Here is a 55,941-nt window from a genome sequence, read left to right as displayed (position 1 = left end):
AGGCAACTGCCTGGGTGGCATCGTGGGCATGGTCCTTGCCATACCGCTTACGGCAGCCATTCGCGGGGTGTTTGTCTACTATTTCGAGACTCGTACCAAGCGCCAGCTGGTCTCCGAGGATGGAGCGCTCTTCCAGAGCACGCCGCATCACGACAGCGCAGGCAACGTCGAGGCCGTCTACGATGCACTGGATGACGAGAAGTTCTTCGAGAGCACGCGGCTTGTGACCTCTTCTGCGTGGTCCAAGGCACGAGAAGCTGCAAATGGCGCAAGCAGTGACCATGAAAACGCTGTGTATACGGCTGATATGAGTAAAAATAGGAACGTTGCAACCAACAGACAGGACGATGGCGCTGGCCCTGCGGCCGAGTCTCCGGCGTCGTCCGCAGACGAGGAGAGACATGAGCGCGTCTGATTACAAGACTATGACCACGGCTGAGATTCGCGAGGACTTCCTCGGCTTCTTTGAGGGCAAGGGCTGCAAGCTCTACCCGTCCTCCTCCCTCGTGCCGGATGACCCGTCGCTGCTTCTTGCCAACGCCGGCATGAACCAGTTCAAGGAGTACTACCAGGGCACCAAGACCATGAAGGAGATCGGTGCCTGCTCCTGCCAGAAGTGCCTGCGCACTAACGACATCGACAACATTGGTGACGCGCGTCACCTCTCGTTCTTCGAGATGCTGGGCAACTTCTCGTTTGGCGGCTACACCAAGGCCGATGCCATCGAGTGGGCCTATGAGTTCATCACATCGCCCGAGCACCTTGGCCTTCCCAAAGACCGCCTCTACATGACCGTCTTCAAGGACGACGAGGAGGCCGTCGAACTCTGGCACAAGCAGGGCGTTCCCTACGACCACATCTCCCGCCTGGGCGAGGAGGACAACTTTTGGGCCGCTGGCCCCACCGGTCCCTGTGGCCCCTGCTCCGAGATCTACTTTGACCAGGGCCCCGAGTTCGAAGGCGCGAGGCCCGGTGACGACGGTGACCGTTACCTCGAGTTCTGGAACCTGGTCTTCACGCAGTATGACCGCCAGGAGGACGGTTCCATGCCGGAGCTGCCGCACCGCAACATCGATACGGGCATGGGCCTCGAGCGCATTGCCGCAATCATGCAGCATGAGGGCTCCAACTACGAGGGTGACATCCTCCGCACCCTCATCGGCGTGGGCGAGGGCCTTGCGGACGTGCGCTACCATGACTCCGCCACCACCGATAGGAGCCTGCGCATCGTGGCCGACCACTCCCGCGCCATCACGTTCATGATCGGCGACGGTATCCTGCCCTCCAACGAGGGCCGCGGCTATGTGCTGCGCCGCCTGCTCCGTCGCGCCGTCTACCACGGTCGTCTCATGGGCATCAGGAGCCAGTTCCTCACCACCTACGCCCACGAGGTCACACGTCTTCTCGGCGGCACCTACCCCGAGCTCGTTGGGCAGCAGGCTCTGATCGACGCCATCATCAATGCCGAGGAGGAGCGCTTTGGCGCTACCCTCGACAACGGCGAGGAGCAGCTCAAGGGCGAGCTTGCGCGCCTCGGCGAGGGCGAGTCCCTCTCGGGTGACGTTGCCTTCACCCTGCATGACACCTATGGCTTTCCCATCGACCTCACCCGCGAGATTGCAGGTGCGGCGGGCCACTCCGTTGACATGGACGCCTTCGATGCCGCCATGGAGGCCCAGCGCGAGCGCGCCCGCGCCACGGCAAACCGCGACGCCTGGGGCAAGGCCAACAACGTCTGGGTTGCCCTGTCTGACGGCCTTCCTGCGACCGTGTTCGATGGCTATGACACTGACGAGCTCCTTGGCTGTGAGGTCGTTGCCATCGTGCGCGACGGCGAGTCCGTCTCCGAAGCCACGACCGGCGACCAGGTCGAGATTGTGCTCGACCGCACGCCGTTCTATGGCGAGATGGGTGGCCAGGTGGGCGACAGCGGCATCGTCGGTCCCGCGCGCGTCACCAATGCGCTGCACCACGAGGGTGGCCTGGTGGGCCATGTGGCCGAGGTCAAAGACGGCGCCATCTCCGTGGGCGACTCGGTGACTGCCGTGGTCGACCACGGTCGCCGCGAGCTCATCCGTCGCAACCACACGGCAACGCACCTGCTTGACGCCGCACTCAAGAAGGTCCTGGGCAATCACGTAAGCCAGGCCGGCTCGCTGGTGGCGCCCGATCGCCTCCGCTTTGACTTCACGCACTTCGAGGCCATGACCAAAGACGAGCTCGAGCGCGTCGAGGGCATGGTCAACGCCGAGATCTTCGCCGCCGAGCCCATGGTGACCGAGGTCATGGGCATCGACGAGGCGAAGGCCTCGGGTGCCGTGGCGCTCTTTGGCGAGAAGTACGGCGAGCGCGTGCGCGTGGTCTCCACCGGCAGCTCCGACAAGCCCTTCTCGCGCGAGCTCTGCGGCGGCACCCATGCGCGCAATACCGCCGACCTCGGCATCTTCAAGATTGTCTCCGAGAGTTCCGTGGGCTCTAACGCCCGCCGCATCGAGGCTGTGACCTCGATGGGCGCCATCGAGTACGTGGACGAGCGCCTCGCGCTCATGGACGAGGCGGCGGCCACGCTGAGGTGCCGTCCCACCGACCTCCCCGAGCGCGTCTCCCAGATGCGCGCCGAGCTGCGCGAGGCCAAGCACAACATTGGCGTCGCCAAGGGCTCTGCCTCAGGCGACGTCGTGTCTGCGGCGCTGCGCCATGCCTGCGACCTGGGTGCCTATCGCTGCGTCTTCACCAGGCTCAACGGCATCTCCGGCAAGGACCTGCGCTCCGTCTGGGACTCTATCCGCAACGGCGCCAAGGGCGAGCCCATCGCCTGCGTCATTGCGTCTACCACGCCTGACGGCAAGGTTGCCCTGCTCGCCGCCGGCACTGAGCCCGCCGTGGCCGCGGGCTTCTCGGCAGGCGACGTCATCAGGCAGATTGCCGGCCATGTGGGTGGACGTGGTGGCGGTAGGCCCAACATGGCGCAGGCCGGCGGCTCGGATGCCTCTGGTATCGCTGCTGCCCTTGATGCGGCTAAGGCTGTGTTGGGGGCATAGGTGCGAGCGCTGGCGCTTGACATTGGCGAGGCTCGCGTTGGCGTGGCGGTGAGCGACCCCGAGGGCCGTGTTGCCATGCCGGTGTGCGTGCTTCCGGCAGCCGAGGTCTTCTCGGTTGCCCGGAGCTTCCGCAGGGTGCTTGAGGACTGGGAGCCCGACGTGCTCGTATGCGGGCGCCCGCTTACGATGGCGGGAGAGGAGGGCCCCCAGGCGGAGCGCGTGCGCTCCGTGGCCGAGCGCGTGGCTGCCCAGACGGGCCTGCCCCTCGAGTTTGAGGACGAGAGGCTCTCCTCCACAGAGGCCAAGCGCATCCTACGTGAGCAGGGGCTTTCCGAGAAGTCCATGCGCGGCAAGGTGGATATGGTTGCCGCATCGCTCTTCCTGCAGGCCTGGCTTGACGCATGGCAGGCGGGACCCACGGTCTGAGAGACAAACGAGAGGCAGGCGACATGCCCACGAACAACCAGAACAACGAGAGGCCCCGGCATCGCGCAGCTCACTTCCGCATGCCAGGCTCGGGTCAGATGACGCCTGGTGCTGCCTCCCGCAGCCAGGTGGCGGCAGGCCCTTCGGCGAGCCGGCAGGCCGCCCGCTCGGCCGAGGCGCCGCACGTGAACAGCCCAGCCCCGGGGTCCACGGGCGCTATCGGCGGCACGACGAGCCGCGTCTCTGCGCGCACCGCTGCAGCTACGAGGCGTGCCCGCACCCGCGGTGGCAAGCGCAGGGGGAACGGCCGGCCCAACGGGCCCAAGACCACAGCCGTTATCGTGTCCATCCTTGCCGGCGTGGCAGCCTTCGTCGCTCTCTTCTTCGTTCTGGTGCTGCCCAGGCTCACCGAGAGTTCCACGTCAGGCGGCACGCAGGCGGAGGCAGGCCAGGAGGTCGAGGTCACTATCCCGGATGGCTCGAGCACCTCCTCGATTGCCACGATCCTCCAGAGTGCCGGGGTTATCTCCGACAGTTCGGCCTTCATCCAGGAGGTCCAGCGCCAGAACGTCGAGCAGAAGCTCAAGAGCGGCTCGTACTCGCTTCTTACGGGCTCGTCTGTCACGAACGTGATCAACCAGCTCGTTGCCGGCCCCAACTCGACCGCTTCGGCCCTGCAGGTGCCCGAGGGCTACACGGTGACACAGATTGCCTCGCTTGTGGAGGAGAAATTCGGCATCGCCTCAGACGACTTCATCGCCCAGGCGAAGGCCTCAAACTACGTGGCCGACTACCCCTTCCTCTCTGAGGCGGCAAACGACTCGCTGGAGGGCTTCCTCTTCCCCAAGACCTACGACTTTGCAGGCCAGACCGTTACCGCGGACACCATCATCCGTGCGATGCTCAGCCAGTACCAGGCCGAGGTGGCAAGTCTCGACCTTGATACAGCCCGCCAGTCACTCGAGTCGCGTTACGGCAGGCCGTTCACCAACTACGACGTGCTCACCGTTGCCTCCATTATCGAGAAGGAGGCCTTGACCGACGATGACCGCGTGCTCATCTCGTCGGTCTTCTACAACCGCATGGCTGCCAACATGCCGCTTCAGAGCGATGCGACGCTTGCTTATACGCTGGGCCGCGAGGTCACCGCGGATGACCTCGCGCAGGACGACCCCTACAACACCTACACCAACATGGGTCTTACGCCCACGCCCATCTGCAACCCCGGCCTGGACTCGCTCACGGCGGCGGCAAACCCCCAGGACACCAACTATTACTACTTCTTCATCACGAGCTCGGTGCATGCCTTCTCCGAGACCTACGAGCAGCACCAGCAGGTCATCGCCCAGAATTCGGGAGCCTAGGAGCCATGGCCAACGAGATGCTCTCGCCTTTCCGTGCCACGCGCTACGTCGTCTCCGTTGACCGCATCGACATCGATGCCCTGGTGGCGGCCGGCGTGCGCCTGGTGCTTCTCGACCGCGACAACACCTGCATTCCCAGGGACACGCACGTGGTACCACCTGCCATTGGGGCGTGGCTCGACCGGCTTCGGAACTCCGGCATTGCGATGTGCCTGCTCTCGAACAACTTCCACTCGGCCGAGGTTGCCGCCTCCGCGAGTCAGCTGGGCTGTCCCGTCGTCGATCACGCCATGAAGCCTGTGCCCTTCTCGGCATGGGTTGCCATGGCGCGCATGGGTGTGGGGCCCGAGCAGACGGTCGTTGTGGGCGACCAGGTCTTCACCGACGTCCTTGCCGGCAACCTCGCAGGCGCACGCACCATTCTCGTGCGGCCTCAGTCGCGTCGCGACCTCTGGTACACGCAGGTCTTTCGCCTGGGGGAGGCACTCGTGCTGCGTGGTGTCGAGTTCGAGGGCGAGAGTGCTGGTGCGCCCGGTCGCAGTGCCGGGTGATAGAATCTAGCGGTCAAGTACGAGCGGGAGCAAGGAAGGACGAGTTGGGCGAGGGTTACGTCATCCACGAGGGCTGCGACCACATCTTTTTCGTGGGGTTTCTTGGTGCCGGCAAGTCTACCCTCGCACGCAATTTGGGTACGCTTTTCTGCCGACCCTACGTCGACACCGATCAGCTGGTTGAGCGCGCCTTGGGCATGAGCGTGTGTGACGTCTTTGCCTCGCGCGGCGAGAAGGGCTTCCGTGACGAGGAGACCAAGGTCCTCGAGGGCCTGGCGTCGCGCAAGTCGCTTTTGGTGAGCTGTGGCGGGGGAGTGGTCGAGAGGCCCAGGAACTGCGAGCTCATGCACCGCATGGGTGTGGTAGTCTACCTTGACGGAGACCTTTCCGACTCCCTGCGCCAGATGCGTTGTCCCGAAAGACGCCCGGATTTGGGTGACGCCTCACACGCGCGGGCGCTCTTTAGGCATCGCCGCCCGCTCTACCAGCAGACCGCCGACATCACCATTGACATTAGAAGCAGAACCTTCGAGCAGGTGGCCAGCGAATCCGGTCAGCTGCTCTGGGAGAGGGGGCTTTTGTGAGCGAGAATAGCCAGGATGGCCTGACGCTGGATGGCGAGGAGGACGTGGCAGACGCAGCTGACGCGTCTATGGCCGACGCGAAGTCCGCGGCCGATCCTGAGCCTGTGGCCGACGAGCCCGTGCGCATCCGCGTGAAGCGCCAATGGGTCAACCTCCGTGGCAGCTCTCTCGACGCTCGTGTGGGCGATGACCTCGTGGGAACCATGGGCAACGACCTGCGCGCCTATGTGGGAAAGCCGCGTGTGGCAGTGCTGGCAACTACGTCGGGGGCTCCCGCTGACGTCATCGAGGCCATCCGCCGCGACCTCGCAGACGTGGGCTTTCGTGTGGAGAAGCTCGATCTTCCGTCAGGCCCTGGCGCCTCTTCGACCGAGGCCCTCGAGGCCGTGTACGAAGGGCTTGCGGAGAGTGGCGCGACTGGTGATGATGTCGCCGTTGCCGTAGGCGACGTGCGCGCCCTCTCTACGGCATCGTTTGCGTGTCGGTCGTGGTGTGGTGGCATGACGCTTGCCCAGGTCCCACTCGATCCCGCATGCGCTCTTCTTGCGGGCGTGACTCCGCTGGCGCTCGACCTGCCGGGCGCAGAGCGCATGGTCTCGCAGGACGGCAGTGCCCGCTACGTCTACTGTGACCTCGACGTTGTCGAAGCTGCGCGCACCGACGAAGCCGCCCTTCTCGCCCGTGCGCTCTTTGTCACCAGTGCCATGGCAGACTCCGACAAGGCCTTTGGTAGGCTCTTTGACCGCGCCAACGACATTGCCGCGCTGGACCGCGCCATCATTTGCGAGCAGCTGGTCGATTGCATGAAGAGTCGTGGCAAGGTCATCTCGTCCACATCGGTGGCCGTGCGCCAGTCCATCGACTACGGCATGACCTTCGTGCATGCTCTGCGCCCGCTTGTGGGGGAGGGCGTGCCCACCTCGACCCTGCTGGCCGAGGCCGTGCGCTTCTTGGCACGCCTCTCGGTCGCGCAGGGTGGGCTTTCGGTCGATGACATGTTCGCACAGGACGAACTGCTCGATCGCCTGGGCCTGGGCTACGTCGAATGCGAGATGGACGCCACGGCTATGGCAGCTGCGCTCAAGGCCGAGCGTTTCCGTCGTTCAAACAAGTTCATGCTGGAGCTTCCGCGCTCCCTCGGCCGCGTCCGCCTCGCGGCCGTCGAGGACGACCAGCTCGCCGAACACACAGCCGCATGGTGCGCCGCGCGCTGACCCCCACCCTGCGCATGGTGCGCCTTGCTCGTCCTACCAGCGTTTTTGTCTGTCCACATAGCAAGAGAGAAGAGAGAATCATGGCAGATGCACAGGCCTGTGCCGCACGCGTCGAGAGGTTTCGCAACCTCATGGCCGAGAGGGGCTATGACGCAGCGATCCTGCGCAACAACCCTAACCTGCGCTGGCTCACCGGTGCCGAGCGCACCTTTGACGACGAGGTCGCTCATACGGCCTTCGTGACCGCCGATGGGCTGTGGCTTCACACGGACTCCCGCTACTTTGGCACCTTCCAGAGTCGCCTTGGTGCGGATGCCCCTTGGAAGCTCGACATGGACATCGTGTCACCCGCGTGCTGGGCTGCTCAGCGCATCCGTGAGAACCGCTCACGCGTTGTTGCTGTCGAGGACACGTGCGACCTCGCATTCTTCGATGCGCTCGGCGAGGAGTGCGCCAGGGCGTCCGTTGCAGTGCTCAACCCGCGTCTTCACGGTGACATCGCTGGCCTGCGCATCGTGAAGGATGCCGAGGAGGTCGAGCTCATGCGCCATGCGCAGTCGATTACCGACGCGGGGTTCGAGCACATCTGCGGCTACATCAAGCCCGGCCTTACCGAGCAGCAGGTGCGAGCCGAGCTCGAGGGCTGGATGCTCTCAAACGGCGCCGACTCACTCTCCTTTGATTCGATCATCGCCTCCGGTCCCAACGGCGCGAACCCACACGCGCAGCCTGGTGAGCGCATGATTCAGCACGGCGACATGATTGTGATGGACTTTGGTGCCGGCTACCATGACTACCGCTCTGACATGACACGCACGGTCTGCGTGGGCGAGCCTACCGACCTGCAGCGTCGCGTCTACGAGGCGACTCGTTCGGCTAACGAGGCCTGTGAGGTGGCTATCCACGCGGGAGTTATCGGCCGCGACATCAACGACCTTGCGCACAAGGTCATCAACGAGGCGGGCTTCTCCGAACACTGCTTCGTGCACGGCCTCGGGCATGGCGTGGGGCTTGAGATCCACGAGCAGCCCATGTTTAACGTGAGAAACGACCACGCCATTCCCGCCGGCTCGGTGATCACCGTGGAGCCGGGTACGTACCTGCCCGGGCAGTTTGGCGTACGCGTGGAGGACTTCGGCATCGTGACCGAGAACGGCTACGAGGTCTTCACCCAGTCGACGCACGAGCTTGTTTGCATCCCCTGCTAGCGGGGACAACGCGCGCTTTTGCATTGCTCGGGTCTTCTCGCCCCCGGCTTGCGCACCTCGTGCTGACGCCGGAGGCGTTTTTCCGCAGCGTTGGAGGTGCGATAAGTCCCGCTTGGCGTCATTTTGCACTGTAGCGTCATTGCACAGGCTCTGGCTCCACTACGTTGCCTCTCGCCGTTCGCGGCACATGAATCGGCACATGGGGTTACGATGAACGTATGCCTTTACCTCTGCATTGTCCGAGCCTCTCGCTAGGAGGCGCGGTCTTATCGACCGTTCGCCAACTTGTATGAACAAATATTCTTAGATGGATTTACCATTTCATCTGGCATTTAGTACTCCGTAAGCCGAGACAGTTAATCAAGCACCATTCCCTGACGACGATTTTCTGAGCATCGGAAGGCTCGTTGTGTCCTATAATGTGAAGTCGATGTGAATGAGGCATGAAGGATGGGAGAAAAAGGCATGAACGCCTCTCCACAATTGACGCGTTATCTGTTGACGGTACGAGATATGCGTAAGGAGGAAGAATGGTCAGTATCGTTCTAGCCAGCCACGGCAAGTTCGCTGAGGGAATCATGGAGTCCGGCCAGATGATCTTTGGGCCGCAGAAGGACGTCGCAGCTGTGACCCTCACACCAGACATGGGCCCCGACGACCTCAAGGCGAAGCTGAAGGATGCCGTCGCATCGTTCGATGAGCAGGAGCACGTGCTCTTCTTTGTCGACCTTTGGGGCGCCACGCCGTTCAACCAGGTGAATGGCCTGCTTGCAAGCGAGGGCCACGAGGACTGGGTCATGGTGACGGGCCTTAACCTGCCAATGCTCATCCAGGCCTACGGGGATCGCCTGAGCGAGGACACGGCTGCCGCCATCGCCAAGGATATTTTCACCGAGGCAAAGAACGGCATCCGCATCAAGCCCGAGGAACTCGAGCCCAAGGAGGCTGCCCCCGCGGCCCCCGCGGCCGCCGCGGCACCTGCTGCCGCGCCTACGGGCGCTATTCCGGAAGGGACGGTCATCGGCGACGGGCAGATCAAGATCGTGTTCGCCCGCGTTGATACCCGCCTGCTCCACGGCCAGGTGGCAACCACCTGGACGAAGTCGGCAAACCCCGATCGCATCATCGTCTGCTCCGACGGCGTTGCCAAGGACCAGCTCCGCAAGACCATGATTATCCAGGCGGCGCCTCCTGGAGTCCACGTGCACGTAGTTCCCATCAAGAAGGTCTGCGAGCTCGCAAAGGACCCTCGCTTTGGCAACACCAGGGCCATGCTCCTGTTCGAGACCCCGCAGGACGCCCTTCGTGCCATCGAGGGCGGCGTGCCCATCAAGAAGCTCAACCTTGGCTCCATGGCCCACTCTGTGGGCAAGGTCGTTGTCACCAACGCCCTCGCAATGGATCAGGCCGACGTTGACACCCTCAACAAGATCAAGGCCCAGGGTGTCGAGTTCGACATTCGCAAGGTCCCGGCTGATAAGGCAGAGTCCTACGACGCCATCATCAAGAAGGCCGAGGACAGCCTTGCTGCCCAGGCAGACAACAAGTAGGGATAAGGAGGGGTTATGTCACCAATTTCAGTCCTGCTCGTCATCATCGTTGCCTTCTTGGCAGGCATGGAGGGCATCCTCGACGAGTGGCAGTTCCACCAGCCTCTGGTCGCGTGTACGCTCATTGGCCTCGTGACTGGTCACCCTTCGGAGGGAATCCTCCTGGGTGGCTCGCTTCAGATGATTGCCCTTGGCTGGGCTAACATCGGCGCTGCTGTCGCACCTGATGCGGCACTTGCTTCCGTTGCCTCAGCCATTCTCATGGTCATTGCCATCGATGGCGGCTCCGACCCCAACGAGGCCATGACAACCTCCATCGCCGTCGCGGTGCCCCTCTCCGTCGCCGGCCTCTTCCTCACCATGATCTGCCGCACCATCGCAACGGCCATGGTCCACGGCATGGACAGGTGCGCTGAGGACAACAACCTGGCTGGCATCGAGCGTTGGCAGGTTATCGCCATCTGCATGCAGGGCCTTCGCATTGCCATCCCGGCCGCGGCCCTTTGCTTCATCCCTGGCGACGCCGTGACGGCTGCCCTTAACGCTATGCCCGCATGGCTCAGCGGAGGCATGGCCGTTGGCGGCGGTATGGTCTGCTGCGTCGGCTACGCCATGGTCATCAACATGATGGCTACCAAGGAGGTCTGGCCGTTCTTCGCGCTGGGCTTCGTCCTCGCCGCCATCTCCCAGCTCACCCTTATCGCCCTCGGCGCCATTGGCCTCTCGCTTGCGCTCATCTACCTTGGTCTCAAGGAATACGCCAAGCAGAATGGCGGCTCTGGTGCCGTGGGCTCCGGCGATCCGCTGGGCGACATCATCGACAACTACTAGGCAGCAAGGGAGTGTGATTAGCAATGGCAGAAGAGATTCAGGAGAAGGGCATCCACCTTTCAAAGCAGGACCGTCTTGCGGTGTGCAACCGTCACCAGTACCTGCAGGGCTCGTGGAACTACGAGCGCATGCAGAACGGCGGCTGGTGCTACTCCTTGATCCCCGCGATCAAGAAGCTCTATCCCAACAGGGATGACCAGATTGCAGCACTCAAGCGCCACCTTGAGTTCTACAATACCCACCCGTACGTTTCCGCACCCGTCATGGGCGTCACGCTTGCCCTCGAGGAGGGCCGCGCCAACGGCGAGCCCATCGATGACGTCACCATCCAGGGTGTCAAGGTCGGCATGATGGGTCCTCTCGCCGGCGTAGGCGACCCTGTCTTCTGGTACACGGTACGCCCGCTGCTTGGTGCCCTCGGCGCCTCCCTGGCACTGGGTGGTTCGCCTCTCGGCCCCATCCTGTTCTTTGTGCTTTGGAACGTCATCCGTCTTGCCTTCCTGTGGTACACGCAGGAGGCAGGCTACAAGGCCGGCGCCGACATCTCGAAGGACCTCTCCGGTGGCAAGCTTGGCAAGATCACCGAGGGCGCTTCCATCCTTGGCATGTTCGTCATCGGCGCCCTTGTCGAGCGCTGGGTGACCATCAGCTTCAAGCCGGTCGTCTCCACGATCCAGCAGCAGAGTGGTGCCTATATCGACTGGTCGACAATCACCGGTGACGCTGCGGGCATCAAGAGCGCGCTCACGCAGTACGCCTCCCTCGGCGTCAACGGCCTTGACCAGATGAAGGTCACCACCCTCCAGCAGAACCTCGACTCCCTGATTCCCGGCCTGGCCGCCGTGGCTCTCACGCTGTTCGTCTGCAAGCTGCTGAAGAAGAACGTCTCGCCGATCGCCATCATCCTCGCCCTCTTTGGCGTGGGTATTGTCGGTCGCCTCATCGGGCTGCTCTAGGCCCTCTCTCCCGGATTTCCGGGCGTCGCGCTGACGAGAAGGCGCACACCGTGGGCCGCACCCTGCTACGCTGGTGGGGTGCGGCCCTTCATGAGGCAAGGGGACAGTCCCTTGCCTCATGAAGGGCCGGGCTGGCGACAAGGCAGGGTGCTGTCCCTGTCTTTGAGGAGGGTGCTTGTAGATGGCGCAGTCCCAGAACACGAAGGTCGACTACACGGACCGGGCGACAAGCCTCGATGGGCTCACCTCTGGTGGCAACGTCATGCTGGGCGATATGGCCTTCGAGTACTACAACGAGAAGAACGTCGAGGACTACATCCAGATTCCCTGGGACGAGGTCGACTACGTTTCCGCCTCGGTGGTGGGGAAGAAGATCCCTCGCTTTGCCATCTTCGTGAAGGACGGCCGGCACTTTACCTTCTCCACCAGCGATAACAAGGCGTGCCTGCGTGCCATCCGCGAGCACATACCCGCTGAGCGCCTCCTGCGCTCGCCTTCCTTCTTCGATGTTGTGGGCGCCGGTGCCAAGGGACTCTGGAACAACACCGTCGGCCGTTTGGGGCGCTAGCCCTACTCCGACGCCACGGCCGCCCTGCGCGGCACGTACCTGCGCGTCCCGCAGGACGTCTCGGTGACCGAGGTCAACGTCTCGGGCCTCACCTGCGGGGCCGTGGGCGTCACGATTGGGTCGTTCACGGTCTCATGGGGTTGCCGACTTCGCGGCCGGAGCGCTTGCATACGGTGCTGAGGGGGTGGGGAAGGCCGCGATTGACGGACGCTCCGTGGATCCTGCCGTCCTCACCTTGGGCGGGACGGTGCGGGAGGGCGCTTCGGGGGCGGCCGTGGCGCAGTTTGGGGAGAAGACTGGTGAAGACGTGCTGGCGAGGAGGGTGGCGTACGGGATGAGCCAGTTCCATGATGCCGTAGTGAAGGATGGAGCAAACGGGCCGGCATGGGACCCGGTGAGGCGCATGGACCTCTACAGAGAAGTGGTGGAGGGGACGAGGTACTACATGGATCATCCCTGCGAGGTGGCGCCCGTGGCGGCTGACCATGGCCGTCCTCGCCCTCTCCTCGGCATGGCTGCCTTGTGCTCCGCGAGGGACGCACGGGCCGGGCGCCCGGGAGGGCCCGAGTGGCGGGCCTCCCGAGCGCTGCCGGCGATGGCGTGCGCGACCGCACCGCGCGCTAGGGTCCTCCGCCGGCGGCACCCCCGCTGGCGGTCACGCTCATACCCGTGGATACCGCGTTTGTCCCTGGTTGCATGGGATAACGCCGATATGTGAACTACCTTGGAATGCAGGACGAGACCACAGGACAGGCTTGGGGGTGCCCATGAGTCCAGGACAGAGCCCAATCGTGCAGGTATGGAACCTGAGGAAGAGCTACGGCAGCTTCTCCCTGGACATCCCCGCGCTCGACATCGAGCGGGGGGAGATGGTTGGCCTGGTCGGCGAGAACGGCGCCGGTAAGAGCACGCTGATCAAGCTCCTTCTCGGCATCGTCCTGCCCGACGATGGCGAATCGCGCCTGCTGGGCTCGAGCGACCTCGCGCCGGAGCTCCTCGAGCGGGTCGGCGTCACGTTCGACCAGTTCTGGTTCTCGGACGTCCTGAACCTGGACGAGGTCGAGCGCATCATGCACGACCTGTATCCGCACGCCTGGGACAGCGAGCTGTGCCGCAGGCTCGCGGACTCATTCGGCCTCTCGAGGAAGAAGCGCATTGCCGAGTACTCCTCGGGCATGAGGGCAAAGCTCGGCATCCTGAGCGCCATCTGCCACACCCCCGACCTCCTTGTGCTCGACGAGCCGACCAACAGCCTCGACCCGGTGATGCGCAGGGACGTGAACCGGATAGTCCGGGAGTTTGCCGAGACGGGCGGAAAGACCGTGCTGTACTCGTCGCACATCGTCAACGAGCTCGAGGAGTTCGCCGACCGAATCCTGCTGATGAAGGATGGTCGCATCGCCTTGGACAGCGTGGTTGGTGCCCTCAAGACGGGTTACTGCATCGGCACGGCGCGCGACAACGGCGAGCCGCGCGCTCTCCCGCGCAACGCGCTCGCGTTGCTGCGCGAGGGAGACGGCCTCCAGTACCTCCTCCGGGGAGGCGCGGAGGAGCAGGAGGGGGCGCTGCAGATTGAGCAGGGCGTCAGCCTTGACAGGCTGATGTACTTCTACGAGAGGGGGGAGAGAGTCGATGAGGGGACTGTTGCTTAGGGACCTGCTGGTCCTGCTCAAGAGGGTCTCTGTCGGTCGCGTTGCCGCGCTGGCGGCGGCCGGCATCCTGTTCACCCTCATCATGAGGCTTGCGGGCACGAGCCTTGTGAGCATCGTCTTGCCGCTGTCGGCAACGGGGATGATGAGCGTCCTTGCGGCAGAGGACGACAAGACCAACTGGCAGAAGTTCGTACGGGCGAGCCCCGCCTCGGACTGGGACGGCGTCTGTGCCCGATACCTTGTGTGCGGGGCGGTCCTGCTGGCCGTCGGCATCTATGTCATCATGCTGAACCTTGCCTGCTACCTCCTCTTCCGCGAGCAGCAGCCCTACCTCTACCTGCTTCTCTGCACTGTTGGCATCGTGGTCGCCTGGGTCAACGCGCTCCTGGTGATTCCGTCCTGCTTCGGGCGGGGGGCGAGCGGCGCAAACATCGTCAGCATGGGGTTCGTGTTCCTCGCGGGCGCCCTTGCATGGCTCGCCAGCCGGGTGGACCTGAGCGGGTTCGTCCGGTGGCTGGCAGGCGTCCCCACCTATGCCTACGTGCTCGTGGGGGCGGTCGCGCTGGGCTTGGCGACGGTGCTGTCCATGGCCGTGTCCAAGAGGGTCTGCAGACGCAGGGTGCTTTACTGACCTACATGTAAGAGAGGAGGAGGCATTGCGATGAAGAATGGCTACGGGTACAGGATCGCAGGCATTGTGCTGGGGGTTGTCGCGCTGGTCGCGCTGGCAGGCCTCTGGTTCTCTAGCCAGACGGACTTCCTGTTCGTGCCCCTGCTGCTGGCAGTCGCAGGCTCGATCTGCGCGGCACGATACAAAAGGCTCAGCGAGTAAGGCTCATATGGTGGCGCTTTCCGGCGGAATTCCCACGTCAAGACTTTCGATATAGTAAGAGAGGGGAAAGGAACATGGCGAAGAAAACATATGCTAGCTATATGGTCTTGGGTGCAATCTTGGCAGCGACGATGTTCGTGGGACTGCCGAACATCTATACAATCGCAAATCTGCTCGGTATCAATATGGCGCCCTCGTGGTACCAGTCGATTGTGAGCTATGTTTCAGCTGGAGGTACCATCGCACAAGCATTCGCAGCAATCCTCGGCGTAGTGGTTCCCGGGTGGGCACTGGCTGTTGTTAGTGGATTCGGACTTGCCTCCGCATAAAGAAACCGCATAGAGACCTCACTTTGAACGGCAGCGGTCTCAAAGCGATGTAAGTATGGCACGATGCGCCGGAACAACGCTACTGTTATTGAAACGGGGTCGGGACTGTCTGCGTAACTGCAGCGGTCCCGGCTCCGTATAGAAGCTGGGAGTCATAGGTGTCTTCTGAGGGTGTGAGGCAATGGCTATGATGGATAGGGACAGCTATAAAAGCATAGGAAAGAAATTCATATCGCTTTCTGTGATTTTTTTGGCGTCTGCATTGGCTTCGTCCATGTTGATGAATGGAACGGAAAAGCAGAGCATCCAAGTGCTGCAGGACTATGACAGCATCCGCACTTTCTTAGTTATTGCAGGTAGAAACAGCGTAGTGTTCCTTTTGTTGTTCTCAACCGTCTACACTGATCGCCGAGTTGCACGTATGATTGGTATTCTGTTTCCAATTACGAATGGGGTAATTATCGGTGCTCTCGTTGCACGTTTCCCGTCTGCGGAGTATCTTATCATGGTGTTGCCGCACGGTGTGCTGGAAATGGGTGCGTATTTCCTTCTGATTGGGACCATATCCGTCTACCAGCCGTCTGCCACTCAATCGCTTCGTAGTCTTGTGAAGCCGATTTGTGCTCTATATGTCTCGATGCTTTGCGCAGCGTGGGTCGAGGCATATGTGACACCCTATCTTGCCATGGATTGGTTGCTTTGAGCGACCGTGATTTCTCACTCTGCTCGCTAACAGCAAAGGGGCACAGGTTGTCTGGAACAAAACACGTCTCAATCTCCATATGTGATGACGACGAGATCGTCCACCAGGCGGTGACGGAGATGATTCTGCGGGCCTATGGGAGACGTTACAGTGGTCTCGAGGTCATCCACTACCGTGATGCTGCCTTGCTCCTGCGCGAGGCGGAGCGGCAGCGAATCGTGCTGATGGACATCGACATGCCGGGCATGGACGGAATCGAGGCCGCTGGCCGTCTGCACGAGGTGGCACCTGAGAGCATCGTGATCATGCTGACGGGTAGGAGCGACCGCATGAAGGAGGCCTTCAAGGTACGTGCCACCAGGTTCGTGACCAAGCCAATTGAGAGCGAGGAGCTGTTCGAGGCGCTGGACGATGCCATCGGCTCCCTCAGGGAGTTCGAGGACCTCGTCTTCACGATGCAGGGGAGGCGCGTGCGCGTCAATCCCAGAGACCTCGTCATGCTGGAGGCGGACCGCAACAATGTGATCTTGTACCTTCCAGACCGCTCGATCAGCCTCAGGGGTTCGATGAGGGGAATCGAGCGGCTTCTGACGCCTGAGCTGTTCATGCGCGTTCATAAGAGCTACATCGTCAACCTCGGTCATGTTAGGGAGGTTCGGGGGCGGGAACTGCTCCTGACCGACGGGCTGAGGGCAGCGGTGTCGAGCCGTCACGAGCACGCCGCCCTGGAGAGGCTACGCGCGTTCGACCTTGACGGGAGTTCGTGATGGGCGCCCTGGCAAACGTGGGCATTATCGGGCTTTCGACGCTAGAGTACCTCTCTGTGTTCTATGTCTTTTTTGGCAGGAGGGAACTGTCGACACCGACATTCGGTGGCTGGATGATGGTGCTCGCGTCGCTCCTGCTGGCAGTCTCGGTGGCGCTATATCCCGCCCCGAGCGAGACGCTGTATCCACTCCTGCTGGTGATTGGGTATGCGTGCGCGCTGGTCGCGATCAAGGTGGTGATGCGGCCGACTGTCGCCTCGATGCTGAGCATGTTTGCCATGAGCTTCGCCGTCCTCGCCGTGCTTGAAGCCGACGTCGAGTTCATTATCGTCAAGGCAGGCGTGGCGGGCCTGCCTTCGCAGACGCTCCTATATCTTCCGGTCGTCATCTGCACCATCTGGGCCTCCTACCCCCTCGTAGGAAGGCATGCCGACCACAGCACCTTCGTCCTCCCCTCAAGGGCGAGCGTGTGCTTCACGGTCATGCAGATGGTGACTGCCCTGCTCTACGTGTACTCTGTGCGCTACCTCAGCACCATGCCGAATGACGGGTCGTCGGTGCTGGGCACCATCCTGGTCACCATCGGGGGGTTCGTCTTTGTGCTCGGGTCCCTGCTGAGTATCTACTACTTCAACGGAAAGCGCGAGGCCGAGCACGAGAAGGACATCGCGAAGCGCTATGTGGAGCAGCAGAGGCGATACTTCGAGCTGCTCTTGGCAAAGGAGGAGGAGACCAGGCGCTATCGGCACGACACGCTCGCGCAGCTGGTGCAGCTGCAATACTACCGCGAGCATGGCGAGACCGAGAAGATGGAGGTGTTCGTCGACCAGATGCTGGCGGCAATCCGGTCAATTGGCCAAGAGGACTTCGACGTGGGCAACGAGGTTGTCAACGCGATGCTGAACTACCATCTGCTCCCGTTGAGGGAGCGGGGCTGTGCGGTGACGGTCCGGGGCATGATGCCGGCAGAGGTCCGCGTCCCCGAGCTCGACCTCTGCGCCATCGTCTCGAACCTCCTGCAGAACGCGTCCGAAGCGGTGCGAGACGCCGGGTCTCTCAGCGCCCAATGGGTTGACGTCGAGGTCAGGTCGGGGACGATATACTGCACCATACGGGTGCGCAACAGCACGGAGCACCATAGGCTGACAAGGACCACAAAGGTCGACAGGGAGCACCACGGGTACGGCCTCGGCAACGTCACCCAGACGGTGGGGAGGTACGGGGGCGGCTTCGTCTACGGGTTGCGGGGTGGCACCTTCAGTGCGGAGGTCAGCCTGTTAATCTAGGTGGTTCGAAAGGAGGTGTCCCATGATGCAGTGCGGTCTGCCTGAGTGGCTCTTCGACTGGCTTTTCGGCCGCCACTGAGGCATGCGTGAGTCTCACGTGATAGACCCGGATGCCGAGACAGAGAGTTGGACTGTTGGTATGTATCTGCGTTTCGATTTGTTTGGACTCGTCTATACCCTCGGCCTGACGAGCCTGGCCCTGTTCGCCCTCGTCGTGGACCGGCGCACGCTCGATACGCTGGGCCTCTGGAGGACCGCCCTCGTGGCGCTCATCGGCCCCTTCCTCGATTTGCTCATCTTGTCTCAGACCCTCGAGCAGATTGGCCCAGGCTGGCCCTCGTACTTCATGTTCTACTTTTTCTTCCTCAGGCTCCTGCCCACCGTGCTTCCCATCGCGGTGAAGGAGCTCCGACGGCGCAGGGGCGGGGGAGGGACCTTGGGCTGGCAGCGTAGGAAACCAGGTACGGAAGAATGGCATTAGGCCCTTCCGTCGACTTCTGCGTTAGTGAATACAGCTTCTGGTACTTGGCATGGGTGTCGGCGTTCTGCGCATGCACGAGCAGCATGTCGAAGTGGTCGGTGCCGCAGCGTTTGAGGAGCGAGTCGATTGCGCTGCCGAATTCCTCACCGCCCGTCTTGGGCAGGTGCATCATACTGAACCCGAAGTGGCCATTCTTTGCGTCAACCCATCCCATAGCTGTCTTTCGGGCACAGCAGCTTTGGCAGCCTCTCATGCGGCTGCCGCGTCCGTCTCTTGGCCTGACGCTGTGCCAGCCCCGTTTCCCCTCGATACATAGGGTCCGAGCGTAGGATCGGATTTGAAGTACTGGTACAGCTCCTCCGAGACCTGTTCGGAGGAGGCGATCTCTATGAGAATGCCTGTCCTGCTCGTGTAGCAGCCATAGTACTCCTTGCCCACCACGAGCGGACCGACGCCATTGGCATCGAGCATCGAGTCAAGCTCTGGCGCATACACTTTGAACGAGATACCTGCCGGGTCATCGGCGGGCACCCACCTTTCCACTCCAGCGACCTTCTTGTATGTCATCGGCTTGAGGCAGATGCGCTCCTGCAGCGGCATTGGGATGCCTGTCTGAGAGGCACGTGCGTTGAAGTAGCTCGAATCGTCGGTCACGGCGGGATCCATGTACACATCATGGATTGAAACGAAGCCTCCAAAGCCGTGCTGCAGGTCTTCTGCGGCTCCCATGGCCTTGCTGCCCGCATACCAGATTCCGATGCCGAAGACAACGAGGTTGCATGACGCGAAGCGTGCCTTTCATCGTACGTTGTCTTTGCCTGTCGCTTTCTTCCTCTCGAATCTCCTGTGTCGATTGGACCACATCGGAGGCATGGGTCCCGCCAACAAGACATGTCGGACCTCTCAACTGCCGTCCCACTTGACTGTGTCCTGACATGGTGCGTCTGTACCCAGGTTCCTCGAAAGACCAAAGCGAATTGACTCGAAAATTGCTGTTGGATTTGCTCGAAAATAGTAGACACAATGCCTCGAAAACCATCGATACTCGGTCACATCCTGCTATCATCGGGCATACCAGGATGGTCTTCCGAGGGGTAGGTTCCATGCGGTACTCGAAGCTCAAGCCAGAAACGTACATTTCTCGCAGTGTCGATTCACAGCTGCAGGCCCTCTTGGGTGCCTTTGGCGGCATAGAGCTCTGCGGACCCCGCTGGTCGGGGAAGTCTTGGACGGCCCAGGCGTTTGGTGAGAGCGTGACGCGTGTGGATGAGTCCGGGGAAATCTATGCGGATGACCCACAGCTCGCACTTGTCGGAGATGCTCCTCATGTCATCGACGAATGGCAGGATGTGCCTGCCATATGGAATGTCGTGCGACACAGGATTGATGACAGTGCGAACAGATCCGGGCAGTTCATCTTGACGGGCTCATCGACTCCTCCCGAGAGCGAGAAGCGGCATAGTGGCGCCGGGCGTATCGCGCGACTGCGCATGCATACCATGAGTCTTGCGGAGACGGGTGACTCTACGGGGGCGGTGTCCCTCTCGGGACTCTTTGAGGATCGCTTTGAGCCGATGCAGTCCCGTCTCGGTCTTGCAGACCTGGCCGACATCGTATGCCGTGGTGGATGGCCGGCTCTTCAGACGGGCGAGTCGACGAACCCCAAGGCCGTTGCAGCGGGCTATCTCGACGCACTGTTCGAGGTGAGTATGCCCCATGCAGGGAAAAGCCCCGTCCTATCCCGTCGCATTGCCACGTCCCTCGCGCGTAACGTGGCGACAAGTGCGACGATGGGCACCATTAGAAGCGACATCGCTGCCCTTGGCGACGTCGCCCCAGCCGATGCGACCATATCCTCGTATCTCGAGGAGTTCAGGCGCAACTACTTCATCGAGGAGCTGCCGGGTTGGGACGCCCCAATCAGATCAAGGTCAAGGCTCCGCACAAAGCCGAAGCGCTATCTCTGCGATACCTCCCTCGTGGCTAGTCTGCTCGGTGTCGACCCCTCACGCTTGCTCAAAGACGGTCAGCTGCTTGGTCTTTTGATTGAATCGCTCTGCATTCACGATTTGCTCGTCTACGTCTCTGCCCTGCCCGAGTCGTACGGGAGCTCCCTGCGGTATTACGCGGACGCCGACGGCCTTGAGGTTGATGCCATCATCGAGCTAGCTGACGGTCGGTGGGCTGCCGTCGAGATAAAGACGGGGGAGTCGAAGGTCGAGAAAGCAGCTGCCAATCTCACGAGGCTTGCTGCGAAGGTGGCCGCAAATCCTGCGGTGCGCAACCCCAAGCCCAGCTTCATGGCCGTGCTGTTGGGAAAGGGCACGATGGCGCGCAGGCGAGGCTCGGATGGGGTGTACGTCATCCCGATTGACACCTTGGGGGCGTAGTAGGGCGTACAAGTGCGATGGTGCGCCCACGCCCGCATCAGTACCGTGTTCCGTACTCGTCCCGCGCCCGTTCGGTGTATTTCCTCACGAAGTCACCCTTCGCCTCCGTGTAGCCATCCCTGTCGTGCTCGTACGGCTTCCACAGCGAGAGCTTCAGCGTCTCGTAGTCCTTTGCCACCTTGGGATGGTCCTGCAGGAAGTCCCTAAAGTAGAGCTCGTCGTTGTCACCGGTCACGCGGATGTGGAGGTGGAAGACTCTCTCCGCGAAGCCATCGGGTGTGTAGCCCTTGTTCATCGAGACCTTGCGTGCTGCGTTCCTGCTCGCCTTCGGTCTATGGGACTCATCGTTCAGTTGCACCGTCTGCCTTTCGGTACTCTTGCACCTTGTCGGCGCAGGCATCTAGCAGCTTTCTTGAGTAGACCTTGTGTTTCGCCGAGTCCCTGGCTGTACGCCAAAGAATTGAGGCTACCTTCAGTTTGTGGAAATATGCCGAGCTTTCTTCGCTTGCACAGAAGTCTTTCAAGAACTGATTCCATTGGCAAGCAGCCGCATCGTACCTCGCCTTTTCCATAGTATACGTCCAACATGTCCTGGGGAAGGACCTCGACGCGCTCCACGTTGGAGAGTGTGTGGATGAAGGTGGCGGTGCGCCTGAGGTAGTCATCGTTGTCGGTGATGCCTGGCACCAGCACATGGCGGATCCAGACGGGCTTGCCGATCTTTGAGAGGTACCTCAGCCCGCTCAGGATGTTGGCGTTGTCGTGGCCGGTGAGGTGCCGGTGCTCCGTGGGGTCGATGTGCTTGATGTCGCAGAGCAGGAGGTCGGTGAGGCCCATGAGCTCCTCGAACTCGCCCAGAAAGGGCTGATCGTGCGTGAAGGGCGCAAGCGCCGTGTCGATGCAAGTGTTGATGCCATGCTCCCTGGCCTTCTGGAACAGCTCAACGAGGAAGTCGATCTGCAGGAGGGGCTCGCCGCCACTCACGGTGATGCCGCCGTCCTCCCCCCAGTAGCTGCGGTAGCGCTCAGCCTCATCCAGGAGCTCGTCGGCACCCCTGAGTTCACCAGCGTTTGTATTCCAAGTGTCCGGGTTGTGGCAGTAGGCGCAGCGCATGGCGCAGCCCTGCAGGAAGATGAGGTAGCGCACACCCGGGCCATCGGCCGAGCCGAACGACTCGCATGAGTGAACCCTTCCCTGTGGCATCCGCACCTCCCCGTATCCCCTTGTGCAGCGGTGACTCTAGGCGGTGCGGATGTCCCATTCCATGACTGAGATCAAGGAGCTGTGAAGGAAGGGAACTGTGTGGTTTCGGGTGGGGGCTTCCGTTCGCTGGGTATTTGGCTACGTTCGCGAGTTGTGTATCAAAAAACGATACACTTCCTTTGCCCGACGGTAAACTCATGGTGAGGCCTCGAAGTATCCATTGTCTGCGAAGGAGGACATTGTGTCCCTGGACACCTTGGTCTCCAGGGGCGGATTTGGAGGACGATCATGGGTATTCGCATCAAGCAAGTCGATAATGATGTGCGATGTGAGGAACGAGAACCTGCGTTCGTAGCCAACCGGAATTGGTTACGAGGGGTAAGGGTCTTCGACATCTTTTCGAAAACGCTGCTTGCCGCCGCTCTCATTCTTGCTGTTGGCTTGGTCTATCTGCTCGTTCAGCTCTTTCTTGGCCGAGTGGATGCGGTGGCGGCCCTACCCTTCGCACAAGGTCTTGTTGAGGTCCTGCTCTGGTACTTTGTGTTCCATGAGGTACATCACGTTTTTGCGGCGATTGCAGACTCCGGAACGCCCTTTACGAAGCTCGCCGAGGAAGGCATCCGCCGCATAGGCATGAGTCTCCTACTCCTTGCGGTCGCCGAGCTTGTGTTTCAGATGCTGGCGGAAGTCATCGCCTATGGCGTAGTTCCATCGCTTATCATTTCCTGGGGATATGGGAGCGTGGTGAGCGATTGGACGTGGCGGGGCATCGATGCGTCGTCGCGGGGAGCTATCGTGGTTACCGTGGGTTCCTTCGTGCTGCCAGGAATTGTTTTCGCGCTCGCCCATGTCTTTGCCTATGGTCGATCCCTGCAGGATGAGGCGGATCATACCCTGTAGGGGACTGACCTCGTATCAGATCCGAGTTGTGTGTGGTGAAGGCATGCCAATAGTTCTCCATGTAGACGATTTGCTCCGAGAGCGAGGATGCACCGTTCGTGAGCTAGCCGACGCCGTTGGCATTTCTCGCGTGAACATGTCACACATCAAGACGGGGGACATTCGCGCCCTACGTCTGTCCACCTTGGATGGCATATGCTCCTTCTTCGACTGTCAGCCAGGCGACGTGTTGGAGTACATCGCCGAGGATGACACATAGCCCATGTCCCTAGCGCTACGGGGCCGTCGCGTCCCTGAGCATCTGACGGCTGACAAGGCGCATTCTGCCTCTTCCGAGGCGCACCACCAGGCCTTCGCACTCAAGCGCCGAGAGGTGGCGCGAGACAGTCCCTGGACGCAGGTTGATGGAGCGGCGATGTCCTCGAGCTTAAGGGCGATCTCGTCGCCCGAATGGAGCGCCTCCTGGTGCAGCAGGTACTTCGCGAGTCGCTGTTCCGGGTCGCGGATTCCCAGCGGCATGAGCTTCTCTGATATGGCACGCCCAAACTGGACACGGATTTGACGTTTGGAAGTGAACCCGCACAATGTGCCCCAGGAGGGTGCGGGAAGCGAGGTCTCACATGCCGAGGGAAAAGCCATATCCGCCGGAGTTCAAGGCCAAGGTCTCTCTCGAGGCAATGGAGGGCGGGGCGACCGTCAACGAGATCGCCACCAAGTACGACCTGAACCCCAATCTCGTCAGGAACTGGAAAGCCAAAGCTGGGGCAGAACTGTCGAGGGTGTTCAGCGTCGCCGAGGATGAGAGGGCGCCGAGCGGGAGGAGGCCATGCGCATCATCGACGAAATCCACTTGGAGATTGCCCTACCTGGGCGCGCGGAAGATGTCGCGCGAGTTGAGACGCCGCACGAAGGGCAGGATAGACATCGGCAGGAAGGCCACTGCGAACCTCATGGAGGAGGTGAACGTGAGGCCGGCGTACCCCAAGCCCAACCTTTCCAAGCCGGCAAAACACTCGAGGAAGCACCCCTACCTGCTGAAGAGCAAGGCCATACGGTTTCCGGACCAGGTGTGGTCGGTCGACATGACCTATGTGTCGGTCGGGGCTCGCACATGTATCTGACTTGCGTGATCGACTGGCTCTCCCTCTGCGTCGTGGGCTGGAGGCTCGCCGACGACACGGCCGCCCCGGGCGTGACGGCGTGCATGCGCGATGCCCTCGACGAGCACGGCGAGCCCGCAATCGTCAACAGCGACCAGGGGCCCGTCTTCAATTCCGACGAGTACGAGGGGCTGCTGAGAGGGAGCACGTCATGCAGAGCATGGACGGCAGGGAGCTGTGGTCGGGCAGGAATGGGCCGTGCCAGATAGACTGTCCCCGGTACAGCACGTCGAGCACCTGCTCCGTGCCGTCAGCGTTGACGTGGAAGGTCCTGATGCACCCCTTGGCCACCACGAGGAGGGCATCGATGGGATCCCCCTCGTGGGCGATGATGGTGCCACGGGGATGGTCGCCCTGGCGTGCCTTGGCAATGAGCTGCTCGCGCGCCTCCTCGGGCAGCGCCGAGAGGAGGCGTACGCGCCGCAGGATTCCAGCGGAGACCTTGCCGAGAGAGCCGTTCCCGTGCCTTGCTGGCTGCCCCATGCCCTCGCCTCCCTTGATGCCGCATGCCACTGCGTCCATCGTATCAGCCGCTGCGAACCTCGCTTGTCCTCTCTTCGTGTAGACGGCGTGCGTGGGCTATACTCCTATGAAGTTGGGCGGTTGTGCCTGCACCGTGCGGGCAGATAGGAAAGCGAGCGTTTTGTGGCAACTCTAAGCATCAACGATCTCAAGGCTGGCCTTGGTGTCAGCATCAAGGGCAAGGACTGCGTCATCCTCGAGGCCCAGCACGTCAAGCCTGGTAAGGGCAACACCTACGTGCGCACCAAGTACCGCGACATTCGCACCGGCCGCGTGAACGAGGAGAACTTCCAGCAGTCCGCCAAGTTCGAAAGTGTCGACATGCGCACCCGCGAGATGCAGTACCTCTACGATGATGGCACCTCCTTCTGGTTCATGGATACCGAGACCTACGAGCAGATCCCCGTCGACAGGGCGCTCATCGGCGACAACGACAAGTTCCTCAAGGAGAACGACATCTGCCTTCTCCAGTATGCCAACGACGTGCTCTATGCAGTGCAGCCACCTACCTTCATCGAGGTCGAGATCACCCAGACCGACCCCGGCTTCAAGGGCGACACTGTCCAGGGCGGCACCAAGCCTGCTGTCATCGAGACCGGTGCCACCATCCAGGTCCCCATGTATCTCAACCAGGGCGAGAAGATCAAGGTCGACACCCGCGACGGAAAGTTCGTCGCCCGCGTCTAGGGCCAACGCAGGCGTTGCCGGCGCCAACCCAACCAGTACATACGCCCGCGTGGACATAGCCGCGCGGGCGCCTGCTTCCTGAGGGCCAGCAACGTCTATACTGATAGTGTTTGGGTTTGGCGGCGGATAACCACGTCCGTCTTCCCGGTGGGAGCGAACCGAGCACAAGGAGGGCCACCTATGGCCGAAAGCGAGCTTTACGTTTCTGGCATCGGCATTTCCAAGCGAGTCATCTCCACGGTCGTCTCGCTCGCTGCCAAGCGTGTCGAGGGCGTTGCCTCCGTGGGTGGCAACGACATCACCTCGAGCCTCATTAGCGTCTTCACCAGCAGCTCGGTTGCCCCCGAGTCTGCAGTCGAGTCCTCTGTCGAGGATGGCGGCCTGCGCATCTGCGTCCACCTCGCCGTCTTCTACGGCTACCCGTTCACCAAGCTCGCGGCCGACGTCCGCAGTGAGGTTGCCGACGCCATCACCGAGCAGGTGGGCGTTAGCGTGACCGCCGTGGACGTCTGCATCGATAGCCTCGTCTTTCCCAAGGAGTAACGTGTCCGGTCGCTTTGGAGGGCGCACACTCGCACGCGCCCAAGCCCTACAGCTCCTCTTCCAGGCCGATATCAACAACCGCACGGTGGAGGAGGTGCTCTCGGGTGACTATGCGATAGGTGACGGACCCCTCGACCCGTTCGGTGAGGAGCTCGCCCTGGCTGTCGACTCGCACCGCTATGCCATCGACGCCGTCATCCGTGCCAGCTCCGCAAGCTGGAGCCTTTCTCGCATGCCCATCGTCGATCGCAACATCTTGCGGCTTGCCCTCTACGAGATGATCGAGGAGGATGACGTTACGGTGGCCGTGGCCATCGACGAGGCCGTCGAGCTTGCCAAGGCCTTCTGCACCGACGAGTCCCCTCGCTTCATCAATGGCGTGCTTGGCACCATCGCCAAGGACATGGATGCCGGTGTCGACGTATACGAGAAGGCCCGCCAGACGCTCCGCGCAAGGGCTGCTGCGTCGTATGACGATGGGCTGTCGGGCGAGGCGGATGCGGCAGACTCGGCACCCATCGATGACGCCCCCATCTCTGACGACGCTGCGGAGTAACCATGGCTAAGCCAGACGTCTCCCAGTACCAGAGCTTCGACCAGATCACGCGGCGCTTGGATGACATCGTGGGCGCCGTACGCGACCGCGACGTCTCGCTCGAGCGTTCGCTTGACCTCTTCGACGAAGCCATCGCCCTGGGTTCAAAGGCCGTGGAGCTGGTCGACGCCACGGACTTCTCGCCAGAGGAGAAGGCCATGCTCGCGGATGACGGCACCACCAGCGACCAGGACGCCGAGAAGCTCGAGAGCCCCACCCAAACCAAGGGCGGCAGCGTCTCGTGACGCGCCGCCGCAGGCTTGATGACGAGCTGGTCGAGCAGGGCTTCTTCCCCAATCGCGAGGATGCGATGCGTGCCGTAATGGCGGGCGAGGTCTCGACCGACAACCGCCGTCTCGACCGCGCGGGCGAGCAGGTCGAACCAGGCATTGTGCTTCACGTGCGCGGTCACATCCCCTTCGTGAGCCGTGGCGGCCTCAAGCTCGAGCGCGGCCTTGAGACCTTCGGCGTCGACCCTACGGGGCTGGCCTGCCTCGACGTGGGCTGCTCCACGGGCGGCTTCACGGATTGCCTCCTCAAGCGCGGCGCGGCCTCGGTCCTCTCGGTGGACGTGGGCTATGCGCAGTTTGACTGGTCGCTGAGGGGAGACCCCCGTGTGACCCTTCTCGAGCGTACGAACATCGTGGACGTGCCCACGCCGGAGCGTGCGGGCATCATCCGACTTGCCGTCTGCGATGTCTCCTTCACCTCGGTGACAGCCGTGCTGCCTGCGGTGACCTCGCTCCTCTCGGCGGACGGCGCCTTTCTCACCCTGGTAAAACCGCAGTTTGAGGCCACTCGCGACGAGGTGGGCGAGGGCGGGGTGGTCCGTGACTCGGCGGTGCGCCTGCGCGCGCTTGAGCGCATCGCTCGTGCCCTCTCGGATGCGGGCCTTGGCCCCGTGGGCTGCTGCGAGAGTCCTGTGCGCGGCCACAAGGGCAATGTCGAGTACCTCCTCTATGGCCGTCGCGGTGCGAAGCCTGCCGTCCTCGACCTCTCTGCTGTCGTTAATGGGGGAGCGGTGGCCCTGGCCTAGCGAGTGGGGGTACACTCTAGGTTGTGCTCCGTACACCTGTTTGGCAGGAGGTTTGCGTGAAGGTCTTCATCGTCCCAAACTATGCGCGGCCGGATGCCGTGGAAGGTGCCCGCGCACTCGAGCACTGGCTTGCGGGTCATGGCATCGAGGCCGTGTGGGCGCATGACAAGAAGCGCTTTCCCGACTACGCCGAGGACCCCTCTAGCTGCCAGCTGGTGGTCTCTCTTGGCGGAGACGGTACGCTGCTGCGCGCTGCGCGCATTGTGGGCTACTCGCAGATTCCCATGCTGGGCATTTCCTACGGACACCTGGGCTTTCTTACCACATCGGGTCCGGACAGGCTCATACAGACCGTCGAGAGCGCCCTTGACGGAAGGCTTCACGTCTCACATAGGGCCACACTTGCCGTCGAGAGCACCTTTGCCTGCGAAGACGGTAGCTCCTACCAGGTAGACAGCTTTGCCCTGAACGATTTTGCGGTCTCGCGCGGCAGCCAGGGAGACATGGTGCAGTTTGAAGTCTCGGTTTCGGGCAACCACATCGACACGCTGCGCGGTGACGGTTTCGTTGTCTCCACGGCAACCGGCTCGACCGGCTACGCGCTTGCCGCGGGTGGCCCCATCGTGACGCCGGAGTTCTCGGGCATGGTCTGCGTGCCCATTGCGCCCCACACCATCATGGCCCGAGCGTTCCTTACGGCCCCGTCCGATGTCGTCGAGATCGAGATGAGCCCCGAGCGACCGGTCGCACGGCAGTTCTTTGCCGACGGGCAGAACGTGCGCCAACGCCAGGAGGGAGAGCCCGTGCACGTCACGGTGCGCAGGGGCCCGGGCGACATCATCCTTCTCGACCATAGCGCCCAGAGCTTCTATAACTCGGTCTCGCGTGTCTTCTACGGTAGGGCGGGTCGCTGATGCTCGACGAGCTGCACGCAAGAGATGTCGCACTCATCCGCGACGTGACCATCCAGCCATCGGTCGGCCTCACGGTGCTTACGGGCGAGACGGGCGCTGGCAAGACGGCGCTTCTCTCGGCCATCAAGCTGCTGGTGGGGGAGCGCGCGGACGCCGGGTCGGTGCGCGAGGGCGCGGACGCCCTTGAGGTCGAGGGGCGCTTCTTCGAGCGCGGGGGAGACCCAGACGGCTGCGTGGTGCGTCGGCGCGTCTCGGCAGACGGCCGCGGGCGCGTGGAGATAGACGGGCGCATGGGCTCGGTGCGCGAGCTGGCGACAGGCGTTGGCCAGACGGTTGACCTCTGCGGGCAGCACGAGCACCAGCGCCTGCTCTCGGTGGGCTCGCACGTGGAGATCCTCGACGCGTGGCTGGGACAGGAGGCAGCGGACGCGCTCGGCTCCTACCAGACGGCGCTTGCTGCGGCACGCGCGGCGGCGGACGAGCTCGAGCGCGTCCGCGAGCTCTCGCGCTCTGGTGCCGAGAGGCTTGAGGAGGCCGAGTTCACGCTCAGGAAGATCGACGAGGTGGGGCCATGCGAGGGCGAGTACGAGGAGCTGGAGGAGGCACTGCCTCGCGCCGAGCATGCAGAGGCGCTGGTGTCGGCTGCGTCCGGCGCACATGACCTGGTGGCCGGCGACGACGGCGTCTCTGACGCGCTCTCGGCGGCGGTACGTGCGCTCCGTGACGCCTCGACTTATGATGCCACGCTCGGCACCTGGGCAGATGCCCTTGAGTCCTCCCTCATCGACATCGAGGACGTGGCCTCGAGCCTGCGCGACTACGCCGACGACGTTGAGTGGGACCCGGAGGCGCTCGAGGACATGCAGCAGCGCCTCTCGCGCCTGGAGGGCCTGCGGCGCAGCTTTGGTCCGCGCATGGAGGACGTCTTCGCCCGTCGCAAGGAGGCCGCCGCCGTGGTGGCCGCAAGCGAAGGCGGCGACGAGGCCGAGAAGCGCGCGAAAAAGGCGCTCGACGCCGCGGAGCGGGCCCTCGCCAAGGCTGCCGATGCCTTGGACGCCGCACGCGAGAAGGGCGCCCCGCGCCTCTCGGCCGAGGTCAGCATCCAGATGTCTCGTCTCGAGATGGGCTCGGCATCGCTTGCGGCCTCGCAGACGCGCCTGCCGCGGGACCAGTGGGGGCCCACGGGTCCGAGTCGCGTGGAGTTTCTCTACCGCCCTGCCGCCGGCCTCACGGCGCGCCCGTTGCGCCGCATCGCCTCGGGCGGCGAGGTGAGCCGCGTGATGCTTGCGTGCAAGGTTGCCCTGGGAGACGCCGATGGCTGCGATACGCTCGTCTTCGACGAGGTCGATGCCGGCGTGGGCGGTGCTACGGCCGTGGCCTTGGCGCAGGTGCTGCGCGACCTTGCCCGCACGCACCAGGTCATTGTCGTCACGCACCTGGCGCAGGTTGCCGTCATGGCAGATCGCCACTATCTGGTGCGCAAGGTGGGTGGCACCGCAGGTGGGCCGCCCGAGACTAAGATCGATGAAGTAACTGGTGACGATCGCGTTGCCGAGATAGCGCGCATGCTCTCTGGCGACACGGGCGAGGCGTCGCTTGCGCACGCGTTGGAGATGCTCGAACATGCAGGTAGCGGCTACGGAGGGGATTCCGATGGCACAAGATAGGGCACGGCAGCGCAACGGCAGAGGTGGCGCGGGCGCAAGGCGCGGACCAAGCCGCGTGCAGCTTGCGACGAAGCACATTGCCGCGATGGACAGGCTCTTCTCGGCAGAGATCGCATCATCTCTCGCGGGGACGCGAGAGGTCTCCGGTATGCCGGCGGCGGCCTCCCATGAGGGCGTTGTGCCGCAGGTGGAGGTTGTCGAGGGGGACAGCGCCTCGGCGGTGCTGAGGCTGGGCCGCGGCATTGCGAGCCGCTGTGACATGGCCATGCTCGACTTTGCCTCGTTCGTGAACCCCGGTGGCGGCTACGAGCGTGGCGCCTGGGCGCAGGAGGAGGCGCTCTGCTCGGAGTCCTTCCTGTACAACGTGCTCTCCCAGAAGCGCGACTGGTATGGCGAGAACCGCCGCAGGAACATCAACTGCGAGCTCTATCGCAACCGCGCGCTTGTCGTTCCCGCCGTTCGCTTTGAGCGCGACAAGTACCACTCCTACTCCGACGTGATCGTGTGCGCGGCACCAAACGCCGTGCGTGCCCGAGCGAACTACCACGTGTCCGATAACGACCTGGTCACGGCCATGCGTGATCGCATCTCTTTCGTGATGGCCATTGCCGACCAGCTCGGTTATGACAAGCTGGTGCTGGGTGCCTTTGGCTGCGGCGCTTTTGGCTGGGATGCGGCTACGGTGGCGGAGCTCTTCCGCGTCGAGCTTGCCTCTGGCACACACGTGGCCTCGCATGTGACGTTCCCCGTGCCTCGTGGGCGCACCGACGAGAACCTCGAGACCTTCCAGCACGCCTTTGCCGCCTTTCCCGAGGCAAACGCCGCACCGTACCAGAGCCGTGCCGCGCTTGCTGCCAAGCGGGCATCCGCGCGCGCTGCCGAGGAGACGGACAGAGAGGATGAGGACGACTGGCGCAAGTACCTATAGGGGCGCCCGAGGCCGCGACGCTTCCTGCGTAGGGCACCAGTGTGTCTCTCTCGCCAGCTTTTGGCTACTTTGAGGAGAGCTATTCTCTCGGCGAGCGGTGCTTCGGGTCGGTGCCGCTCACGCTAGAATAGAGACCCGTAGAAACGGTTGGTTCACTACGGGAAGGTCAAACCCACATGACAAAGCACATCTTCGTGACCGGCGGCGTCGTCTCCTCCCTCGGCAAGGGCATAACGGCAGCATCCCTCGGACGCCTGCTCAAGGCACGTGGCTACAAGGTCATGATGCAAAAGGCTGACCCGTACCTCAACGTAGATCCAGGCACCATGAGTCCCTTTCAGCACGGTGAGGTCTTCGTGACCGAGGACGGCAAGGAGACCGACCTTGACCTTGGTCACTACGAGCGCTTCATTGACGAGAACCTCACGCGCGAGTCCAACTTCACGACGGGCCTCATCTACCAGTCGCTCATTCAGCGCGAGCGCACCGGAGACTTCCTTGGCGGCACCGTGCAGGTGATCCCGCACGTCACCAACGAGATCAAGTCCCGCTTCCTGCGCATTGAGGAGCAGACCCAGGCAGACGTCGTGATCACCGAGCTTGGCGGCACCATCGGCGACATCGAGGGCCAGCCGTTTGTCGAGGCCATGCGCCAGTTCCGCAAGGAGAAGGGGCCTGGCGACACCCTGGTCATCCACGTGAGCCTCGTGCCCTACATCGCTGCCGCGCACGAGGTAAAGACCAAGCCCACCCAGCACTCCGTCAAGGAGCTACGCTCCATGGGCATCCAGCCCGATTTCATCGTGTGCCGCTCCGACCACAAGGTCGACGCTTCCATCCGTGCCAAGATCGCCCACTTCTGCGACGTGGACGAGGATTGTGTCTTCGAGAACTCCGACTGCCCGTCCATCTACGACGTGCCCATGCGCCTCGCCAAGCAGGGCTTTGACGAGAAGGTCTGCCAGAAGCTTGGCCTCGAGCTGCATGAGCGCGACATGAGCGACTGGAACGACTTCTCCGACGCCATGCACGTGGCCAACTCGCTGTCCGAGAAGACTCGCATCGCCGTCGTGGGCAAGTACACGCAGCTGCCCGATGCCTACCTCTCGGTGATCGAGGCCCTGCACCACTCCGGCGTCTACTACGACCGCCACGTCGAGATCAAGCTCGTCGACGGCGAGGAGCTCACCGAGGAGAACGTGGACGATGAGCTTGCCGGCTACGACGGCGTCCTCGTTCCTGGTGGCTTTGGCCTGCGCGGCACCGAGGGCAAGATTCTCTCGGCAAACCGCGCTCGCGTGAACAAGGTGCCATACCTGGGCGTTTGCCTGGGCCTGCAGATGGCCGTCTGCGAGTTTGCCCGCAATGTGGCAGGGCTCCCCGGTGCCATGTCCAGCGAGTTTGAGCCCGAGTGCACCTACCCCGTGATCGACCTCATGCCCGACCAGGAGGACGTCACCGACAAGGGCGGCACCATGCGCCTGGGTGCCTACCCCTGCAAGGTCGTCTCCGGCACGCTCGCCTCCGAGGCGTATGGCGAGGAGCTCATCTACGAGCGCCACCGCCACCGCTACGAGGTCAACAACGCCTACCGCAAGCAGCTCGCCGACGCCGGCATGGTCATCTCGGGCCTCTCGCCTGACAACCGCCTTGTCGAGATGGTCGAGCTTCCCGAGTCCATGCACCCCTGGTTCGTGGCGTCCCAGGCCCACCCCGAGTTCAAGAGCCGCCCCACCAAGCCCGCGCCGCTCTTCCGCGAGTTCGTCCGCGCGGCCATCGCCCATCACGAGGGTGTCGGCCGCCACGGCGTGAACCCCAAGTAGCGCAAGGCCTCTCCGGGCTCGCATGGCAACGATGGACCTCTCGCGCGCCCTGCGCGAGTACCTCAATTACCTCTCTGTCGAGAGGAACGCGTCACCCAACACGGTCGCGGCCTATGGCCGCGACCTCTCTCGTTACCTCTCGGCGCTTGACGAGAGGGGCATCACGAGCCCTGACGACGTGACCCGCCAGGCCATAGAGGAGCACATCGCGACGCTGGCGGGCGCGGGGTTGGCGCCCGCCTCGGTCGAGAGGGCCGCCGCGGCGATCAAGGGCTTCCACCGCTTCATGGTGGCGGACGAGGTTTGCGAGAGCTTCCCCACGGCAGACCTGCCGCTGCCCGCCAAGCCGGAGCGCCTGCCCGACGTCCTGAGCGTGGGGCAGGCGGAAGCCCTTCTCGACCAGCCGTTCCCCAAGACCGCAGCGGGCCAGCGGGACCGCGCCATCCTGGAGGTGCTCTATGGCTGTGGGCTGCGCGTGTCGGAGCTCTGCGGGCTTGACATGCGCGACGTGCGGTTGGGCGAGGAGGTCGTGCGCGTCTTTGGCAAGGGGTCGAAGGAGCGTGTGGTGCCCCTCGTGGGCTCGGCCGCTCGCACGATGGGGGACTACCTCGGGAGGTGGCGTCCGGGGCTTGTGGGACGCGTGCCATGCCAGGCGGTTTTTCTCAACCAGCGCGGTGGACGCATCTCCCGGCAGTCTGTCCATGCGATTGTGGAGCGGGCTGGGCGTGTGGTGGGGATTCGCGGCTTGCATCCGCACACGCTGCGACACAGCTTTGCCACGCACCTTCTTGAGGGCGGTGCCGACCTGCGTGCCGTCCAGGAGCTCTTGGGGCATGCCGATATCTCGACGACCCAGCTCTATACCCACGTGGACCGCACGCATGTGCGCGGGGTCTACCTTGCGGCGCATCCCCGCGCGCACGTACGGGAGTAGGTGCGGGGATAGGCGGTGACCGGCGCGGTGCGCGATGGCGTGTTTTTTCGCCGTTTAGGAATTCCGCGGACGTTTAGAGCCAGCTAACCGTTCGGAATCTACGGTGCCGCCATCAAGCCGTGAAAAATCGTCGGTTAGCTCGAGCTAACCGACGAGAAACCACGTCTCTGCATGCTGGCGAGAAGCCCGCCGGCCATCCCCGCCGCTGCGCGCCACCACCCCACACTCACCCCCACACTTTGCCCCACCGCCCTCTACACCTCACCGACACAATTCGTTTCTCGGTGTTCGTGTCCCTTGTGCATTGCGTTGTGGTTGCGGTGTCCGCTACCACAACATCTGGGGTCGCTTTAGCCCTTCTCTGCTCGCCACCAGTCGCTCGGATAACCGCCTGGGGTAAAAAATCGTCCATGTGTGTCGCAAAGTGTTTTTAGGTGTGGCCTAGTGTCGATTTTGGGCTATAGTTTGTTCACGTTCAAACGTGGGTGTGGGCGGCAATGAGAGGAGGACGACATGCTGACTGGCCAGTACCAGCGCAGCCTCGACTCCAAGTCTCGTGTCACCCTCCCGGCCATCCTGCGCAAGCAGTTTGGCGAGTTCGTGCAGCTCATCCCGCGCAAGGACGCGCTCTTTGGCTACACCCCCGAGGCATTCGAAGCTTGGGTCAACAGCCTGAACCTCGATTCCAGGAGCCGCAACGACGCAGAGACCCTGCTTCGTCTCAATGCCATGGCCACCACGGTGGAGATCGATTCTGCCGGCCGTGTGGCCCTCGGCAAGATCGACGAGACGACCCGCGGTCAGCGCCAGCGCCTGGGCCTCAGCGGCGACCTCATGATCGTCGGCGCGGGTGACCACTTCGAGATATGGAACGCCGATCGTTGGAACGACAAGTTCGCCTCCGACGGCGCGGTCGACCGTCTCGAGTCGCTTCTCTTTGGCGAGTAGGCAAGGGGGAGAGGAGCGCCTTGACACCCGAATATCGGCACGTACCCGTGATGCTCGACGAAGTCCTCGCCGAGCTCGACCCCAAGCCGGGAGAGGTGGTCTGCGACTGCACTCTCGGCGGGGCCGGACACTCCATCGCGCTCGCGCAGAGGATTGCCCCTGACGGCCTCTCCATTGGAATCGACCAAGACGATATGGCCCTCTCGGCGGCAGCCGAGCGCTTCTCGCGGGAGGCACCCCAGGCGGAGTTCCTTCCGCTCAAGGGCAACTTCGGGAATCTTGACCAGCTGCTCGTAAGTGCCAGGGTCCCCGGCGTTGATTGCCTCCTCTTCGACTTGGGCGTCTCCTCGCCCCAGCTCGACACTCCGGAACGGGGCTTCTCGTACAACGAGGACGCCCCCCTTGACATGCGCATGGATTCGGGGAAAAACACCCCAACCGCACAAGAGGTCATAAACACCTACAACGAAGCCGACCTCACCCGAATCCTCCGCGTATACGGCGACGAGAAGTACGCGGCGCGCATTGCCCGCGCCATCGCGGAGACGCGCGAGAAGGCGCCCATCGAGACGACCTTCCAGCTCGTCGACGTAATCAAGCGGGCGATACCTGCCGCCGCCCGCCGCCGCGGCGGACATCCTGCGCGCAAGACCTTCCAGGCCCTGCGCATCGAGGTGAACCACGAGCTCGACGCCCTCGACCAAGGCCTTCGCGCCGCCGTCCGCTGGGCAAACACCGGTGGCAGGATCTGCGTCATCTCCTACCACTCACTCGAGGACCGCATCGTAAAGCACGTCTTCTCGGAGCTCTCACAGGGTTGCGTCTGCCCGCCGGATCTTCCGGTGTGCGCATGCGGTCACGTGCCGATAGTCGACGTCAAGACGAGAAAGCCGATCGTTGCAGGTGAGAAGGAGGTCTCTTCTAACCCACGGGCGAGAAGCGCTCTCATGCGTGTGGCGGTCAAGCTCGACGTCACGCACGAAGGCACCAAAACGTTGCACCCGACCGCAAGGTCGTCTGCATAGCACCACAGCAAACGAAGCACCACGCACCAAAAACGCAGACTAAACGCACTACCAACGCACTACCAACGCATCAGCACGTACAACGTCCGGCACAACCGGAAGACAAGGGACAACGATGAGGTATCAGGGGTCAGAAGCCGTCAGGATGGACGCAGCCGAGAGGAGCCGCGAGCGCCGCGACGAACGCGCTGAGCAGCGCTCATCGTTCTCGGTCGTCACCGGTGGCGGGCTTGACGCCCGCGCCCGCGCAGGCGTGAGCCCCCTGTTCCTTCAGCGTGTCCGCACGGTCGTCGTCTGCGCCCTCGTGTTCATCGCGCTCGGCGCCTGCCGCGTCGCGCTCTCCACGGCAACGGTCTCGGCGCTCCAGGCCAATGCGACGCTGCGTTCCCAGATCAAGGAGGCGCAGACGCTCAATGGGGACCTCCAAGTCGAGAAGTCCGTGCTCTCCTCATCGAGCCGCATCAGCCGTATCGCCACGCAGAACTACGGCATGTCCCTCTCGACCAATCGAGAGGTGCTTGACCTCTCGTCCGGCAGTGCGTCTGCTGATGCCACCTCGACCGAGGCCACCTCTGCAGGCGACGCCACTGCCACCATGGCGAATGGGGATGCTGCGCAGTCTGTGACGGACGCGGATGTCGCCTCTCCCGAGGCGTAGACTACTCCCTTGTGAGAGACAGCATGAGACAGAGCCGCCAAGGGCGGCGTGGGAAGCCGGAGGCCTCGTACGACGAGGCCTCTCGTGCCCGTTACCGTGCTCGCGCGTCGAGGCCGGGAGGCTCGGGGCCCGGTGGCTTTGACCAGGGCACGCGTGTGGTCTTCACAGTGCTCATGGTCATCTTTGCCATTGTGGCGGGACGCCTTATGTGGCTTCAGGTGATTGAGGGGCCGAGCCTCTCCGGGCAGGCCGAAACGCAGCGTACCAACGTGATCACGCTTCATGCCAAGCGCGGGACCATCTACGATCGCAACGGCAACGTGCTTGCCATGAGCGTCGACTGCAAGACCATCTACTGCAATCCCAAAGAGATTGCCAACCCCTCGGGCGTGGCGCGGATCCTCGCCGCAAACCTGGGCGGCTCCGCAAGCGACTACACCGCGACGCTCACCACCGACTCGACCTTCGCCTACGTCAAGCGCCAGGTCGACACCGACGTTGCCAACACCATCAAGCAGCAGCTCTCCGACGCCAAGCTCAAGGGCGTCTACTACCTCGACGACAACAAGCGCGTCTATCCGTACGGCGACGTGGCAAGCCAGGTGTTGGGCGTCGTGGGTACCGAAGGCGAGGGCCTCACTGGCCTCGAGTACTACTACAACGACGAGCTCTCGGGCACCGACGGCCAGATGATCATCGAGACGGGCAGTACCGGCACGCCCATAGCCGGCGGCACTTCCCAGGTCACCGAGGCAAAGAACGGCGAGGATCTTATCTTCTCCATCGACATCGACGTCCAGGAGAAGGCCGAGGAGGTCATCTCTCAGGCCGTCCAAGACTACGACGCCGATTCTGGCTCGGTCATGGTGACAAACCCCAAGACGGGCGAGATATACGCCGCGTGCTCGACCCCGCTCGCCAGGCTCTCTGACCTGGCCAATACCAGCGCCGACGCCCTCACGCTCAAGCCTGCAACGGCCTCCTACGAGCCGGGCTCGATGTTCAAGATCCTGACCGTTGCCATCGGCGTCGAGAACGGCCTCTTCAACTCCGAGAGCGTCTACAACGTTCCCGTGCAGATCCTGGCCGGTGACGACTGGGTGACCGACGACGAGGCGCGCAGCGGTGCCGAGGACATGACAGTGAGAACCATGCTGGTGCGCTCCTCGAACGTGGGCGTCTCGCTTCTCGCCCAGGAGGTCATTGGTGCCCAGCGCTTTGCCGAGGGCGTCGACAGGTTTGGCATCGGCCACACTACGGGCATCGACTATCCGGGCGAGTCTGCAGGCATTGTGACCAGCTACGAGAGCTACACTGGCGCGACGCTTGGCGCCATGGCCTTTGGCCAGGCGCTTGCGGTGCCCATGGTGCAGATCGTGCGCGCGTTTGGCACCGTGGCCAACGATGGCATCCCCACCACGCCCCACTTCCTCATATCCAAGGACGGCGAGGAGGTCAGCTGGCCCACAGGCGAGCAGGTCATCTCGAAGTCTGCGGCCGACGAGGTCACCGACATGATGGTCTCGGTCATGACCGACGGCACCGGTAGGCGTGGCCAGGTAGATGGCTATACCATCGCAGGTAAGACGGGCACGGGCGAGCAGGCAAGCGAGTCCGGCGGATACGAGCAGGGCAAGTACGTGTCCTCTCTTTGCGGCTTTGCCAACGTTGACGACCCCGACGTTCTGGTCTACGTTGGCCTCAACGGAACGCCGCACTTGGCGCTCTCCTCGGCCGCGCCAACCTTCAAGGAGATAATGGAGGCTGCCGTCACGGACCTTGGCATCTCCCCGGACGTCTCTACAACCACCTCGTCGACAACCAACTAGGTGAGGGAGACCTATGCTTTCCATGGACATTGCAGACCTTGTGCTTGCCACGGGGTCGCAGCTGCTCGAGGGCACGCCCGCCGCGCGCGTTGAGGGCACGGTCGAGATTGACTCGCGCAAGGCTGGCCCGGGCTCTGTCTTCGTGGCGTTTCTCGGCGAGAGGGTCGATGGCAACGACTTTGCACCCTCGGCCGTCGAGGCCGGGGCTGCCTGCGTCGTGGTGACGCGCGAACCGTCCGCATCGCTTCTCGCCCTTGCGCGCGAGCACGACTGCGCCGTCGTACGCCCCGAGGACGATGACGCCGAGGAGTTCCTGCTCCGCCTGGCCCACGAGTGGCGTGTCCGTCACCCCAGCTGGCTCGTCGTAGGTGTCACGGGGTCTGTGGGCAAGACCACGACCAAGGACCTTCTCCGCGCGGGTATCGCAAGTGCGAAACGCGTCCATGCCACGCAGGGCAACCTCAACAACCTCATCGGCCTGCCGCTCACGGTGCTCTCGGCCCCCGACGATGCCGAAGTCCTTGTGTGCGAGATGGGCATGAACCATCCAAACGAGATTCGCCGCATGGCCGCATGCTGCGCACCCACGCTTGCCGTCATCACCAACGTGGGTACCAGTCACATTGGCCTTCTCGGCTCGCGCGAGAACATCGCCCGCGCCAAGGCCGAGGTGGTCTCGGGCATGGTGGCGTCGTGCGGCGTGGAACCCCTGCTTGCGCTCACGAGTGCCAACGACTACACGCCCTTCATCGCAGGCGGCTTTGCGCGCCCTCAAGGCGTGGCCGTGGCGTACGCGGGCGAGCGCGAGAGCGACGACGTCCGTGCGATCGGCGTCAAGCTTACCGGTGCCGGCGAGGCATCGTTTACGGTTGCCTGCAAGGACGGGTGGTCCAAGCGAGTCACGCCCTCGGTTCCCGGCCGACAGGTGGTCCCGGACTTCCTTCTCGCCATGGTCGTCATCGAGGCTCTGGGCCTTGACCGAGATGCCGCGGCGGATGCCATGGCGGCAATGCCTGCGGCGAGCATGCGCCTTGCCGTCTTAGAGTCTCCCCGTGGGGTGCGCGTGATCGACGACTCGTACAACGCAAGCCCCACCTCCATGGCGGCTGCCCTCGATGTGCTTGCCGAGATGGATGCCAGCGGCATGCGCGTGGCCGTTTTGGGCGAGATGGGCGAGCTTGGAAGCGAGGAGCAACGCCTTCACGGCTATGTGGGTGCCTATGCCGCGGCCAAGGGTCTTGATATGCTTGTCTTCATTGGTGGCGAGCTTGCCGCCGGGATGGCCGAGGCGGCGCGCACCATGGGCGCCTCCGAGGACCGGCTGCAGCTCTTCCCCACGGTCGACGCTGCCGCGGAGACGCTTGCCCCCGTCTTCTCCAGGGGTGACCTCGTGCTGGTCAAGGCGTCGCGTTCCTGCGGTCTGGATGCGTTCGCGAGGGGAGTGCTTCGCTGATGTTAATTGTGGGAAATCCCGCGTACCCGAGCTACCAGGTGCTTTTGTCGGCCGGCGGTGCCGCCGTCATCACGGCCGCCGTGATGCCCATCTTCATCAGGCTCATGCGCTACGAGGGACTGGGCCAGCAGGTGAGGGCCGACGGCCCCAAGCGCCACCTCGTGAAGCAGGGTACCCCCACCATGGGCGGCATCGTGATGCTTCTCGGCGTGGTGGTGACAACGCTTCTCATGGCGCCCTGGTCACCCATGCTCTTCCTCGCGCTCTTCGCGATGCTCGCCACGGGCGCCTTGGGACTTCTCGACGATATCGAGTCCGTGGCGCACGAGCGCTCGTTGGGCCTTACGCCTTCGCAGAAGATGGTGGGCCTTACCATCGTGTGCGTCATCTTCTGCCTGGTGGCGGTGAACCAGTGCGGCATTGCCCCCACCATCGAGTTCCCTGGCGGCGCCTCCATTGACCTGGGCGCGCTGTCGACCAGCATCAGCGGCGTGCGGGTGCCCTGGCTCTACATGCTCTTTGTCTTCCTGCTGTTGGCCGGCCTCTCGAACGCCGTCAACCTCACTGACGGCCTGGATGGCCTTGCCGGTGGCACGGTGCTTGTGGTCATGGTCGTGATGGCTATGGTCGCCTACAACGAGGACGAACTCGGCCTCTCGGTGCTTGCGGCGACCATCGTGGGTGCCTGCGTGGGCTTTCTCTGGTACAACTGCTATCCCGCCTCGATCTTCATGGGAGACACGGGCTCGCTTGCCTTGGGCGGCGTCTTTGCGGCACTGGCCGTTCTCACCAAGACCGAGATCTGCTCGCTCGTGATGGGAGGCCTCTTCATTGCTGAGGCGCTCTCGGTGATCATCCAGGTCGTGAGCTTCAAGGTTACCGGCAAGCGCGTGTTCCTTATGGCCCCGCTTCACCACCACTTCGAGAGGAAGGGCTGGAGCGAGACAAAGGTCGTCATCCGCTTCTGGATCGTCTCTGCCGCCTTCGCGGTTCTGGGCTTTGCGTTGTACTTCCAGCTTGGCTAGGGGGCATCTCATGCAGGAAAGCAGTTCTGCGGCACGTCTTGGCGACGTCGCCGTACTGGGCATGGGCCACACGGGCGAGGCGGTCTGCCGCTACCTCGTGGGGCTAGGTGAGCAGGTGTCATCGGTCACGCTTTTTGGGGGCGCCTCATCGCATGGGGGAGACCTCACGCGCGAGCTCGAGGGCCTGGGCGTGCATTGCGTCCTTGGCACCGAGAAGGTCGAGGGCGCCTTTGACCTTGCCATTGCCTCGCCCGGCATCCCCATCGGCTCTGCCTTCTTCCAGGCGGCTGCCGCGCACTCCAAAGAGATCGTCGGCGAGCCCGAGTTTGCCTGGCGCGAGAGTCCCCAAGACTGGGTCGGCATCACCGGCACCAACGGCAAGACCACCACGACCGCACTTGCCACGGCGCTCTTGCGTGCGGGCGGCTGCCCTGCCGAGGCTGTGGGAAACATCGGCACCACCATCACGAGCCGCATAGCCAATCGCGAGCGGGGCTCGTGGTTCGTGGCCGAGCTCTCGAGCTTCCAGCTTGCCACCACGCGCCTGCTCCGCCCGCGCGTGGCCTGTCTCATGAACGTGACGCCCGACCACGTGGAGTGGCATGGCAGCATGGAGGCGTACGCCCAGGCAAAGGAGAGGGTCTTCGCCAACCTTGCGGCTGGTGACCTTGCCGTAGTCTCTGATGGTGACGAGTGGTGCCGCGCCATCATCGAGCGCCTCGATGCGCGTGGCCTGCGCGTGTGCCGCGTGGACGTGCGCCGGGACCCCGGCGTGCCGTGCGCTGCCTTCGTGCGCGACGGACGTCTCGTGGTGCGCCTCGATGGCACCGAGCATGTCCTCGTGTCCACGGACGACCTTCCCATCAGGGGCGAGCACAACGAGGAGGACGCCCTTGTCGCCTCGGCCGTGGCGCTTGAGCTGGGCGTGGCCGAAGGGGATGTCTGCCGCGGGCTTCTCGCCTTCTCGCCGCTTGAGCACCGCATCGAGCCCTGTGGGGAGGTTGCGGGCGTGCGCTTTGTGAACGATTCCAAGGCCACGAACACCGACTCTGTCGAGAAGGCCCTTACCGCATTCGAGCCGGGAAGCGTGTGCGTGCTTCTGGGTGGCCACGACAAGGGCACCGATCTCACCTCGCTTGCGCATGCGGTTGCCGCTCGCTGCCGCGTTGCCGTGTGCTACGGCGCTGCTGGCGAGAGGATTGCCCGTGCCCTCAAGGACGCGATTGCGACCTCGGGCTCTGCGCTCGAGGTCGTGCGCGAGCCGCACATGCGCGAGGCCTTCTCGGCCGCCTGCGAGCGTGCCCAGGCCGGTGACGCGGTGCTGCTCTCGCCCGCGTGCTCGTCCTTTGACGAGTTCCACAACATGGAGGAGCGCGGCGAGCTCTTCAAGCGCCTCGCTGCCGAGCGCGTGACCGCAGGGAGGCTGTGCTAGTGGTCCAGGTGGCAACATACGGGAGCTCTGCCACGACGCGGCCCCGCTCCTCTTCCCAGCGCAGCTCGCGGGGGAGGGGCTCTGCCCGTTCGTCTGTCGAGAAGACCATCCTAGGCGTTCCCGAGAGGTTCATGAAGCCAAGGCTTGTGCTCATTGCCGTGGTGGTGATTCTCACCTGCTTTGGGTTTCTCATGGTCTACTCGGCCTCGTCCATCACGTCGCTTACCTCCGAGACACTTGGCAACGACCCGGCCTACTTCCTCAAGCGCCAGCTCATGTTTGCCGCCTTGGGTACTGCCGCTGCCGCGCTCATTGCGAGCAAGGACTACCACCTCTGGAGCAAGAGGCTCGTCCTCGTGATCTGGGGGTTCACGATCCTCTTGCTCCTCTTGATCTTTCTGCCCTTTGCGGGAAGCGACGCCTATGGCGCCACCCGTTGGATTGCCATCGGTCCCTTCTCACTCCAGCCCTCGGAGTTTGCCAAGATCACGATCATCCTCGTGGCGGCAAACCTCGCCGAGCGCTACTACGACGAGCAGACCATGACCTTCCAGGAGTTCGTGAAGCAGCTTGCGGTCTTTGTGGGCGTCCCGCTCGTTCTCATCTTGCTGCAGCCCGACAAGGGGTCGACCCTCATCATTGCGGCAACGCTCATCGTGATGTCCTACCTTGCCGGCATGGATCGCCGCTGGATCCTCCTCGTGCTTGGCGTGGGTGCAGTCGGCGTTCTCGTCCTCTCGCTCAAGGACGATTACTCGCGTGCCCGCATCATCACCATGCTCAACCCGTGGAGTGATCCCACAGGCTCCGGCTACCAGCTCATCCAGGGCTTCTACGCCTTTGGCTCGGGCGGGCTCCTTGGCGTGGGGCTGGGCATGAGCAAGCAGAAGTACTCCTACCTGCCCATGGCATACAACGACTTCATCTTCGCCGTGGTGGGAGAGGAGCTTGGGCTCATGGGCACGCTGGGAGTGCTTGCCGCGTTTGCGGTGCTTGTCTGGGCAGGCTTCCGCATTGCGCGCTATGCCCCCGACATGTGCGGCAGGCTCATCGCTGCGGGCTGCACGTCGCTCATCATCATCCAGCTCCTGGTGAACGTCTGCGGCGTTCTTGGCATCATGCCGCTCTCGGGAAAGCCCGTCCCCTTTATCTCCTATGGCGGCTCCACCATCATGAGCTGCCTCATGCTCGTGGGCATGATCGTGTCGGTCTCCAACCACTCGGCACTGCCCGAGACCGTCCATGATCGCAGTAGGCAGTCCTGGCAGTTCGCCGCTGACGAAAGAGACGACGCGGGTGCGGCTCCCCCTGGCGCATCGGGCTTCTCGCTTGTGGGTACGCCAACGCCCAGGTATTCTCGTCCGCGCGAGGGTACGAGCTCTGGCCTGCGCATGGTTGATGGCGGTGGTGAGGCCAGCAGGCAGGCAAGGCCGTCCAGCAGAGGTAAGAAGGCCAGGTACGAACGGGGAAGGATAGACCTCGGCCCCAACGCCGCGGAAAGGCTCCGCGGTCGCGGGTCCGGAAGAGGGGATGGCGGACGTGGCAGGAACTAGTCTTGAGGTGGCAATCGCCGCGGGCGGCACCGCAGGTCACATCAATCCAGCGCTGGCGCTGGCAGAAGAGCTCTCCTCCCGCGGTCACCACGTGCGCTTCTTTGGGCAGAGCGCCAAGCTTGAGGGGACCCTTGTCCCCCAGGCAGGCTTCGTGCTCGAGCCCATCCACGTGACTGGCTTCGACCGCTCGAGACCATGGACGCTCGTCTCGGCCCTTGTGCGCGAGCGCAAGGCGTCCGCACGCGTGGGGGAGGTCTTTGCCGAGAAGGGCGCCCCAGACGTCGCCGTGGGCTTTGGCGCCTACGTCGAGCTGCCGCTCATGGACCGCTGCCGCAAGCGGCGCATCCCCTATGTGCTGCACGAGCAGAACTCGGTTCCCGGCCTTGCCAACAAGACGCTCGCATCCAACGCGCGCTACGTCTGCGTGTCGCTCCCACAGGCGCGCGCCGCCTTCGAGGGGCGCGTCCAGGGCGAGGATTCCATCGTGCTCACGGGAAACCCCGTGCGCAGGAGCGTGCTTTCCGCCTCGCGCAAGGCGGGCCGCGCGGCCTTCTCCATCCCCGGGGACGCAACGATGCTTCTCGTCTTTGGCGGAAGCCTTGGCGCCCAACACGTGAACGAGGCCATCGCGCGCCTCAAGGCGCGCCTTCTCGCGGACCCCAAGCTCTACGTGGTGCACTCCACCGGCAAGGAGCTCTACGACGGCGTGGTGGCTTCTCTCGCCTTGACCGATGCCGAGCGCGAGCGCTGGCAGGTCGTGCCCTACATCTCCAACATGGGAGAGGCCCTCGCGGCGGCAGACCTCGTGGTCTCGCGGGCCGGTGCCTCCTCCATCGCCGAGATTGCCGCCCTTGCCGTGCCGAGCGTGCTTGTGCCCTATCCGCTTGCCACGGGCGACCACCAGACCACCAATGCCCACTACCTGGCAGATGCCGGTGCCGCCACCCTCTTTGCCGACGGCGCAATTGACGGAGGCGCCTTTGCTGATGACCTTCTCGCCCTGGTGGGCGATGCCGGGCGCCGCGAGCGCATGCGTGCGTGCGCGCGAGGGCTTGGGCAGGACCAAGCTGCCGCGAAGCTGGCAGACGTCGTGGAGCGTGCCGCCGCCCGGTAGCGTGTGGCGGCCTGCATGCCGGCGCTAGTGCGGTCGGCGCCTGCGGAGTCCGTGATGGGTTTGGGCCGTGGGCAACCATGGGCCGTCCGTCGGCTAAAGTGAATGGGTTAGGCGAACCAGTTTCCGTGGCGGGCCCTCTCGCCGCGAACCCTTGGAAGGGGTAGCCATGACAGACATCCAAGAGGCCACCCGCGACGACGCGGCTGAGAAGGGCCACAAAATCGCGAGCGCCCACTTTGTGGGCATTGGTGGGGCAGGCATGAGCGGCATTGCGCTCGTGCTCAACAGGCGCGGCTGCAAGGTCACCGGCTCCGACCTCAAGAGCTCCCACTACGTGCGCGAGCTTGAGGACGCGGGCGTCTACGTGACCATCGGCCACGACGCCGCGACCATCGACCGCGTCTCGCCCGAGGTCGTTGTCACCTCGAGCGCCATCCCAGAGACCAACCCCGAGGTCGTGCGCGCCCGCGAGCTGGGCATTCCCATCTGGCTGCGCGCCAAGATGCTCTCGTACCTCTCGGACAACGCGACCACCGTGGCCGTCGCCGGCACGCATGGCAAGACCACCACATCATCCATGATTGCGACGATGCTCGACCGCATGGGCTGGGACCCGTCCTTCCTCATCGGCGGTGTGGTCGAGGGCTATGACACCAACGGCAGAAACGGCGAGGGCGGCTACTTCGTCTGCGAGGCAGACGAGTCCGACGGCTCCTTCCTCTACCTCAACCCCGACGTGGTGGTGGTCACCAACATCGAGGCCGACCACCTCGACCACTACGGCACCCTCGAGAACATCGAGAAGACCTTCTGCACCTTCATGGGCTTGGTGGGCGAGCGGGGCACGGTCATCGTGAACGGTGACAACCCCCACTACGTGGCGCTTGCCCGCTCGACCGGCCGCCATGTGGTGACCTACGGCTTTGATGCGAGCAACGACTACGTCTGCGTGCCCGAGGAGGGTGCGGTGGCGCACAGGCTTGCCATGCGCTTCTCGGCGAAGACCCCCTCTGGCGCCTCGGTCGAGGTGACCATCAAGTCAAACCCCGGCCGCCACAACATGGCAAACGCGACGGCGGCCATCGCCGTGGCAGACGTTTTGGGCGCAGACCTTGCCCAGGCGGCAGAGAAGCTCTCTGAGTTCAAGGGTGCACGCAGGCGCTTTACCCACGTGGGCGACATCGACGGCATCACCGTGGTCGATGACTACGGACACCATCCCACCGAGATTAAGGCCACGCTCGAGGCGGCCTCGCAGCTTGGCTTCGACCGCATCGTCTGCGTGTTCCAGCCTCACCGCTACAGTCGCACCAAGGCGCTCGAGCCGCTCTTTGCCCACGCCTTCGACCACGTGGGCGTCCTGCGCGTGATGGATGTCTTCTCGGCGGGCGAGATGCCCATACCAGGCATCTCGGGCAAGACCGTCTCGAACCAGGCCGAGGCTGCCGGCGTGGTGCCTGACGTGCGCTACATCCCCAACCGCCACGAGCTCATCCAGAACCTCTGTGACACCTGCCATCCGGGCGACCTGCTCATCACGCAAGGCGCGGGCGACGTCACCCAGATCGGCCCTGCATTCATCGCCGCCATGCGCGAGCGTGACGAGAAGAAAGACGAGTAACGGGCGTGAGCGTCTTCAATGCATACATGAGCCTCTCAGGAGCCGTTGACGCGGACGTGATCCGTGGCGAGCGGCTCTCGCGCCGCACGACGTACCGCATCGGCGGCCCCGCAGCGCTCTTCGTGTGCGCAAACACCTATGAGGCGCTGCTCAAGACAGTCGAGGTCCTGCGCGCCGAGCGCGTGCCCTGGGTGGTCATGGGCAGGGGCTCCAACATCCTTGCGGCAGACGCCGGCTACGACGGTTGCGTCATTACGCTGGGTCGCGAGTTCGCGCGCATGAGCCTTGCGGAGGACGGCCAGGTGACGGCAGGGGCGGCGCTTCCCCTCTCGAAGCTCGTCTCCGAGGCCATGAAGCGCTCGCTTGCGGGCCTTGAGTTTTGCGCGGGCATCCCCGGCAGCGTGGGCGGGGCCGTCTCGATGGACGCAGGCACCCGCCACGAGTGGGTGGGCAGCGTCATCGAGGGCGTGGTGAGCCTTGCCCCAGGCAAGGGCCTCGTGCGCCATGCCGCCTCCGAGGTGGAGTGGGGCTACCGTGTGACCTCGCTTCCCACCACCGAGATCATTCTCGAGGCAACCTTTAGGCTCGAGCCGGGCAACCATGACGCTATCGCGCGCGACGTGGAGGAGAGACTGCGCCGCCGCAGCCAGTCCCAGCCCATGGGCAGGCCCTGCTGCGGCTCGGTCTTCAGGAATCCCGACTCGCGCTCTGCTGCCGTCCTGATTGAGGCGTGCGGCCTTAAGGGCTACCACGTGGGCGGGGCTGCAGTCTCGGACGTCCACGCCAACTTCATCGTGAACGACGGCGGCGCACGTGCCCGCGACGTGGTCGAGGTCATGCGCCACGTCCACGACACCGTGCGCGACAAGTACCAGCTTGACCTCCAGCCCGAGGTCAAGCTGCTTGGGTTTGGGGCATAGGGAGAGCGCGGCATGGCGTCAGACGACAGGAGAAAACCAACGGCGCGCAAGGCGACGAAGAGACCAGCACAGGGGAGCCCCACACGCCCCTCTCGGCCAGCCTCTACGCCGCGCACCCGCATGCCGCAGCCCTCTCAGCAGCCGTCTGCACGGCGCGCGAAGCGCGCGCCCAAACCAAAGCCGGCGGCGGTCAAGCCAACGCCTGCGCCCAGGATCCCCCAGATCAAGCCGCCTGCCCCACGCCCACAACGCTCTCCTCGTCCCCAGAGCGGGAAAGAGGCCCGGGCAGCCCGGGCGCGTCAGGTGCGCACGGCAGACGCCATGGGTATCGCCCTGCGCGTCGCGGTGGTTGCGGCAATCGTCGCAGCCGTCTTCGGCGTGGTGCTTTTCGTCCTGAGCAACAGCTCGGCCTTCGAGATCGCCTCCATCGACGCCGTGGCCAGCGACCATGTGAGCGCCGACGATGTCCAGAAGCTCGCCGACATCGAGGAGGGAACCACCCTTCTCAACGTGGACACCAACGCCATCACACAGAACCTCATGAAGAATCCCTGGGTCGAGTCGGTGAGCGTGGAGCGCGAGTTTCCCGACAGGCTCAAGATCTCTGTGACCGAGCGCACGGTCGAGGCCGTTGTGGTCATGAGTTCGAGAAGCGTTGCCTGGTATTTGGGTGAGGGGGAGGTTTGGCTCGAGCCCGTGAACCTCGACGTGTCGGAGGGACAGTCCGCGGACGATGTGGCGCTTGAGAAGGCCACCTCGGTGGGGGCCATCCTCATCACCGACGTTCCGGCAACTGTCAATCCGGTGGCAGGCTCCTCGGCCACCGACGATGTGATTGTCGCCGTCCGGAGCTACCTGGATGGCTTCTCATCCGACTTTGCCTCGCAGATCGTGAGCTTCACGGCACCGAGCGTGGCGAGCATCTCATGCACGCTTGCGAGTGGCGTTGAGGTATCGCTGGGATCGCCCTCGAGCATCTCCTCGAAGGAGGAGGTCATCAAGAGCCTTCTCTCCGAGTACCCTAACGAGCTTACCTACATCAACGTTCGGGTGCTGTCGAGCCCCTCGTACAGAAAGATCGACTCCACGAATGCGACGGCAGGAACGGGAGCCACGGGCGCTGTCCCGTCGACAGACTCGACGTCCTCCAGTGACACCACCTCGACGACCGGCACGGCAGATTCGACGGCTTCCACAGTGACGAATTCGGATGCCTCCACGACTACCACAGCGGATGCGAACTGACTATAAAAGTCTTACGCTCAAGCTTTGCTTGAGCATTTTCATCGCTTTTGATGGCCTCGTTTACCTGCGCTTTTCACCATTTGTACAAAGTGTTTGACGAGGGCATGCCCGATGTGCAAATATACGTCGCTTCATGGATGGCATCTGGCTTAACCTGAGGTTTAGGGTTTCTACCAGCGCTTTTCAGGGGGTCGAACGGGAAAACGCCACACGAGTGAAGCACGAACGCACCAGCAATGGCGCTGGCACAGGGCCGCCGCCAACAAGGAGGAAACGATGAAGGACACCGAGGTCCCCAGCAACTATCTCGCCGTGATCAAGGTGGTTGGCGTGGGTGGCGGCGGTACCAACGCCGTGAATCGCATGATCGAAGAGGGCATCCGCGGCGTCGAGTTTGTCGCCATCAACACCGATGCGCAGGCGCTCGCCATCTCAGATGCCGACATCAAGGTCCACATTGGCACCGATATCACCAAGGGCCTGGGCGCTGGCGCCAACCCCGAGGTTGGCCAGGAGGCCGCCGAGGAGAGCCGCGATGAGATCAAGCAGGCCCTTGCCGGCTCTGACATGGTCTTCATCACCGCAGGCGAGGGTGGCGGCACGGGCACCGGTGCGGCGCCCATCGTTGCCGACATCGCCAAGAACGACGTGGGTGCCCTTACCGTGGGCGTTGTCACGAAGCCCTTCTCCTTCGAGGGCCGCAAGCGCTACAACTCCGCGGCCGAGGGCATCAAGACCCTCTCCGACAACGTCGACACGCTCATCGTGATCCCCAACGATCGCCTGCTCGACCTCTCTGAGAAGAAGACCACCATGCTCGAGGCCTTCCGCATGGCCGATGACGTGCTGTGCCAGGGCACCCAAGGCATCACGGACCTCATCACTGTGCCCGGCCTCATCAACCTCGACTTCGCCGACGTCTGCACCATCATGAAGGGCGCGGGCACGGCCATGATGGGCATTGGCACCGCATCCGGCGACTCCCGGGCTACCGACGCTGCCGCCGAGGCCATCTCCAGCCCGCTGCTCGAGACCTCTACCGATGGTGCCACGCGCGTGCTGCTCTCCATCGCCGGCAACAAGGACCTCGGCATCCAGGAGATTAACGATGCCGCCGACCTCGTCGCCAAGAACGTCGACCCCGAAGCAAACATCATCTTTGGTACCGTCGTCGATGAGTCCCTGGGCGATCAGGTGCGCGTCACCGTTATCGCCACCGGCTTCAATGATGCCAACATCCAGCAGACGCTACCCGCCATGCCCGTGGCTCGTCCGCAGGCTCCGGCGCCTAAGCAGCGCCCCTACAACGCCCCAGCCCCCGCGAACCGTCCCGCGGCGCCCGCTGCCGGCGGCGACAACAAGGAGTTCGACATCCCCGACTTCCTGAAGCGCAGCCGCATCTAGCGCCATGTCCGAGCCTACGCTCACAAGGTATCAGTCGCATGGCGTGGCCCTTCTGGGGGACGTCTCTGTCCCCCAGGGGGTCGCGTTCGCATTCACGGAGCGCACGGGTGGCGTATCAAGCGGGTGCTATTCCTCTCTCAACCTGGGGTGTGCCTGCGGAGACGATCCCTCGTGCGTGGCCGAGAACCGCCGTCGCGCGCTTGTCGCCTTGGGGGCCGAGGCATACGGCGACGCGCTGGTGAACCCGCGCCAGGTGCACGGGGACAGAGTCGTGTGCGTGCGCTCCTCGGATGCGGATGCCGTCCGCGCTGCACAGAGGAATGCCGCAGGCGGTGCCGACTCGATTGTCTGTACGGTGCCCAGGGTGCCCGTCCTTCTCTGCTTTGCCGACTGCGTTCCCGTGGTTCTCGTCTCGCCGGGCGGCTTTGCCGTGGTGCACTCTGGCTGGCGGGGGACCATCGCTCGCATCAGCGCGAAGGCCGCGCGCGTCCTCTCCGAGGAGACAGGGGTCGCTGTCTCCGAGGTCCTTGCCTACGTGGGTCCGCATATCGGTTGCGGGGACTACGAGGTTTCCCCCGAGCTTGGAGCGCGCTTCTCGGCAGAGTTTGGCCCTGGGGTCATCGCAGGGGGGCGAAACCTTGACCTTGGTTGCGCCGTGACGGCTGCGCTCGTCGATGCCGGGGTTCCTTCGTCATCCGTTGTCGTCTGCGACGTCTCTACCGCCTCGGCAACCGAGAGGTTCTTCTCGTACCGGGCCGAGCACGGCTCGTGCGGGCGGCATGGTGCCTTGGCCGTGATGGTGGGGGAGTAGCGTGTGAGCCCCTGGCGGGGTATTGAGTCTCGAACTTTCATGGGAGTTGGTCGCGTTGATGGACGGTACAGAGGAAGAGGGCTACGCGGCGTTTCTCGCGGAGCGCAGGGAGGAGATCCTCCAGCGCATTGCCGAGGCTGCCGCTCGTGCCGGGCGCGATCCGGCCGAGGTGTCGCTTCTCGCCGTCTCTAAGACCGTAGGCGTGCCACAGGTCGACCTCGCCTGGAGGGCGGGGTATAGGGCCTTTGGCGAGAACCGCCCCCAGGAGCTGGTGCGCAAGCTCAAAGGCATCGCGGCGTATCCCGAGATGGCAGGCGCGCGCTTTGACATGATCGGCCACCTGCAGACAAACAAGGTGCGCGAAGTCGTGGGCAACGTAGCGCTTGTCCACTCGGTGTCGTCGACCCACCTTGCCGAGGCCATCTCCAAGCGTGGCGTCTCGCATGGCGTGACCAGCGACGTGCTTCTCGAGGTGAACGTCTCGGGGGAGGAGTCCAAGTCTGGCTTCTCGTCCGACGAGGCTCGCACGGCGCTCGAAGGCATCCTCGCGCTGCCCGCCATGTGCGTGCGCGGCCTCATGACCATGGCGCCGGCACATGACACGGATGCGGCGAGAAGGGCCTTCTCGGGCCTGAGAGACCTGCGCGACGAGCTTGCCGAGCGCGGCGGGCTGGAGCTCCCAATCCTTTCGTGCGGGATGAGCGACGACTTCCCGATTGCGGTCGAGGAGGGCTCGACAATCGTGCGACTTGGTAGAACGGTGTTCGACCCCAGCTACGTCCTGGGTTAATCTGGAAAAGGCATGGGACGTTGGGTCCCGCAAAACGGATGGGGGAATCATGGGCTTCCTCGACAACATCAGAGATCGCTTCCGTAGGGACGACGACTACGACGACTACGAGGACGACTACTACGAGAGTGACGATGACCAGCGCGAGCGTGACCGTGAGCGCGGATATGGCGAGCGCCGCCCCACGGGTTCTGCGACCAAGCTTCTGGGCAACACCTCGCGCCCCGAGGCGGAGAGCGTCTCGGTCTACACGCGCTCGGGCCGTCCCGTGACGCAGAACCCCGCCGCCGGCTATGGCGAGCAGCGCGAGACGCGTCCGCGCCCATCGTACGCAGAGCCACCCGAGCCTACCTACCGGCCCACCTATGAGCCTTCGGCGCCGAGCGGCCCCTCCGCAACCGCGGAGCTTGGCCGTGGTAGCTCTTCTGCACGCGTGACCTCGGGCCAGCTGCCGCCCTACGTGCTGCGTCCCGTCTCCTACGACGACGTGCAGTCCGTGGTGAGGCGCGTCCGCACCAACCAGCCCGTCATCCTCGTCTTTAAGGGCACCAACATCGAGACTGCCAAGCGCATCCTCGACTTCTGCTATGGTCTGAGCTACGGCGTGGCCGGCTCCGTGGAGGCGCTCGGCGACCGCGTCTTCGCGGTACTGCCTGCCGGCATCGAGCTCGCTCAGGGCGACATCGACAAGCTTGTCGCCGATGGTGACCTTGAGGCCTAGGCGTCTCATGGCCGAGAAGATCGAACAGACCATAGGCATCATCGGCGCAGGCTCCATGGGCGCTGCCATCGCGCGTGGGCTTGTGGTCTCGGGCACTGCGGCGCCGGAGCGCGTCCTTGTCGCCAATCCCTCAAAGGGCAAGCTTGAGCCTCTGGCAGAGCTTGGTATCAAGACCTTCACCAAGAACGACAAGCTTCTCGCCCAAGACCCCGATGTCGTGGTCTTGGCCGTGAAGCCCCAGATTCTCCCCGGCGTTCTTGCCGAGCACACCGAGGGGATGTCTGATCGCCTTGTGATCTCGATTGCGGCGGGCGTCTCGATGGTCTCGCTTGAGGCTGCGCTTAGGGGCTCTCGCGTGGTGCGCGCCATGCCCAACCTGCCCGTACAGGTGCTTTCGGGCGCGACGGCCGTCTGCCCGGGCTCTCGTGCAACCGAGAAGGACCTGGCGCTTGCACTGGCAGTCTTCTCGGCCTTGGGAAGCGCTGTGGTGCTGCGCGAAGACCAGCTTGACGCCGAGGGTGCCGTGGTGGGTTGCGGCCCTGCGTACGTGGCCCTGCTCGTCGACGACCTCACACGTGTTGGCGTGGAGCGCGGCCTTCCTGCGGCGGCTTGCCGAGAGCTTGTGCTGTCGACGATGCGTGGCGCGGCCGAGCAGCTCCTGGCCTCGGGCGAGCACCCGCGTGCATATATGGAGAAAGTGACATCTCCTGGCGGCACGACGGCTGCGGGTTTGCGCGCGATGGAGTCGGGTATGTTTGAGGTCGCCTGTGCGGGCGTCGATGCGGCATTGCGACGTACCCGTGAGCTCTCAGAGGCGGCAGGCACCACGGACACCACCGACAACTGACAGCGAGGACCACGTGAACTACACGATAGCCAACGTAATTGCCCAGCTCTTCCGCGTCTATAACATCCTGATCATAATCTGGTGCGTCCTGTCGTGGATTCCCCGTGGCTCCGGTGTGATCAACGACTTTCGCGCCGCGATTGGCGCGCTTGTGGCACCGTGGCTGGGCATCTTTCGTCGTCTCATTCCGCCACTCGGCGGTATAGACTTTTCGCCCATTGTGGCAATATTCGCTCTTGAGGCCATAGAGCGACTGCTTCTGGCTATACTTTTGTAGCGTCATTGCCGCTTGTCGGGCATGGGCCTCAGGCGACGAGTCGAAGTGAAAGGGACAAAGATGGCAATCACACCAGCAGATATCGAGCAGCAGACCTTCTCTCCCTCAAAGCACGGCTATGACCCCGAGGAGGTTGATGCCTTCCTCGAGCAAATCTCCGGCGAGGTCGATGCGATGCTGCAGAAGATCGCAGACCTCAAGGGTCGCCTGAACACCGCCGAGCAGCAGCTCTCCGCCTCCCAGGCGCAGGTTGCCAGCCTCGAGGACCAGCTCAACGCCGTTCCCGAGCGCATGGAGGTTACGCCCGCCGCACCCATTCCCGCGGCGCAGAACGACTTGGCTGCCTCCGAGAGCCAGATCTCTCGTGTGCTCATCATTGCTCAGCAGAGCGCTGACAAGCTCGTTGCCGATGCGCGCGATAACGCCGAGCGCATCCGCAACGAGGCCGACCAGAAGGCCCGTGAGGTCATTCGCCAGGCCCTTGCCGAGAAGCAGAACGAGTTGGACGAGATTGACCGCCTCAAGCAGTCCCGTGAGGACTTCCGCGGCGAGTACAAGAAGCTCCTGCAGCACTTCATGGACGATGCGGACTCCGTCTTCCCGCAGCAGACGCTCTCTACGACGCCCAACGGCTCTGGTGCAGTCTCTGCCGCGCCGCGTTCGGCGGTGAACGCCCCTGCGGTGCCGGCACCGTCTGCCGGTTCCACGGTTTCGTCGAATGCGTCGTTCCAGGCCGACTTCGGAGATCTGGACTAGCGCATAGCCAGCGTAACCTGTAGGAGGCAAGGGGGAGTTTTCCCTTGCCTCCTTTTTGGTGGGTCGGAGTAGTCCTGCTGGTGCTGCAATAGATGGCTCGGCGTTAACGATGGGCCACCGGGACATCGATCTCGGTGGGCCTTGGTGGTCATTATGCGTATATAGAATCTGCATGCACTCTATGGAAGTGTGCTCTTGAGCATACGAGCGCAACATCCGAGACCGTGCGCTCGCGCCACGAGCGGTGAGAAGGGGCATGCGAGACGCGATGGCGGGGCCTCCCGCGCGCCTCATCATCCCTCACGGCGGATATCGATCCGTCCGCCGAGCGAAGCCGGCGGGGGAGTCCCAAGAAGGAGTAGGGCTTGCCCTGAAAGTAAGTTAGAGATTACTTTCAGGGCAAGCCCTCGAAAGGGGACAGCCATGCAGAGGGGATCCTAGGCATGTGAATTCGAGTGCTGGCGCAGCGTGCGCCAGCACCCAGAATGGCGGGGGGACATGAAGACGAAGTTGTCGTCCTTGTTGTGCGACGCGCTGTGGCTGGCCTTCATAGCGTCAGCGTTCTTGCGGCAAAGCGTGCTGTCCTACGTCCTGATGTCGGCCTTGGGCGTCGTCTACCTCCTTCGGGCCACCGCACAGTCCGACGGCAAGCCCGCAGAAGACTCCAGTGCAGCCAGGAGAAACCGGGCCCTTGGGGTACTGCTCATTGTCTGCTCGGTCATTCCCTTGGCCGTGATGGCCTGGAGGCAAGGGGCATGAGGAGGTGGGGGCTCATCGACGCCGGTCATCGCCCGCAGCAGGGACACCACGACGAATCGATTCGAGTCGACAGGGAGAGAGGGCAACCCAAGGTCGCGCAACCCCTCTCATCGCACGTACGCTGTACCACTAGGGTAACATCGGGGCCTATGGCATGGGCCTGCAGCGCATCAAGCACGTCCGCGGCGAGCAGGACGTTCCGTGGACATATTCAAGCGGAGTGGCAGTGCGCACGTGCTCTCGTCCGTCAGGGGGGCATCGTCGCCGCGTACGGGCGGGACGAGACGGGCAGTGAGACGGCGCGGGGTCGCACGTCCGCGGGCACGGGTAGATTACGCCCGTCGAGGCCTCTGCACTCCTGGGCGAGAAGGACTACGCCGCGTGTAGGCTTCCCCAATTCCATGGCTGGTTCGGGGCTTCTCGTGAAGGAGACTGAAGGCAGGCCGCGCGTCTTCCGTGTGGCGAGATAGGTTACCGAGTGAGGCGTTGACAGCCTGCTGTCAATGCCTGGACCTCATGGTCCAGATGCCAGGGCAATCCCCCCTCTCGAAGCATCGCCAGGCAGGCAGCCGGTTCCCCTTTATCCCCTCCCTTGAGCTACGGGAAATGCGGCAAACGGCCCATCTGGGATGCCACAGACCGGTACAGATTAGTGAACGATAGGTCGTCTACCCCGGAAGCTTTCCATGGTGGACTCCCAATCCTGTCGCATGGTCATGACGGATGAGGCCTCACCATCTCGAAATAGCCTCACCACCTCGCGATATCGTGAGGCCCTATCGGCCGGCATGCCCGTGCCCGTGGGTCGACCGGCTCCCTGATGAGGGGCCGAATCGCCACGGCGGCTGTTCCAGTGGCACCCGCCTGATGATGTGGCTGGCCAAATCTAGACACGCTTGAGCATGAGCTACCGAAAGCCCTAGGATGTGCCAGGAGGCACGGAAGGGGGCTTTCGGGACATGGGCAGGACGACCAGGAGGAGGTACGACCCGCAGTTCAAGATGCGGGTCGCCCTCGACGTGATCAGAGGCGACAAGACGCTCTCGGAGGTGGCGAGCGAGAGCGGCGTGGTGCCGTCGCTGGCGGCCGAGTGGCGCGACCAGCTCCT

At 63.5% G+C, this 55,941-nt stretch carries 62 protein-coding genes and 1 pseudogene (1 of these 63 only partly in view); 57 read left to right on the top strand and 6 right to left on the bottom strand.

The genetic code is table 11. The features are described 5' to 3' along the window. The 12 genes from ACO59D_RS03335 to ACO59D_RS03280 all read left to right on the top strand — a co-directional run. Nucleotides 1-415: the final stretch of an AI-2E family transporter gene (locus ACO59D_RS03335; protein WP_485125755.1), read on the top strand. The gene continues 992 nt to the left of window position 1, outside the view; only the last 415 of its 1,407 coding nucleotides appear in the window; its start codon lies off the left edge, out of view; its stop codon occupies nt 413-415. Continuing rightward, complete coding sequence (gene alaS / locus ACO59D_RS03330) at nt 402-3,041, top strand: alanine--tRNA ligase (RefSeq protein ID WP_485125754.1); 2,640 nt, start codon at nt 402-404, stop codon at nt 3,039-3,041. Before ACO59D_RS03335 ends, alaS begins: the two co-directional genes overlap by 14 nt. Next, nucleotides 3,042-3,467, top strand: coding sequence for a Holliday junction resolvase RuvX (gene ruvX / locus ACO59D_RS03325; RefSeq protein WP_485125753.1), 426 nt, complete (start codon nt 3,042-3,044; stop codon nt 3,465-3,467). It abuts the gene before it with no gap. A 23-nt stretch (nt 3,468-3,490) separates the two neighbouring features. Further along, entirely contained in the window at nt 3,491-4,831 is a 1,341-nt protein-coding gene (mltG, locus tag ACO59D_RS03320) for an endolytic transglycosylase MltG (RefSeq protein ID WP_485125752.1), read from the top strand. Nucleotides 4,832-4,836: 5 nt separating this feature from the next. Next, nucleotides 4,837-5,382 (top strand): YqeG family HAD IIIA-type phosphatase, encoded by a 546-nt coding sequence (locus ACO59D_RS03315; RefSeq protein WP_485125751.1) that lies wholly within the window; start codon nt 4,837-4,839, stop codon nt 5,380-5,382. Between the two features lie 44 nt (nt 5,383-5,426). Further along, nucleotides 5,427-5,966, top strand: coding sequence for a shikimate kinase (locus tag ACO59D_RS03310; RefSeq protein ID WP_130812460.1), 540 nt, complete (start codon nt 5,427-5,429; stop codon nt 5,964-5,966). After that, nucleotides 5,963-7,180 carry a 3-dehydroquinate synthase gene (locus ACO59D_RS03305; RefSeq protein WP_485125750.1) on the top strand — a complete coding sequence of 406 codons (1,218 nt, stop codon included), beginning with the start codon at nt 5,963-5,965 and terminating at the stop codon, nt 7,178-7,180. The genes ACO59D_RS03310 and ACO59D_RS03305 overlap by 4 nt, the downstream gene beginning before the upstream one ends. Nucleotides 7,181-7,260: 80 nt before the next feature. Then, complete coding sequence (locus tag ACO59D_RS03300; RefSeq protein WP_485125749.1) at nt 7,261-8,388, top strand: M24 family metallopeptidase; 1,128 nt, start codon at nt 7,261-7,263, stop codon at nt 8,386-8,388. A gap of 530 nt (nt 8,389-8,918) precedes the next feature. Beyond that, entirely contained in the window at nt 8,919-9,938 is a 1,020-nt protein-coding gene (locus ACO59D_RS03295) for a PTS sugar transporter subunit IIB (protein WP_485125748.1), read from the top strand. Nucleotides 9,939-9,953: 15 nt separating this feature from the next. After that, a complete protein-coding gene (locus tag ACO59D_RS03290) occupies nt 9,954-10,769 on the top strand; it encodes a PTS mannose/fructose/sorbose transporter subunit IIC (protein WP_485125747.1) in 816 nt (271 codons plus the stop codon). A 23-nt stretch (nt 10,770-10,792) separates the two neighbouring features. Next, complete coding sequence (locus ACO59D_RS03285; protein ID WP_485125746.1) at nt 10,793-11,725, top strand: PTS system mannose/fructose/sorbose family transporter subunit IID; 933 nt, start codon at nt 10,793-10,795, stop codon at nt 11,723-11,725. 181 nt (nt 11,726-11,906) lie between these two features. Continuing rightward, the gene (locus ACO59D_RS03280; RefSeq protein WP_130812454.1) at nt 11,907-12,293 is read left to right on the top strand and encodes a DUF956 family protein; all 387 of its coding nucleotides are present in this window, start codon (nt 11,907-11,909) and stop codon (nt 12,291-12,293) included. A 2-nt stretch (nt 12,294-12,295) separates the two neighbouring features. Here the strand turns inward: ACO59D_RS03280 and ACO59D_RS03275 are convergent, their stop codons facing one another. Next, the gene (locus ACO59D_RS03275; protein ID WP_485125745.1) at nt 12,296-12,421 is read right to left on the bottom strand and encodes a hypothetical protein; all 126 of its coding nucleotides are present in this window, start codon (nt 12,419-12,421) and stop codon (nt 12,296-12,298) included. Nucleotides 12,422-13,060: 639 nt separating this feature from the next. On the opposite strand from ACO59D_RS03275, the gene ACO59D_RS03270 reads away from it, so the two are divergent. From ACO59D_RS03270 to ACO59D_RS03235, 8 genes are all read left to right on the top strand, one after another. Beyond that, nucleotides 13,061-13,945 carry an ABC transporter ATP-binding protein gene (locus ACO59D_RS03270; protein ID WP_485125744.1) on the top strand — a complete coding sequence of 295 codons (885 nt, stop codon included), beginning with the start codon at nt 13,061-13,063 and terminating at the stop codon, nt 13,943-13,945. Further along, nucleotides 13,926-14,576, top strand: a complete 651-nt coding sequence (locus tag ACO59D_RS03265) for an ABC-2 transporter permease (RefSeq protein ID WP_485125743.1) — start codon at nt 13,926-13,928, stop codon at nt 14,574-14,576. The genes ACO59D_RS03270 and ACO59D_RS03265 overlap by 20 nt, the downstream gene beginning before the upstream one ends. 30 nt (nt 14,577-14,606) lie before the next feature. Continuing rightward, entirely contained in the window at nt 14,607-14,777 is a 171-nt protein-coding gene (locus ACO59D_RS03260; protein ID WP_485125742.1) for a hypothetical protein, read from the top strand. Between the two features lie 74 nt (nt 14,778-14,851). Beyond that, nucleotides 14,852-15,106: a class IIc cyclic bacteriocin gene (locus ACO59D_RS03255; RefSeq protein WP_485125741.1), complete on the top strand. Its 255-nt coding sequence runs from the start codon at nt 14,852-14,854 to the stop codon at nt 15,104-15,106. A 181-nt stretch (nt 15,107-15,287) separates the two neighbouring features. Beyond that, nucleotides 15,288-15,809, top strand: coding sequence for a stage II sporulation protein M (locus ACO59D_RS03250; protein WP_485125740.1), 522 nt, complete (start codon nt 15,288-15,290; stop codon nt 15,807-15,809). Beyond that, nucleotides 15,806-16,576 carry a LytR/AlgR family response regulator transcription factor gene (locus tag ACO59D_RS03245; protein ID WP_485125739.1) on the top strand — a complete coding sequence of 257 codons (771 nt, stop codon included), beginning with the start codon at nt 15,806-15,808 and terminating at the stop codon, nt 16,574-16,576. The genes ACO59D_RS03250 and ACO59D_RS03245 overlap by 4 nt, the downstream gene beginning before the upstream one ends. After that, nucleotides 16,576-17,862 carry a GHKL domain-containing protein gene (locus ACO59D_RS03240; protein WP_485125738.1) on the top strand — a complete coding sequence of 429 codons (1,287 nt, stop codon included), beginning with the start codon at nt 16,576-16,578 and terminating at the stop codon, nt 17,860-17,862. The genes ACO59D_RS03245 and ACO59D_RS03240 overlap by 1 nt, the downstream gene beginning before the upstream one ends. 82 nt (nt 17,863-17,944) lie before the next feature. Beyond that, nucleotides 17,945-18,343: a hypothetical protein gene (locus ACO59D_RS03235; RefSeq protein WP_485125737.1), complete on the top strand. Its 399-nt coding sequence runs from the start codon at nt 17,945-17,947 to the stop codon at nt 18,341-18,343. 249 nt (nt 18,344-18,592) lie between these two features. On the opposite strand, the gene ACO59D_RS03230 is transcribed toward ACO59D_RS03235, so the two are convergent. Both ACO59D_RS03230 and ACO59D_RS03225 read right to left on the bottom strand, forming a co-directional pair. Beyond that, nucleotides 18,593-19,072, bottom strand: a complete 480-nt coding sequence (locus ACO59D_RS03230) for a hypothetical protein (RefSeq protein WP_485125736.1) — start codon at nt 19,070-19,072, stop codon at nt 18,593-18,595. A gap of 425 nt (nt 19,073-19,497) precedes the next feature. Then, nucleotides 19,498-19,671, bottom strand: coding sequence for a hypothetical protein (locus ACO59D_RS03225; RefSeq protein ID WP_485125791.1), 174 nt, complete (start codon nt 19,669-19,671; stop codon nt 19,498-19,500). Between ACO59D_RS03225 and ACO59D_RS03220 the strand changes: the two are divergent. Together ACO59D_RS03220 and ACO59D_RS03215 are read left to right on the top strand one after the other, a co-directional pair. Then, a pseudogene (locus tag ACO59D_RS03220) lies at nt 19,597-19,797 on the top strand (ATP-binding protein); the annotation flags it as partial. The gene ACO59D_RS03225 and the pseudogene ACO59D_RS03220 overlap by 75 nt on opposite strands. Before the next feature lie 45 nt (nt 19,798-19,842). Next, a complete protein-coding gene (locus ACO59D_RS03215) occupies nt 19,843-20,733 on the top strand; it encodes an ATP-binding protein (RefSeq protein WP_485125790.1) in 891 nt (296 codons plus the stop codon). 37 nt (nt 20,734-20,770) lie between these two features. Here the strand turns inward: ACO59D_RS03215 and ACO59D_RS03210 are convergent, their stop codons facing one another. Then, entirely contained in the window at nt 20,771-21,091 is a 321-nt protein-coding gene (locus ACO59D_RS03210) for a GrpB family protein (RefSeq protein WP_485125735.1), read from the bottom strand. Next, a complete protein-coding gene (gene pflA / locus ACO59D_RS03205) occupies nt 21,082-21,936 on the bottom strand; it encodes a pyruvate formate-lyase-activating protein (protein ID WP_485125734.1) in 855 nt (284 codons plus the stop codon). The genes ACO59D_RS03210 and pflA overlap by 10 nt, the downstream gene beginning before the upstream one ends. A 288-nt stretch (nt 21,937-22,224) precedes the next feature. Here pflA and ACO59D_RS03200 point away from each other — a divergent pair, with 288 nt between their 5' ends. The 4 genes from ACO59D_RS03200 to ACO59D_RS03185 all read left to right on the top strand — a co-directional run bounded on the left by ACO59D_RS03200 (nt 22,225) and on the right by ACO59D_RS03185 (nt 24,205). Continuing rightward, nucleotides 22,225-22,836: a hypothetical protein gene (locus ACO59D_RS03200; RefSeq protein WP_485125733.1), complete on the top strand. Its 612-nt coding sequence runs from the start codon at nt 22,225-22,227 to the stop codon at nt 22,834-22,836. Next, a complete protein-coding gene (locus ACO59D_RS03195) occupies nt 22,784-23,095 on the top strand; it encodes a helix-turn-helix domain-containing protein (protein ID WP_485125732.1) in 312 nt (103 codons plus the stop codon). Before ACO59D_RS03200 ends, ACO59D_RS03195 begins: the two co-directional genes overlap by 53 nt. Nucleotides 23,096-23,456: 361 nt before the next feature. Continuing rightward, entirely contained in the window at nt 23,457-23,957 is a 501-nt protein-coding gene (locus ACO59D_RS03190) for a transposase (RefSeq protein WP_485125731.1), read from the top strand. Continuing rightward, complete coding sequence (locus tag ACO59D_RS03185) at nt 23,948-24,205, top strand: DDE-type integrase/transposase/recombinase (RefSeq protein ID WP_485125730.1); 258 nt, start codon at nt 23,948-23,950, stop codon at nt 24,203-24,205. The genes ACO59D_RS03190 and ACO59D_RS03185 overlap by 10 nt, the downstream gene beginning before the upstream one ends. Here the strand turns inward: ACO59D_RS03185 and ACO59D_RS03180 are convergent. Further along, nucleotides 24,105-24,518 carry a Crp/Fnr family transcriptional regulator gene (locus ACO59D_RS03180; RefSeq protein ID WP_485125729.1) on the bottom strand — a complete coding sequence of 138 codons (414 nt, stop codon included), beginning with the start codon at nt 24,516-24,518 and terminating at the stop codon, nt 24,105-24,107. The two genes, ACO59D_RS03185 and ACO59D_RS03180, sit on opposite strands and share 101 nt — an antisense overlap. A 123-nt stretch (nt 24,519-24,641) precedes the next feature. Here ACO59D_RS03180 and efp point away from each other — a divergent pair, with 123 nt between their 5' ends. From efp to ACO59D_RS03025, 31 genes are all read left to right on the top strand, one after another. Next, nucleotides 24,642-25,205, top strand: a complete 564-nt coding sequence (gene efp, locus ACO59D_RS03175) for an elongation factor P (protein WP_130811812.1) — start codon at nt 24,642-24,644, stop codon at nt 25,203-25,205. A 180-nt stretch (nt 25,206-25,385) separates the two neighbouring features. Next, nucleotides 25,386-25,748, top strand: coding sequence for an Asp23/Gls24 family envelope stress response protein (locus ACO59D_RS03170; protein ID WP_130811813.1), 363 nt, complete (start codon nt 25,386-25,388; stop codon nt 25,746-25,748). Between the two features lies 1 nt (nt 25,749). Beyond that, nucleotides 25,750-26,304 carry a transcription antitermination factor NusB gene (gene nusB / locus ACO59D_RS03165; protein WP_485125728.1) on the top strand — a complete coding sequence of 185 codons (555 nt, stop codon included), beginning with the start codon at nt 25,750-25,752 and terminating at the stop codon, nt 26,302-26,304. 2 nt (nt 26,305-26,306) lie between these two features. Next, complete coding sequence (locus ACO59D_RS03160; protein ID WP_485125727.1) at nt 26,307-26,588, top strand: exodeoxyribonuclease VII small subunit; 282 nt, start codon at nt 26,307-26,309, stop codon at nt 26,586-26,588. After that, nucleotides 26,585-27,379, top strand: coding sequence for a TlyA family RNA methyltransferase (locus ACO59D_RS03155; RefSeq protein ID WP_130811816.1), 795 nt, complete (start codon nt 26,585-26,587; stop codon nt 27,377-27,379). The genes ACO59D_RS03160 and ACO59D_RS03155 overlap by 4 nt, the downstream gene beginning before the upstream one ends. Nucleotides 27,380-27,435: 56 nt before the next feature. Next, a complete protein-coding gene (locus ACO59D_RS03150) occupies nt 27,436-28,293 on the top strand; it encodes an NAD(+)/NADH kinase (protein ID WP_130811817.1) in 858 nt (285 codons plus the stop codon). Beyond that, the gene (gene recN, locus ACO59D_RS03145; protein WP_485125726.1) at nt 28,293-29,960 is read left to right on the top strand and encodes a DNA repair protein RecN; all 1,668 of its coding nucleotides are present in this window, start codon (nt 28,293-28,295) and stop codon (nt 29,958-29,960) included. The genes ACO59D_RS03150 and recN overlap by 1 nt, the downstream gene beginning before the upstream one ends. Continuing rightward, nucleotides 29,947-30,888 (top strand): TIGR02452 family protein, encoded by a 942-nt coding sequence (locus tag ACO59D_RS03140; RefSeq protein WP_485125725.1) that lies wholly within the window; start codon nt 29,947-29,949, stop codon nt 30,886-30,888. The genes recN and ACO59D_RS03140 overlap by 14 nt, the downstream gene beginning before the upstream one ends. Before the next feature lie 176 nt (nt 30,889-31,064). Further along, nucleotides 31,065-32,711, top strand: coding sequence for a CTP synthase (pyrG, locus tag ACO59D_RS03135; RefSeq protein WP_485125724.1), 1,647 nt, complete (start codon nt 31,065-31,067; stop codon nt 32,709-32,711). 31 nt (nt 32,712-32,742) lie between these two features. Further along, on the top strand, nt 32,743-33,645 hold the full coding sequence (locus ACO59D_RS03130; protein ID WP_485125789.1) for a site-specific tyrosine recombinase: 903 nt from the start codon (nt 32,743-32,745) through the stop codon (nt 33,643-33,645). A gap of 513 nt (nt 33,646-34,158) precedes the next feature. Next, entirely contained in the window at nt 34,159-34,593 is a 435-nt protein-coding gene (locus ACO59D_RS03125) for a division/cell wall cluster transcriptional repressor MraZ (RefSeq protein ID WP_130811821.1), read from the top strand. Nucleotides 34,594-34,613: 20 nt separating this feature from the next. Beyond that, complete coding sequence (rsmH, locus tag ACO59D_RS03120; protein WP_485125723.1) at nt 34,614-35,618, top strand: 16S rRNA (cytosine(1402)-N(4))-methyltransferase RsmH; 1,005 nt, start codon at nt 34,614-34,616, stop codon at nt 35,616-35,618. A gap of 145 nt (nt 35,619-35,763) precedes the next feature. Then, on the top strand, nt 35,764-36,276 hold the full coding sequence (ftsL, locus tag ACO59D_RS03115; protein WP_485125722.1) for a cell division protein FtsL: 513 nt from the start codon (nt 35,764-35,766) through the stop codon (nt 36,274-36,276). Nucleotides 36,277-36,299: 23 nt separating this feature from the next. Then, a complete protein-coding gene (locus tag ACO59D_RS03110; RefSeq protein WP_485125721.1) occupies nt 36,300-38,105 on the top strand; it encodes a peptidoglycan D,D-transpeptidase FtsI family protein in 1,806 nt (601 codons plus the stop codon). A gap of 22 nt (nt 38,106-38,127) precedes the next feature. Then, on the top strand, nt 38,128-39,558 hold the full coding sequence (locus ACO59D_RS03105) for a UDP-N-acetylmuramoyl-tripeptide--D-alanyl-D-alanine ligase (protein WP_485125720.1): 1,431 nt from the start codon (nt 38,128-38,130) through the stop codon (nt 39,556-39,558). Nucleotides 39,559-39,563: 5 nt separating this feature from the next. Further along, nucleotides 39,564-40,583 (top strand): phospho-N-acetylmuramoyl-pentapeptide-transferase, encoded by a 1,020-nt coding sequence (mraY, locus tag ACO59D_RS03100; protein ID WP_485125788.1) that lies wholly within the window; start codon nt 39,564-39,566, stop codon nt 40,581-40,583. Between the two features lie 10 nt (nt 40,584-40,593). Continuing rightward, nucleotides 40,594-42,015, top strand: coding sequence for a UDP-N-acetylmuramoyl-L-alanine--D-glutamate ligase (gene murD, locus ACO59D_RS03095; RefSeq protein WP_485125719.1), 1,422 nt, complete (start codon nt 40,594-40,596; stop codon nt 42,013-42,015). After that, nucleotides 42,015-43,568, top strand: coding sequence for a putative lipid II flippase FtsW (gene ftsW / locus ACO59D_RS03090; RefSeq protein WP_485125718.1), 1,554 nt, complete (start codon nt 42,015-42,017; stop codon nt 43,566-43,568). The genes murD and ftsW overlap by 1 nt, the downstream gene beginning before the upstream one ends. Further along, a complete protein-coding gene (locus ACO59D_RS03085; RefSeq protein ID WP_485125717.1) occupies nt 43,555-44,682 on the top strand; it encodes a UDP-N-acetylglucosamine--N-acetylmuramyl-(pentapeptide) pyrophosphoryl-undecaprenol N-acetylglucosamine transferase in 1,128 nt (375 codons plus the stop codon). The genes ftsW and ACO59D_RS03085 overlap by 14 nt, the downstream gene beginning before the upstream one ends. A gap of 166 nt (nt 44,683-44,848) precedes the next feature. Next, nucleotides 44,849-46,303: a UDP-N-acetylmuramate--L-alanine ligase gene (murC, locus tag ACO59D_RS03080; protein WP_485125716.1), complete on the top strand. Its 1,455-nt coding sequence runs from the start codon at nt 44,849-44,851 to the stop codon at nt 46,301-46,303. A gap of 26 nt (nt 46,304-46,329) precedes the next feature. Next, the gene (murB, locus tag ACO59D_RS03075; RefSeq protein WP_485125715.1) at nt 46,330-47,223 is read left to right on the top strand and encodes a UDP-N-acetylmuramate dehydrogenase; all 894 of its coding nucleotides are present in this window, start codon (nt 46,330-46,332) and stop codon (nt 47,221-47,223) included. Between the two features lie 303 nt (nt 47,224-47,526). Next, the gene (locus ACO59D_RS03070; RefSeq protein ID WP_485125714.1) at nt 47,527-48,468 is read left to right on the top strand and encodes a cell division protein FtsQ/DivIB; all 942 of its coding nucleotides are present in this window, start codon (nt 47,527-47,529) and stop codon (nt 48,466-48,468) included. A gap of 276 nt (nt 48,469-48,744) precedes the next feature. Then, entirely contained in the window at nt 48,745-49,872 is a 1,128-nt protein-coding gene (gene ftsZ / locus ACO59D_RS03065) for a cell division protein FtsZ (RefSeq protein ID WP_130811831.1), read from the top strand. A gap of 4 nt (nt 49,873-49,876) precedes the next feature. Continuing rightward, on the top strand, nt 49,877-50,683 hold the full coding sequence (locus ACO59D_RS03060; protein WP_485125713.1) for a purine nucleoside phosphorylase YfiH/LACC1 family protein: 807 nt from the start codon (nt 49,877-49,879) through the stop codon (nt 50,681-50,683). Nucleotides 50,684-50,741: 58 nt separating this feature from the next. Then, the gene (locus ACO59D_RS03055) at nt 50,742-51,473 is read left to right on the top strand and encodes a YggS family pyridoxal phosphate-dependent enzyme (RefSeq protein WP_485125712.1); all 732 of its coding nucleotides are present in this window, start codon (nt 50,742-50,744) and stop codon (nt 51,471-51,473) included. Between the two features lie 49 nt (nt 51,474-51,522). After that, on the top strand, nt 51,523-52,194 hold the full coding sequence (locus ACO59D_RS03050) for a cell division protein SepF (RefSeq protein ID WP_130811834.1): 672 nt from the start codon (nt 51,523-51,525) through the stop codon (nt 52,192-52,194). Beyond that, complete coding sequence (gene proC / locus ACO59D_RS03045; protein ID WP_485125711.1) at nt 52,184-53,041, top strand: pyrroline-5-carboxylate reductase; 858 nt, start codon at nt 52,184-52,186, stop codon at nt 53,039-53,041. The genes ACO59D_RS03050 and proC overlap by 11 nt, the downstream gene beginning before the upstream one ends. A 13-nt stretch (nt 53,042-53,054) precedes the next feature. Beyond that, nucleotides 53,055-53,318: a YggT family protein gene (locus ACO59D_RS03040; protein WP_242622180.1), complete on the top strand. Its 264-nt coding sequence runs from the start codon at nt 53,055-53,057 to the stop codon at nt 53,316-53,318. A 60-nt stretch (nt 53,319-53,378) separates the two neighbouring features. Further along, a complete protein-coding gene (locus ACO59D_RS03035; RefSeq protein WP_485125710.1) occupies nt 53,379-54,074 on the top strand; it encodes a DivIVA domain-containing protein in 696 nt (231 codons plus the stop codon). Nucleotides 54,075-54,572: 498 nt separating this feature from the next. Further along, complete coding sequence (locus ACO59D_RS03030; RefSeq protein ID WP_485121142.1) at nt 54,573-54,833, top strand: hypothetical protein; 261 nt, start codon at nt 54,573-54,575, stop codon at nt 54,831-54,833. Between the two features lie 959 nt (nt 54,834-55,792). Next, nucleotides 55,793-55,941 (top strand): transposase (locus ACO59D_RS03025; RefSeq protein WP_485125787.1); only part of this gene is annotated, 149 nt, incomplete at its 3' end.

It is taken from the genome of Tractidigestivibacter sp. (assembly GCF_057241865.1).
This window is presented reverse-complemented; position numbering and strand designations above follow the sequence as displayed.

Excerpts from the sequence above, each read along its gene's own strand:
- alaS (WP_485125754.1), top strand. The coding sequence starts at position 402 with ATGAGCGCGTCTGATTACAAGACTATGACCACGGCTGAGATTCGCGAG.
- mltG (WP_485125752.1), top strand. The coding sequence starts at position 3,491 with ATGCCCACGAACAACCAGAACAACGAGAGGCCCCGGCATCGCGCAGCT.
- ACO59D_RS03315 (WP_485125751.1), top strand. The coding sequence starts at position 4,837 with ATGGCCAACGAGATGCTCTCGCCTTTCCGTGCCACGCGCTACGTCGTC.
- ACO59D_RS03300 (WP_485125749.1), top strand. The coding sequence starts at position 7,261 with ATGGCAGATGCACAGGCCTGTGCCGCACGCGTCGAGAGGTTTCGCAAC.
- ACO59D_RS03295 (WP_485125748.1), top strand. The coding sequence starts at position 8,919 with ATGGTCAGTATCGTTCTAGCCAGCCACGGCAAGTTCGCTGAGGGAATC.
- ACO59D_RS03290 (WP_485125747.1), top strand. The coding sequence starts at position 9,954 with ATGTCACCAATTTCAGTCCTGCTCGTCATCATCGTTGCCTTCTTGGCA.
- ACO59D_RS03285 (WP_485125746.1), top strand. The coding sequence starts at position 10,793 with ATGGCAGAAGAGATTCAGGAGAAGGGCATCCACCTTTCAAAGCAGGAC.
- ACO59D_RS03280 (WP_130812454.1), top strand. The coding sequence starts at position 11,907 with ATGGCGCAGTCCCAGAACACGAAGGTCGACTACACGGACCGGGCGACA.
- ACO59D_RS03270 (WP_485125744.1), top strand. The coding sequence starts at position 13,061 with ATGAGTCCAGGACAGAGCCCAATCGTGCAGGTATGGAACCTGAGGAAG.
- ACO59D_RS03265 (WP_485125743.1), top strand. The coding sequence starts at position 13,926 with ATGAGGGGACTGTTGCTTAGGGACCTGCTGGTCCTGCTCAAGAGGGTC.
- ACO59D_RS03260 (WP_485125742.1), top strand. The coding sequence starts at position 14,607 with ATGAAGAATGGCTACGGGTACAGGATCGCAGGCATTGTGCTGGGGGTT.
- ACO59D_RS03255 (WP_485125741.1), top strand. The coding sequence starts at position 14,852 with ATGGCGAAGAAAACATATGCTAGCTATATGGTCTTGGGTGCAATCTTG.
- ACO59D_RS03250 (WP_485125740.1), top strand. The coding sequence starts at position 15,288 with ATGGCTATGATGGATAGGGACAGCTATAAAAGCATAGGAAAGAAATTC.
- ACO59D_RS03240 (WP_485125738.1), top strand. The coding sequence starts at position 16,576 with ATGGGCGCCCTGGCAAACGTGGGCATTATCGGGCTTTCGACGCTAGAG.
- ACO59D_RS03235 (WP_485125737.1), top strand. The coding sequence starts at position 17,945 with ATGCGTGAGTCTCACGTGATAGACCCGGATGCCGAGACAGAGAGTTGG.
- ACO59D_RS03230 (WP_485125736.1), bottom strand. The coding sequence starts at position 19,072 with ATGGGAGCCGCAGAAGACCTGCAGCACGGCTTTGGAGGCTTCGTTTCA.
- ACO59D_RS03225 (WP_485125791.1), bottom strand. The coding sequence starts at position 19,671 with ATGAGGAGCATCTCCGACAAGTGCGAGCTGTGGGTCATCCGCATAGAT.
- ACO59D_RS03215 (WP_485125790.1), top strand. The coding sequence starts at position 19,843 with ATGAGTCTTGCGGAGACGGGTGACTCTACGGGGGCGGTGTCCCTCTCG.
- pflA (WP_485125734.1), bottom strand. The coding sequence starts at position 21,936 with ATGCCACAGGGAAGGGTTCACTCATGCGAGTCGTTCGGCTCGGCCGAT.
- ACO59D_RS03200 (WP_485125733.1), top strand. The coding sequence starts at position 22,225 with ATGGGTATTCGCATCAAGCAAGTCGATAATGATGTGCGATGTGAGGAA.
- ACO59D_RS03195 (WP_485125732.1), top strand. The coding sequence starts at position 22,784 with ATGTCTTTGCCTATGGTCGATCCCTGCAGGATGAGGCGGATCATACCC.
- ACO59D_RS03190 (WP_485125731.1), top strand. The coding sequence starts at position 23,457 with ATGCCGAGGGAAAAGCCATATCCGCCGGAGTTCAAGGCCAAGGTCTCT.
- ACO59D_RS03185 (WP_485125730.1), top strand. The coding sequence starts at position 23,948 with ATGTATCTGACTTGCGTGATCGACTGGCTCTCCCTCTGCGTCGTGGGC.
- ACO59D_RS03180 (WP_485125729.1), bottom strand. The coding sequence starts at position 24,518 with ATGGACGCAGTGGCATGCGGCATCAAGGGAGGCGAGGGCATGGGGCAG.
- ACO59D_RS03170 (WP_130811813.1), top strand. The coding sequence starts at position 25,386 with ATGGCCGAAAGCGAGCTTTACGTTTCTGGCATCGGCATTTCCAAGCGA.
- ACO59D_RS03160 (WP_485125727.1), top strand. The coding sequence starts at position 26,307 with ATGGCTAAGCCAGACGTCTCCCAGTACCAGAGCTTCGACCAGATCACG.
- recN (WP_485125726.1), top strand. The coding sequence starts at position 28,293 with ATGCTCGACGAGCTGCACGCAAGAGATGTCGCACTCATCCGCGACGTG.
- ACO59D_RS03140 (WP_485125725.1), top strand. The coding sequence starts at position 29,947 with ATGGCACAAGATAGGGCACGGCAGCGCAACGGCAGAGGTGGCGCGGGC.
- pyrG (WP_485125724.1), top strand. The coding sequence starts at position 31,065 with ATGACAAAGCACATCTTCGTGACCGGCGGCGTCGTCTCCTCCCTCGGC.
- ACO59D_RS03130 (WP_485125789.1), top strand. The coding sequence starts at position 32,743 with ATGGACCTCTCGCGCGCCCTGCGCGAGTACCTCAATTACCTCTCTGTC.
- ACO59D_RS03125 (WP_130811821.1), top strand. The coding sequence starts at position 34,159 with ATGCTGACTGGCCAGTACCAGCGCAGCCTCGACTCCAAGTCTCGTGTC.
- ftsL (WP_485125722.1), top strand. The coding sequence starts at position 35,764 with ATGGACGCAGCCGAGAGGAGCCGCGAGCGCCGCGACGAACGCGCTGAG.
- ACO59D_RS03110 (WP_485125721.1), top strand. The coding sequence starts at position 36,300 with ATGAGACAGAGCCGCCAAGGGCGGCGTGGGAAGCCGGAGGCCTCGTAC.
- ACO59D_RS03105 (WP_485125720.1), top strand. The coding sequence starts at position 38,128 with ATGGACATTGCAGACCTTGTGCTTGCCACGGGGTCGCAGCTGCTCGAG.
- murD (WP_485125719.1), top strand. The coding sequence starts at position 40,594 with ATGCAGGAAAGCAGTTCTGCGGCACGTCTTGGCGACGTCGCCGTACTG.
- murC (WP_485125716.1), top strand. The coding sequence starts at position 44,849 with ATGACAGACATCCAAGAGGCCACCCGCGACGACGCGGCTGAGAAGGGC.
- murB (WP_485125715.1), top strand. The coding sequence starts at position 46,330 with ATGAGCCTCTCAGGAGCCGTTGACGCGGACGTGATCCGTGGCGAGCGG.
- ftsZ (WP_130811831.1), top strand. The coding sequence starts at position 48,745 with ATGAAGGACACCGAGGTCCCCAGCAACTATCTCGCCGTGATCAAGGTG.
- ACO59D_RS03060 (WP_485125713.1), top strand. The coding sequence starts at position 49,877 with ATGTCCGAGCCTACGCTCACAAGGTATCAGTCGCATGGCGTGGCCCTT.
- ACO59D_RS03055 (WP_485125712.1), top strand. The coding sequence starts at position 50,742 with ATGGACGGTACAGAGGAAGAGGGCTACGCGGCGTTTCTCGCGGAGCGC.
- ACO59D_RS03050 (WP_130811834.1), top strand. The coding sequence starts at position 51,523 with ATGGGCTTCCTCGACAACATCAGAGATCGCTTCCGTAGGGACGACGAC.
- ACO59D_RS03035 (WP_485125710.1), top strand. The coding sequence starts at position 53,379 with ATGGCAATCACACCAGCAGATATCGAGCAGCAGACCTTCTCTCCCTCA.
- ACO59D_RS03030 (WP_485121142.1), top strand. The coding sequence starts at position 54,573 with ATGAAGACGAAGTTGTCGTCCTTGTTGTGCGACGCGCTGTGGCTGGCC.